Below are 53374 nucleotides of genomic sequence, written 5' to 3' on the forward strand. Positions count from 1 at the left end.
GGATCACACGGCCCAAAGCTCGGCCGTTGTCTTGGCTGCCGACAGGCTCCACATGATCCCAGTCAGAAAGTTGCGGTCTAAGGCTTCCTGTTTTTCAGCATCCGCGCTTCCCGCAAGAGCGATGCCCAATTGAGCCCGAGGAAGTCGATCAGCTCACGGGCCTGTGCTTCGGTGATGCCGGTCTCGCTAGCCAGACGACGAGCCATGCCGTCCGTCGCAGCCGGTGGCCTTCCTGGCTCGTCAACCATCTGTCGGATGTCCCTTCCTGTGACCCAACGGCCCGCGAGGTGGATGGTTCCTGCCGCCCGCCCAGCCCAACAGGCCCCGGCCATCTACACAGCGTTTTGAGAAAGTCCGAGCAGCGAGGACATCGTGGAACCTCCCTCTTCGGACGACGTTTGGCCTTGTGTGAAACGAAGGAGACCCTGTGTCATGGACTGGAACCGCGTCGAAGGAAACTGGAAGCAGGTTAAGGGTAAGATCAAGGAACAATGGGGCAAACTCACTGACGATGATCTTGATCGAATCGCCGGTAAACGCGATCAGCTCGAAGGCAAGATCCAGGAGCGTTACGGCATCGAGAAGGATCGAGCCCGTCGCGATATCGATGACTGGTATGGCCGGCAGGGGTGGTAGGTTCGAATTCTCCGACCCGCGCAAGCGCGACTGATCATAACGCCCGTCGCTCCATTCACGGCGGCGACGGGCCGTCCTTAGGGGATAGCTTGTCGGCTAATAGAGCGCGCAGAAAGAGACGTAGCTGCGCCGATCTGAAAGGCGGCGCTGGACGGCAAAGCAAAGCCGGATCAGGCGAGAGGTACTTTGCCGCGCTGGCGGCGCCCAACGACATCTGTTGAACGCGGGATTGATTAAGGCGCGCACAGTGGCTTGGAAGGCGGAAGGGAAACAGCGGCCGACCGGAACGAAGCCCTCACTCATCGATGGGGAAGCGGCCAGTCGTGCTGCATCAACCACAGAAGGCAGCAAAGCCACCCTGCGGTCGGAGCCTAGAGGCCGTGGACGCGATGCTGCCTGGCCATCACAAATCCCGGCGCTGGGCTGGAAGGATATCTTCTGGCGGCTGTGGGAAGAATTCAACAAGGACCGGGTCCTGCTGGTCGCGGCAGGCGCGACCTTCTATCTATTGCTCGCCCTGTTTCCGGCGCTGGCGGCCTTCATTTCGATCTATGGTTTCGTCGCGGATCCTGTCACGGTCGCGGATCATGTCGCCTATCTGGGCGGTTTGCTGCCGTCGGGCGGGCTCGATCTTATTCGCGACCAATTGCAGGCCCTGGCCAAGCAGAAACCGGGTGCTCTCGGAACCGGCTTCTTCATCGGCCTTGGCATCGCGCTATGGAGCGCCAACAGCGGCATGAAGGCGCTCTTCGACGCCATGAACATAGCTTATGAAGAGCGCGAGAAACGCAGCTTCATCACCCTCAACCTGATGTCGATCCTGTTTACGGTCGGAGCCTTGCTGATTGGCATCGTGCTGTTGCTAACCGTGGGCGTCGTTCCGGCATTGTTGCGCTATTTCTACCTTGATGCCTGGACCGAAACGCTTGTTGCGGCGTCCCGATGGCCGATCCTGGTTTGCACCACGCTGACCGGCATTTCCCTGCTCTATCGCTTCGGGCCGAGTCGGGAGTATGCCAAGTGGCGATGGCTGAGTTGGGGAGCCTTGATCGCGACCACTGTCTGGATCGGGGCATCGTGGCTCTTCTCGTTCTATCTGCAGCATTTCGCCAACTACAACGCCACGTACGGATCGCTTGGCGCGGTGGTCGGCTTGATGATGTGGACTTGGATTTCAGTCATCATCCTTATTGCCGGCGCCGCCATCAACGCGGAGATGGAACATCAGACGGCCGTTGACTCGACCACGGGCCCTGCCCTGCCCATGGGCAAGCGCGGTGCGGTCGTCGCCGACACATTGGGCAAGACTGCGGATTGATATTTCGGCTCGCCGGATCCCCTCTGCAGTGCTTGCCGGTCCGAACGCGCCGCCCACGCATTTGATTTTGGCCTGCAGCCGCAATGTTCGCAGCGTGACTGAATAGCGATGCTTGGCCAAAGGCGGAATGCTGTGTTCCCATTCGCTGCGCGCCGGGCCTGACATGAGACAGGCTGACCGCGGTTCAACCGTGATGGTCTGACGATCCCATCTGTCGCCGTTCTTGCGACGCAGCCTGAAATCACACGGTGCCAGAAGCGACACGCCGGCAATCAACTCAAGCGAATGACTTCAACGAGGGTCCGCCATGCGCCATTGCGCACCCAAAAATAGTTCGGACTAAACAGCGAGGTCTAAGTTTCGCTGCCTGGAAAATGTGCTTCAGCCTCATTCGGCTCAGACAGGTTCACCTGGAAAAGGCAGACCAGTCCCGACCTTTCGAAAGTCAGCACCACACGTCCCGCGGAATCGGAGTCGAATATGCGCTCCAGGAGCTGGGTTCCAAACCCCTTGCGCTCGACGGGGACCACGATCGGGCCACCAGTCTCTCGCCATTCGAGTTCAAGTTGGCGTTGCTGTTTTTGACCAACAAGCTTCCAGGATAGCGAAACCCTGCCGTTTGCATTCGACAGCGCCCCATATTTGATCGCATTTGTCGTAAGTTCATGAAGTGCTAGAGCACATGAAAGGGCGACGTTGGGCGGAAGCCAAACCTTCCCTCCGCTGATTTGAAATCGTTCGATCGGAGCGTGTGGCTTGATCGAGGCTGTGACCAGATCATGGAGATCGGCGCCGCTCCAGTTCTTCTGCGTCAGGATATCGTGCGCCTTCGCCAGCGAGATGAGCCGGTCGGACAGGACCCGACCTGCCTCGGGCAAAGTGGTTGCGTTGCGGATCGTCTGGCTTGCGATTGCCTGGACCACCGAAAGCGTGTTCTTGACGCGGTGGTTGAGTTCATTGACCAGCAATTTGCGATGCTCTTCGCCGCGTCTGCGGTCGGTTATGTCAAGGCTGATCTGCACGGCACCAATTATGCTGCCGCCCGGGTTGCGGATCGGACGCGCGCTCGAGAGCAGAAAGCGCTCCACGCCAGACGGAAGCGTATAGGCGAATTCTTCGTTGTCTGTCAGCTCTCCACGCATGGCCCGGCTCAGAGGCCGGTCCTCTCGGCTCACAGTATGCCCGTCCTTGACCGCCACGGTGTTGATCACGAGGTCGGGCGCGCCAAACGATTTGCGGGCGTCGGTCGGCAAACCCATGAGTTCCGCCGCAAAGCGATTGCGAATGACCTGGAGGGCTTGGGGGTCATAGGTGAACCAGACCGCTGCCGGCACCGTCTCCAGTACTGTCTCCAATTCATACCGGCGCTCGGCGATGGCGCGCTCGGCGTCTACCAGCGCCTGCGCAATGGCGCCGAACTCCGCAACCGTGGTGGACATGGGCTCAACTGCGCGACCCTGACCAAGCGCCTCAGCGCGGGCAGCTAGGTCGGTGGTCGCTCCAGTGAAGCGCTTTCCCACGACGTAGCCGAGAGCGATCGACACAAGAAGCGCCAGCAGGCCGATCCCGCAAATTGCCGCGAGCGAGCGCCATAGCGGCGCCTGCACCTCGGAAAGCGGTACGTTGGCGGTATAGAACCAATCGGAAAAGGAGGATCGGTAGTAGCCCGCCAGCAGCGTGGTGCCCTCGAAGTTGCGGGATGTGAAGCTGCCGGAGCGGCCAACGATTTTTTCCAGATATTCCGGCAATCCAGGCTTGCCGCTCATCTCCTGATGCGACCTGGAACGTGCCACGTAACTTCCGTGGCGATCTCCAACACCAACCGTCCACCCCTCAAGAACAGTAGGCATCATCACATCCCGGATGCGTCCGGTCGGGATGGAAATCGAAAGGACCAGATCTTCGCCCGTCGGCGCCGGCACCCGTATGGCAACGGCTATGCGGTAGTTTTTGGAATCCTTGCTGGCAAAGACGTCGCTGACGAAAATGCCGGACGCTCTGAGTTTCTCCAGATCCCCTGCCGGCATCGGTTCGACCGGCGGCAGAACTTCACCGTGCCCGATCCCTGTATTCAACAACTGATTGCGACCTAAATCGCGCAGGACGATGATCCGGTCCGTCCCTTCGACCAGGCTGAGCGCCTCGCCGCGAAAGGTTTCCAGATCGCCATTGGCCAGAGCAGGCGATTTCGACAGACCGTTGAGAGTCGTTTGAAGATTGGCTAGTTCGCCCTCGACAACGAGCGAAACCTGCCGGGCGGTTTGGCGAGCGTCCTGTTCGAAGCGGGACCGCTCATGCACAGCATATTGGACCAGCAGATAGGCCGCGAAGAGCCAGACCGGTATCACCGCGGCCGCGATCAGACCAAGCAGGTGCGATCGAGCTGATCGACGAGGCAAAATGCTGTTTCCCCTGCCGCCTCAGAAAACCTGGCCAACCATAATCGCAAGCCGGTGAACAGCAAGCAATAGTTCAAGCTAGGGCGGCCGCGGCAGTCGAGAGAAATTCGACCCGCCGACAGCGAGCTGATCCCGACAAATAGTGCGTCGGACCGRCTCCTCGGGTTGCGTGAGAATTATCCTTTGGGGCCGGTTCGCGTCGAAGCCGAATTTTTTATGGAGGATCGGCCTTTCGGAATTTCATTCCTGTCTAAGTCTATAACATTAGTGGACTTTAATCCTCAGCCCCTCGCTCAGGGCTGGCAATCGAAGCTGTGCCCTCTGTTCCAAAGGATTAAGATACCATGCGAAAACTGATTTCCGCTGCCCTTGTTGGGCTTGCCCTGGCGGCCAGCTCCGCCGCAGCGCTTGCCGCCGACAAGAAAGTCGTCATCGCCTACCAGACGGGTGCCAATCCGTACAATCTCGGCATTGCCAATGGCGATCTTGCCAAGAAGACCGGCTGGGACATCGAATTCCGCCGCTTCAATTCAGGCGCCGACATCTTTGCCGCCATCGCATCCGGCGACGTTCAGATCGGCGATGTCGGATCGAGCCCGTTCGCCGCCGCCGTCAGCAGGGGCATCGACGTGAAGGCGTTCTACATCTCCTCGGTCTCTCGTGACGGCGAAGCCCTGGTGGTGCGGCCCGAGATCAAGTCGCCGGCCGACTTGCGGGGCAAGAAGCTCGCCGCAGCACCCGTCTCGACTGACCATTACCAGCTTCTCGCCGTACTCAAGCAGGAAGGTATCACGGAGAAGGAAACCCAGGTCATCGCCATTCCTCAGCCCGAAATCGTCGCGGCCTGGAAGCGCGGTGACATCGATGGCGCCTTCGTCTGGGATCCGGCACTCTCCGAACTCAAGAAGAACGGCAAGGTCCTGCTCACAGCCGGCCAGGTCGCTGATCGTGGGGCTCCGACCTTCAGCGCACTTGTCGTGACCGGCGATTTTGCCAAGGCCAATCCCGACTTCCTCGGCCAGTATGTCCGGCTGATCGACGGCTACACAACGTCATACCTGACCAACCCAGCTTCCTGGGGACCGGACTCCGAGAGCGCCAAGGCGATCGCCAAATTGCAGGGTGGCACGGCGGCCGAGAATTCGGAGCAGTTGAAGACGACGGTGGTTCCGCTAGTCGATGAACAGGCTTCCGACAAATGGCTGGGCGGTGGCGACAAGAGTGCTGTCGCGAAAATCCTCAAGGACACTGCGGGCTTCCTGAAGGACCAGAAGAAGATCACCGCCATCAAGGACAGCTACGCCTCAGCCGCCGATCCGCAATATGCGCAGGCCGCCAAGGCTTCCAACTAAAAATCATTGAACGACATTCGGCTCTGGCTGGCGGCAATCTCGCCAGCCAAACTGCCTGGAGGCCACCATGCTTCGAATTCGCGACGCCAGCGTCACCTTTCCAGCTTCCGACGGCCAGGACGTTCACGCGCTCGATCACGTCTCGCTCGACATTGCACCTGATTCCATTGTCGTCGCCGTTGGTGCTTCCGGATGCGGCAAGTCGACATTGCTCAACGCGATCGCCGGCTTCCTGCCGCTCACCGAGGGCACGATCACACTGGATGGAAAGGAGATCGTCGCACCCGGCGGCGATCGTGGTGTCGTTTTCCAGAAGGATACCTTGTTGCCCTGGGCCAATGTGCTGGACAACGTTGCTCTCGGCCTGAAATACCGGGGCGTGCGGCGCAGTGAACGCCATGAGCGATCGAGGCGTCTGCTGGAACTGGTCGGGCTCGCCGATTTCGCCGAAAAGCCGCCCTATGAACTGTCCGGCGGCATGCGCCAGCGCGTCGGCATCGCGCGAGCCCTGGCCACCGATCCGAAGATCCTGCTGATGGATGAGCCGTTCGGCGCCCTCGACAGCCTGACGCGCGAGACAATGCAGCAGCTTCTGGCCTCGGTCTGGGCCAAGACTGGCAAGCAGATCCTGTTCATCACCCATTCCATCGAGGAAGCCCTCACGCTCGGCACGACCATCGTTGTGATGTCGCCTCGGCCTGGCCGTATCGTTGCCCGGTTCGAGGCCGATTTCGTCCGCGAGTTTGCCAGGAGCGGCGACATCGGGCCGATCCAGTCCCACCCGCGTTTCATTGAACTGCGTCAGGAAATCCGCTCGCTGATCCACCAGCCGGAAGGCGCCCGCACAGGAACCTTGCAATGACGCTTGCCGCCAATTCCCCGACTTCGTTCCCACCTTCGACGACCCAGCGCAGGCCGTCCCTCCAGCCACGCCGATCCGCGTCGACAGGCACGCTCGGCATAAGCCTGGTCACACTGGCTGCACTGATCGCGTTGTGGTTCATCGCCGCGCGCTTTGGCTGGGCGTCGCCGCTGTTCCTGCCGTCGCCGGCCGAGGTGCTGACCCAATTCAGCGCCGTCTGGGCCGACGGCTATGCCAACGGCACGCTTCTCGACCACACACTGGCAAGCCTGGGCCGCATCGCCGCGGCGCTCGGCGTCGGCATTTTCCTTGGCATTCCGCTCGGCCTGCTGATGGGCCTCAATCGCTGGGTCAAGGGCATCTTCAGCGTGCCGATCGATCTCTACTGGGGGTTGCCGCCGCTGGCCTACCTGCCGCTGCTGATCATCTGGCTGGGCATCGGCGAGACTTCCAAGATCGTGCTCCTGTCGCTGTCAACCTTTGCCCCAATCTGCTTTGCCGCACAGGCTGGTGTCCGGTCAGTGCCGGCTGAACGCATCAACGCCGCGCTGTCGCTCGGCGCCAGCCGGCTGCAACTGTTCACCAGCATCATCCTGCCGTCCGCATTGCCGGAAATCATGACCGGCTTGAAGATTGCCATCGGTGCCGGATTGTCGACGTTGGTCGCGGCCGAGCTTATCGCGGCCCAGTCAGGCCTTGGCTACATGATCATGTCGGCCGCCAATTTCCTCGCCACCGACGTCGTCTTCGTCGGCCTCATCGTCATCGCCATCCTTGCCTTTGCCTTCACCAGCGGCATGCGCTGGCTGGAGCACCGTCTCATCCCCTGGAAGGGCAAGCTCTGACGCTTGCCTGCCCACACATTCCCCGTCGCTGAAGGAACAATCCGATGCCCAGCAAGCCGCTCGACCTCTACTGGTACCTGCCGACGCATGGCGATGGACCGTATCTCGGCACCGACGAGCGGCACCGGCCGGCAACCTTCGGCTATCTCAAGGAGATCGCCCAGGCCGCCGACCGGCTTGGCTTCAAGGGCGTGCTGCTGCCCACCGGGACGCGGTGTGAGGACGCCTGGATCGTGGCGGCCGGGCTGATCCCGCTTACCGAGCGGCTGAAGTTCCTCGTCGCGCTTCGGCCGGGCAGCGGAACGCCGGCCCTGTTTGCCCGTCATGCCGCCACCCTGGACCGCATCTCCGGCGGCCGCATCCTGCTCAATGTCGTCACCGGTGCGGATCCAGCCGACCTCGCCGGCGACGGCAACAAGCTCAGCCATGACGAGCGCTATGCGCAAACCGACGAGTTCCTGACCATTTGGCGGCGGATACTTTCGGGTGAGCCAGCGGATTTCGAGGGCAAGTACCTTTCTGCCCACGGCACCGACATTTCCTTCCCGCCGGTTCAGCAACCCCATCCGCCACTCTGGTTCGGAGGCTCTTCCGACGCCGGCATTGCGATCGCCGCCAAGCATGTGGACGCCTATCTGAGCTGGGGCGAACCGGTGGACCAGCTTGCCGAGAAGATCGATCGCGTGAGGAAAGCAACGGCTGCACAAGGCCGCACGATCCGTTTCGGCCTTCGCATTCATCTGATCGTACGCGAAACGGAGGATGAGGCCTGGGCTGCCGCTGACCGGCTGATCAGCCACGTCACCGACGACCTGATCGCCGAAGCCCAGAACGGATTTATCCACATCTCGGAATCCGTTGGGCAGAAGCGCATGTCGGCACTTCATCAGGGCCGGCGCGACCGGCTGGTTGTCGGCCCGAATCTGTGGGCTGGACCTGGGCTGGTGCGTGGCGGCGCGGGAACGGCGCTGGTCGGCAATCCCGACAATGTTGCAGCGCGCATACGCGAGTATCAGGACATCGGCATCGAAACGATCATCGCGTCCGGCTACCCGCACCTGGAAGAGGCGTTCAACGTCGCCGAACTGCTTTTCCCCAAACTCGGGTTGAGTGGCGAAGCCGCACCTTTGGAGCGTAGCTGGGACGTCGAGTTCGGACGCGGTGTGCCTTCCAAGGTCGCGGCATCCGCATCGTAACGTCCTGTCTGCTCCGCGCTCAGAAAAGCCACACTACTGGTAACATCGAAGGACTGAGGTAGGACCGGCAGCAGACCGGCAGCTTGGGGGAATGTAGCATCCCAGTGGACAGTCCGCATCTTGCGGACTCCGTCCCGCGGTGGGACATCCGTCAACTCGCAGGCGAATGGCCCGCATTTGCCAAACCTGCCAAAGTCGAAATTTCGACCCCGCGACCCCTTCCAGACCTTGACGAAAATTGGTGCGCCTGTTTGAGACCGGGGCAATGGGGATATTTGCTCCATGGGGAGAAGAGCAAGCGGTGGGCAAGCTGGTGAAGCGCGTTTTTCGATTGCTTGCCGCGATGATCATGGCGTCCGGGGTGTCCGGCTGCACAAGCATTTCCTACTACGCGCAGTCGTTGGAAGGTCATGTGCAGATCATGGCGGCGCGCGAAAATGTTGGAAAACTGATCCATGATCCTTCGACGCCCGAGGCATTGCGCGCCAAGCTGACGTCGGCGAGCGCCATACGACGGTTTGCCACAGATGAACTGGCACTGCCCGACAACAGCAGCTACCGCAGCTATGTTGACATCGGTCGGGACGCTGTGACCTGGGCCGTTTTTGCGGCGCCACAATTCTCCCTGACGCCACGAACCTGGTGCTTTCCGGTTTTCGGCTGCGTTCCGTACCGGGGTTACTTTGCTCGGAAATCCGCGACTGACACCGCTGTCGAGCTTCATCGACAGGGGCTGGACGTCTATGTCACAGGCATCACCGCCTATTCCACACTGGGCTGGTCCAGTGACCCGCTGCTAAGCACCATGCTTCGTCAGGATGACACGTATCTCGCAAGCCTTGTCTTTCATGAGCTGGCGCATCAGCGCATCTATGTGAATGACGATTCCGCATTCAATGAGGCTTTCGCGGTTGCCGTCGAAACCACCGGCGCAAGGAAATGGCTGCGCGCTGCTGGCGATCGCGCCGGATTGCGCCGCTACGAAGCCGATCGCAAGCGCCGTGCCGATTTTCTTGGACTGCTGTCGAAAACGCGGGACGAGTTGGGGCAGGTCTATGCAAGTCCCCGTACCCCGGAGCAGATGGCGGCTGCCAAGGCAGCCACGATCGACAAGCTCCGGACGCGCTACAGGCAAATGCGCGACAGGCGCTGGGGCGGATACCGGGGGTACGACGCGTGGTTCGATGCCCCGATCAACAACGCAAAGCTCGCCGCGACCACTGTCTATGGCGAACAGGTTCCGGCGTTTCTTCGCTTGTTCGATCTGTGTTCCGGCGACTATCCAAGGTTCTACGCTTCTGTTCGGCGGATCGCGGATTTGCACAAACCTTCCCGTGCCGAAGCGCTTGAGGCTGCGGCCACGTGTGATTGACTTGATCGCCCATCAAGGACATCCACGATGCCCGCACAATCCGCGATGCAGAGCCGATCCAGGCATTGTTCGCCGCACGACTAGATAAGGCAGATACGGTGAAGCGTTCTGGGCGACACCCCAGGCACGGCGCCCCTGGAACAAGGGTCCAAACTTTTAGAGTAAGGGCGAGACACTAGGCAGCCGAAGGCGCCCCAACTGAGGCGGGGATTTTTGGGACGACACATACCATGAAGCGCTATTTTCCGATTGCACTCGCTGGGCCTGAACTTGCCAAATGACACTATATGCGCGAAACTTGTTATGTGCGGAACTTGGTTTTCGAAGAGCCGCTCATAGGGCGGATGCGGGAATGGCGTTGTTGTCCGCACCACCACCGTCACGACCGGGCGATCAAGGATAACGGCGAGCAAGCGGGGTTCCAATCAATGGCATATGTCGCGTCTTGGCGGAATCCTCGCGTAAGAGCAGCTTTTGCTGCCATTGCGTTATCGCAGTTTGCGGCCATCGCGCATTCCAGCGAGGGATCATTTGATGACTTTCCCTTCTTGGTGCATTGCGAGGTTAGCGGTCTGCATCGTGCTTTCTATTTGTCCACAATTAGCCAAGACGGGGTTGCCGTCTATATTTCGCCGGACAGGCTGGCCGGCACCATAACTGTAAGAGGCAAGGCCGATCCGGTGGGCGCAGACGGGTCGGGAAGTTGCGCAGGAAAAACACTTGAGCAACTACGATCGACGGGTCAAGCATATGACTTGCAACACTGATTTTTGAGGAATGCTGTCGGCGCAATTCCACCTTCAAATGCGAACTTTTCGCCGCCTGTTGGTTCGGTCACACATTTCCGCCAGATCCCGTTTGTCAAACGGCTTCCAAAACTGCCCCCCGATCGGCGTCCAATTTTGATCCCCTTTATGTAGTGCGGAGCGGTCAACGTTCGCCCGGGCGGACCTGGTCAGGGTTGCGCAGCCCCGGCGAGCGCGGATTGCGCTTGGCAGCTGATTGGGTGATCAGGCGCGGTTCTTGAAGCGCCAGGACTCGTTGCCGGTCTCGATGATCTCGCAATGATGGGTGAGACGGTCGAGGAGCGCTGTCGTCATCTTGGCGTCGCCGAAGACGGCGGGCCATTCTCCGAAGCTCAAGCAGTTCCGCCGTGTCGCAACCCGCTACGACAAGCTGCTGGCCAACTTCATGGGCTTCTTCGTTAAACGCGCCGCTATCGCTATCTGGCTCAGATAGTTAAATCGTTACTGCGACCTAGGGTTGAAACGAAATAGTGCCTTTTTTGTCACATCGTTTGGGCAATGTCGTCTCGACTGATTTCGTTGCGGCCGATTTCGATTGTGGTGACTAAGCGCGAGCGTAAATCTCGCACTTGGAAAGGGTGTGACTCATCTTTTCGGAGGCCGGTAGATCCACGGCACCCACTTTGAAGCCGGAGGTTGAAAATGAACATCAAGAGCCTTCTTCTCAGCTCCGCTGCGGCTCTAATCGCTGTTTCCGGTGCGCGCGCCGCCGACGCCGTCGTCGTCGCCGAGCCGGAACCCGCTGAATACGTCAAGATCTGCGACGTCTACGGCGTTGGCTACTTCTACATCCCCGGCACCGAAACCTGCCTGCGCATCGGCGGCTATGTCCGCTACGACATCGGCATCGGTGACACCGGCTCGTTCGACGGTGCGAAATCTGCGGATCATCAGGATGGAGATGACAACAGCACGTACTTCAAGAACACCCGCTTCACGCTGAAGACCTGGACCGGCCAGGAAACCGAACTCGGTACCTTGAAGACCTACACCGAGACCCGCTTCAAATTCGGTAATTCCAACGGCTTCGGTGACGAGTTCGGCAACGAGGCTCACAATAAGGACCTCGAGCTGAACTTCGCCTGGATCCAGCTCGGTGGTCTGCGCGTCGGCAAGGACGAATCGGCCTTCGATACGTTCATCGGCTACGCCGGCAACGTCCTCCAGGATACGCTGGTTCCCTACGGCGTTTTCGATACCAACGTCATCCAGTACTACTTCGACGCTGGCAACGGCTTCTCAGCCGTCGTCTCGCTCGAAGAAGGCTATGGCGCCTACACGATCGACAGCTACGTTCCGCATGTCGTCGGCGGTGTGAAGTGGACGCAGGGCTGGGGCGCCATCACCGGTGTCGTCGCTTATGACAGCAACTACGAAGAAGTCGCCTTCAAGGCCCGCTTGGACGTGAACGTGTCTGACGCTCTGCAACTGTGGGTCATGGCCGGCTACGGCACCGACGACAACCTCAGCGACACGACCTTGGCTTTCCCGGCCAACGGTCGCGGTTTCTACAAGCAGTGGGGCGGCAACTGGGCAGTGTGGGGCGGTGGCACCTACAAGTTCAACGAGAAGACCTCGTTCAACCTTCAGGTGTCTGCTGACGACTGGAAGAACCTCGGCGTTGCAGCGAACGTCGCTTATAACGTTGTTCCCGGCTTCACGGTCACGGCCGAAGTCGACTATCTCCATGCAGGCCGGTTTGGCGATGTTGACTTTGTCAACCCCGCGTTTACGCCTGCCGACAAGGAGAACAGCGTCGGTGGTATGCTCCGCTTCCAGCGCGACTTCTAACAGGTCTCGCTTCGGCGAAACCGAAACCCGGCGGGTTGCCGCCGGGTTTTCTTGTCCACAACAGAGTCTGCTCGGCGCGATTTGACGTCCAAGCTTAGCATTCTCTCTGCTTCTCTATTCCGCAGCTGCGTCAGAGAATGATTGTGGCATGAAGCAGCCGTGATTTGCCGCCTCAAAAATCAATAGTTATGGTGGGCCCGGAGGGTCAACGTTTTCTACACAAAATCAATATGTTAGCGGATGGTTCGCCAACCCGTTTCCTTCGTATTCCCTCGTATGGTCAGGCGAACCTAAGGACCAAGAGGAGGACTAGTTTTCCATGCACGCGGACAAAAGGATCGATGAACCCGTGACAAGCTTGGCTGGTTTTGGGCTGCAGGCGGAATGGCAGCTTTCCGGCTTCGCAACGAAGGATATCAGAAGTTCAACCTGCCTCGGTCGGCGCCGCCAGCTGCTCTTGCCTTCGCAAAGTCCGTTGACGAAGTGTTCAAGCGGGAACGCGATCTGACAGAAAGCGGCGCCAGCCGCCGAATGATGAGATGTCATAAGCGCCTAGCAAGCCCACGGATTCCACCAGAAAGCCTTTGGCGGTGCTGCCGTCATCAAGCTCTATACTGCCAATGCCCAGCGGCGGCGGGATGGCGGCCACAAAGTGGCCGAAAGCGTCGGCAGGGAGCCGCCAGACCTCCACCTCGATCGCAGTGCCGCCGTTCCCGACACGAACCAGTCCCGGCTTGGGCGTCGCTTGGCCCGCGAGCTCATAAAGCTTGTATGAAGAGGCTGTCCTCATCGCCCGACAGAACCGGGCACCAGCCTCCCTGAGCTGGCCATTGAGCGGCATTCCCGAGAGGTGAGCGCCGACCACCACCAATTCGATCGTGCCGTCTTCGGCCGATGCGCCGACAGGCTGCGCGCTCGGCTGCCGCCAGCCGATCGCGCCGAGGGTGAGGCCGCTCGCGGCATGGAGATCGCGCGCGACGGACGCTACAAGGCCGTCCAGTCCGGCGGCCGCAAGCAGCGTCACGCTCATCGGCAGGCCGTCATCGCGCGTGCCGGTCGGTACGGCAATGCCGCACATATCGAGCAGGTTGACGAAATTGGTGTAGGTGCCGAGCCGGCTGTTGGTCTCGACCGGATCGGCGAGCACGCCGGCAGTGGTGTAATGCGTCGGCGCGGTCGGCACGCAGAACAGGTCGACCGAGGCGATGACCGGGGCGAGCTTCGCCTTGTAAGCCTGCAAGGCATAGAGGCCGCGAAAGGCGTCCGCCGCCGACAGACTTCTGGCGCCGCCGATGATCTTGCGCGTCACCGGATGCATGGCGGCTTCGTTGGCTTCCATGAAATCGCGGATCGCCGCATAGCGTTCTGCCACCCAGGCGCCCTCATAGAGCAGGTTGGCGGTCGCGTAGAAATCGCCGAACGGGATTTCGACCAGCCGGCAGCCGACCCGCGACAGCATGGCAAGCGAGGTTTCGAATCCGGCCTGCATCGCCGCATCGCCGAAGAATTTGAGGTCGGCTTTTGCCGGCACGCCGACAGTCAGCACCGGCTGACGCGTGGCGAGCGGCTGGATGGCGATGTCGCGCGAATAGGGATCGGCCGCATCGCGCGCGGCTGCGACCGAGAACACCCGATAGGCGTCGTCGACGGTTAGCGCGAACACCGAGACGCAATCGAGCGTTCGGCAGGCCGGCACCACGCCGGCGGCCGACAGCGCGCCGACCGTCGGCTTCAGCCCGACGATGTTGTTGAGGCCGGCCGGGATGCGGCCGGAGCCGGCGRTGTCGGTGCCCAGCGCGAAGGAGACGATGCCGCGTGCCGTCGCCACCGCCGACCCTGAGGAGGAGCCGCCCGGCACGAGCTCCGCATCGATGGCGTTGCGCGGGATCGGCCAGGGCGTGCGCACGCCGACGAGGCCGGTGGCGAACTGGTCGAGATTGGTCTTGCCGACGACCAGCGCGCCGGCGGCCCTGAGCCGCGCGACTACGGTGGCGTCACCGTCGGGCCAGTAGGTGTATTCGGCGCAGGCCGCCGTCGTCGGCATGCCGGCGACGTCGATGTTGTCCTTGACGGCGAAGGGAATACCCCAGAGCGGTTTTCCCACCGGATCGAACGGGCCAAGCGCTTCGGCCGCCGCAAGCAGATCCGCCCGGGCGGCGAGGTGGATGAAGATGCCCGGATCATCAGCTGTCTCGATGCGGGCATGGATAGTCGCAATCACATCGCCAACGCTGAGGCCGCTCCGATAGGCCGCGTGCAGGCTCGCTATGTCGAAGTGGACATCACTCATTTCGTCTCCCCCAGAATGATCACCGGCAGATCCCATTGGATCAGCACGACGCAGCCCTCCTTCGTCCACACCGAATGCTCGGTCCCGACCGGATTGAGGATCACGCTGCCGGCAGGATAGTCGCCGTTCTCGTCGCTCTGGGTCCCTTCCAGGACGACGATGGTTTCCAGCCCGGCATGGCGGTGGCGCGGCACGCCGGCGCCAGGCTGGTAGCTGAGGATCGCGACCGACGGCTCGACCGGTCCGCCCTTCAGCAGCCAGTGCACGCTGATGCCGTCGCGGAAATGCTCGAACGCCAGATCGCGCCAGCCGCTGTCGAGCAGGCCGGCAAAGGCAAGATTAGGCATTAGCAATTCCCTCGAGCACCTGGTCGGTCGTTGCCGTCCAGCCAACGATGGCGCCCTGCGCCCTGATCATGGCCAGGGCCGCTGCCTTGAATTCGGGAAAGTAGCTTTCCGTCGCATCTTCGGCGAGCAGGCATTCATAGCCACGGTCGTTGGCCTCGCGCATCGTCGTCTGCACGCAGACTTCGGTCGTCACCCCGGCAAAGACGAGTTGGCGGGCGCCGATCCACTTGAGGTCGTTGCTGAGGCTGGTCGCATAGAAGGCCCCCTTGCCGGGCTTCTCGATGACGATCTCGCCGGGCAAGGGCGCAAGCTCGTCGAGGATCGCGGTGCCGGGTTCGCCCGCGATCAGTAGACGTCCCATCGGGCCCATATCGCCGATGCGGATCGACGGATTGCCGCGGTCGCGCTTGGCCGGCGGCAGGTCCGAAAGGTCGGGCCTATGGCACTCCATGGTGTGGATCACCGGCAGGCCGGCAGCGCGAAAGCCTTCGATCAGACGCTTCACCGTCGGCACGATCGCCACGACCCGACTGACGTCGTTGCCGAGGCTGGCGCCGAAGCCGCCCGGTTCGGCGAAGTCGCGCTGCATGTCGATGACGATAAGCGCCGTGGTCTCAGGCTTGAAGCCGAAGGCAAAGGGCTGTGCTGCGATTTCTGCCATCAGTGATGCCCTGCCATGTGCTCGCCGATCGTCTGCACACTCGCCTGCGCGATCGGCGTCTCGTAGACGAGCGCGCCATCGGACATGACGAGGATGCGATCCGAGAGCTCCAAAAGCTCGTCAAGGTCTTCCGACATCAGGAGCACCGCGGCCCCCGAATTGCGCGCCTTCATGATGCGGGCGCGAATTTCGGCCACGGCCGAGAAGTCGAGGCCGAAGCACGGGTTGGAGACGATCAGAAGGTCGACTTCGCCGGTCAGTTCCCTCGCGAGCACGGCACGCTGCACATTGCCGCCAGACAGCGAAGCGATTGGCGAGGCAAGCGAGGCGGTCTTGACCTTGAACTGCTCGACCAGCCTGGCGCTGAAGGATTTGATGGTGCTGGCGCTGATCCAGCTCACCGGCTTGCCGTTGCTGTCGATGTCGAAGGTGCGGAAGGAGATGTTCTCAGCCACCGTCATTTTCGGCGCGCAGGCGTTCTTCAGCGGCTCTTCCGGGATAAGGCGGACGTTGAGCGCACGCGCCTCGGCACGCGTCGCCGCATAGGCGGTGCCGCGCACCATGACTTCGCCGGCATCGCGCGGGCGCTGCCCGGCCAGCACTTCGAGGAATTCCTTCTGGCCGTTGCCGGAAATGCCGGCGATGCCGACGATCTCGCCGGAGCGCACGCCGAGATCCTCGATCCGGATCGACTTCAGCCCGGTGCGGTCAGGCGCCTTCAGCGCCTTGACCTTGAGCACGATCTCGGCGTCCGGCTTCGGCTCGGCGCGGCTGTCGAGCGCGGCGATCGGCTGATCGCCGATCATCATCGTCGCCATGGCTTTGCGGTCGAGGTCGACGACGCGGCCGGTGCCGGTCAGCCGACCCTTGCGCAGCACGCTGACGTCGTCGGCGAACGCCGTCACCTCGTGGAATTTGTGCGAGATCATCAGCACGGTCAGGTCGCCGGCTTTTGTCATGTCGCGCACAAGGCCCAGCACTTCCTGCGCCTCGCCGGGGGTGAGCACGGAGGTCGGCTCGTCCAGCACCAGGAAGGAGCGGCCAAGATAAAGCTGCTTGATGATCTCCAGCTTCTGCTTCTCGCCGGCCGCCAGTTCGGCCACCTTGACGTCGAGCGGCAGCTTGAACGGCATGCGATCCATGAACACGGCAAGGTCGCCGCGCTCCTTGCGCCAGTCGATCACGCCGGGAACCTTCTCACGCGAAATGACCAGGTTTTCGGCACCGGTCAGCGACGGGACAAGCGTAAAATGCTGGTAGACCATGCCGAGGCCGAGCGCCGATGCGTCCCTGGGGCTGGCGATCGCCACCTCGCGGCCGTCGACCAGAATGTCGCCGGCGGTCGGGTGATAGAAACCCATTATGCATTTGACCAGCGTCGACTTGCCGGCGCCGTTCTCGCCGAGCAGTGCGTGGAAGGAGCCGGCCGGCACCTTGATGGAGACATCGCCCAGCGCCGTGAAGGCGCCGAAACGCATGGTCATGCCGATGGTCTGTACGCCGACGGCTTTGCCGGTGATCGCGCTCATCCTGGCTTCCTCACGGCAGTTGGGCGACGAAGGACGCCGCGTTCGACACCGCACCGAAGACGCCGCCCTGCATCTTGATCATCTTGATCGCGGCGAGATGATTGCCGTAGTCGGTCGCCCCGCAGCAATCCTCCAGCATCACGCATTCGAAACCGCGGTCGTTGGCCTCGCGCATGGTGGTGTGGACGCAGACGTCGGTGGTGATGCCGGTGAGCACGATGTTTTCGATGCCGCGCTGGTTGAGGATCAACTCCAGGTCGGTGGCGCAGAACGAGCCCTTGCCCGGCTTGTCGATGATCGGCTCGCCCTCGATCGGGTAAAGGTCGGGAATGATGTCCCAGCCCGGCTCGCCGCGCACCAGGATGCGCCCGCAGGGGCCGGGGTCGCCAATGCCGGCATTGATGCGGCGCGAGCGCCAGCGCTTGTTGGCGGGCAGGTCGGCGAGGTCGGGCCGGTGGCCCTCGCGGGTGTGGATGATGGTGTAGCCTTTCGCGCGCATGGCCGACAGCACCGATTTAATCGGCTCGATCGGCGCGCGCACCAGCGAGAGGTCGTAGCCCATATGGTCGACATAGCCGCCCGGTCCGCAGAAATCGGTCTGCATGTCGATGATGATCAACGCCGTGTTGTCGGGGCGAAGTTCGCCATTGTAGGGCCATGGATACGGGTCGGCGTCGATATAGCGCTGGGTGATTTCGGCTCTGGCGTTCATGGCAAAAACTCCAGTTATTTGGTGATCGACAATTCACCCGGAGCGCCGGCAAGCGAACGGGTCGGCGACGAGGTGGCGATCATGATGATCAAGGTGAGGATGTAGGGGGCGGCGTAGAACAGGTAGTAGCCTTGCGTGACGCCGACCGACTGCAGCGCCGGTCCGAGCGCTCCGGCGCCGCCGAACAGAAGGGCGGCGGCAAAGCAGCCGAGCGGATTCCAGCGCGCGAAAATGACCAGTGCCACCGCCATCAGTCCCTGGCCAGACGAGATGCGCTCGGTCCAGCTGCCGGGATAGTAGAGCGACAGATAGGCGCCGCCGATACCGGCCAGCGCACCGCCGACACCGGTGGCGACGAGGCGCACCGTGTTCGGGTTGAGGCCCATGGCGCGCGCGGCGTCGGAACTGTCGCCGACGACGCGCACGATGAGGCCGGCGCGAGTGTTGCGGAAGGCCCACCACAGGACGAGCGAAAGTGCCGCCCCGATCAGGAACAGGACGTTGACGTCGAGCGCCGCCTGCACCTGCGGAATGTCGGACCAGGCGCCGAACGGAATGGCCGGAAGGTTGGGCGCCTTCGGCTTGATGAACGGCTTGCCGAAGAAGAAGGCGAGCCCCGAGCCGAACAGCATCAGCGCGATGCCGATGGCGATGTCGTTGACCTTCGCGAATTTGCAGATCCAGCCATGGAACAGGCCGAAGCAAAGGCCAGCGGCCGCGGCGGCCAGCAGGCCGAGCCACGGCGAGCCGGTCATCACCGCGACCGCATATGCGGTCATGGCGCCGAAGACGAGCGTGCCTTCTAGGCCAAGATTGATGCGGCCGGAACGCTCGGTGATGGCCTCGCCGAGCGAAACGAAGATAAAGGGCGTCGACACGCGGATGGCGCCGCCGAGGATGGCGAGCGGCACGCCCCAGAGGCCGATCTCGGTTGCGTCCATCAGGCAGCCCTCTGCCACAAATCGGGATTGAAGGCCTTGAAGCGGCCGTACAAGGTTTCGCTGAACAGGATGACGATGAACAGCATGCCTTGCAGCACCAGCACGGTGGCGTCGGGCAGGTCCATGCGGCGCTGGATCAGCCCGCCGGACGCGTCGATGCCGCCAAGCAGTATGGCGACCGGGATGATGGCCAGCGGGTTGTGGCGAGCAAGGAAGGCGACGAGGATGCCGGTGTAGCCATAGCCAGCGGCGAGCGAGCCGTTGGCGCTGCCTTGCACGGCCGCGACTTCCAGCATGCCGGCAAGACCGGCAAAGCCGCCGGCAAGCGCGGTAAAGCCGACGATGAGCGGTCCGACGGCCAGCCCCTGCACCTGCGCTGCCCTGACATTACCGCCGGCGATACGGGCGGCGAAGCCCCAGCGGGTCTTTTCGATCAGCACCCAGGAGAGCACGCAGGCGACGACGCCGACGGCAAGCCCCCAATGCACCTCCATGCCCGGAATGTTGCCGATGCGGTAGATGTCAGCGAGAGGCTGGGTCGAGGGCTTATTGAGCGAGGCCGGGTCGCGCAGCGGCCCTTCCACCAGCTGGTTCATCAGGGCGATGGCGATGTAGGCCATCAGCAGGCTGGAGATGGTTTCGTTGACGGCCCGGTAGTGGCGGAGCGCGCCGACGGCACCTATCCAGATGCCGCCGGCGGCCATGCCCGCCACGCCCATGGCAAGAATGACGATTGATGATGGCGCGCCGCCCAGCGCCACGCCGATGGCAGCCGCGGCGACGCCGCCGAGAACGATGGCGCCCTCGCCGCCGATGACGACGAGGCCGAGCCGCGCCGGCAGCGCCACGCAGAGCGCCGCGAGCAGCAGGGGCGCCCCCCGCGACAGCGAGTTCTGGATCGAGAACCACGAGCCGAAGCCGCCGCGCCACATGGTTTCATAGAGCTGGACCGGCGACTTGCCGACCAGCGCAATGAACAGGCTGAACAGGACCATGCCGACGACCAGCGCCGCGAGCGGAATGACAAAAGCTTCCGCCCGCCTGGCGATCCATTCGAGCGCCGCCGGATAACCCCTGGCACCGAACGTAGCCGGCGTGCCGGCACCTGCCACCGTGTCTGTCATGTTGCCGCCTCCGTCCGGTTCAGGCGGTCGAGCCGACGACGCCCTCGACGAGATAGTCCATGCTTTCGAGCTCGATGGCGGTCTCGGCGAAGGCCTGGCCTTCCGTCGCCACGACGGCGCCCTTGTTGCTCTTCAGCGGGCCCTTGATGACGGAGAACCCGCCCTTCATCATTTCGGCCAGGGTGGCGTCGAATTGCTTGCGGGCCGGCTCGCCGACGGCGGGACCGAGCGGGCTCATCTTGACGAAGCCGTCGGCCAGTCCGCCGCGGGTGAAATTGGGAAGCGGCGTGCCGGCGATGAGGTCGTCGACGAACATCTTGTAGACCTTGGCCCAGTTCCACTCGGCGCCGGTGAGGTATTTTTCCGGCGCCAGCGGGCTCTGGTTGGCGTGATAGCCGCAGACGAAGGCGCCGCGGCCGGCGGCCGTCTCGACCACCACTTTCGGGCTGTCGACATGGCAGGTGATAACGTCGGCGCCCTGGTCGACCAGGGCGTTGGTGGCTTCCGCCTCCTTGACCGCCAGCGACCACTCGCCGGTGAAGATGACCTGGCAGGTGATCGTCGGGTCGACCGAGCGTGCGCCGAGCAGGAAGGAGTTGATGTTGAGTAGCACCTGCGGGATCGGCTTGGCGGCGACGAAGCCGAGCTTTTTGCTCTTCGAGGTGTGACCGGCGACGACGCCGTTGAGATACTGGCCCATGCCGATATAGCCGAAATAGGAACCGGCATTCATCGGATGCTTGTCCTTGTTCCACATGCCGCCGCAATGGCGGAACTGCACGTCGGGGAATTTCGCGCACATGGCCAGCATGTGCGGATCGAAATAGCCGAAGGAGGTCGGGAAGATCAGCGAGGCGCCATCGAGATTGATCATCGATTCCATCGTCTTCTGGACGTCGACCGTCTCGGGAACGTTTTCCTCCTCGACGACGGAGATGCCTTCGATGCCCTTCAGCGACGCCGCCCCCTCGGCATGCGCCTGGTTGTAGCCGTAGTCATCCTTCGGGCCGACATAGATGAAGCCGACTGTGGCGGCGGCGGCGAAGGCACGGCTGATCGGTAAGGATGCCGAGGCCAGGCCGAGCGCGGCTCCCGCGGCGGAGGTCTTGAGCAGTTGGCGGCGGTTAAGCATGAATCTGTCGGTCATAGTGAATGCTCCCCTTTGGGACCCTTTTTCCGGGTCGGTTAACATGCCGTCCAGAAAGTGCATGCAATCACCGTGCCAGTTTTCGAATTGAAATTTATCCAATAAAATCAGTTATGGTATCGAAGGCTCGTGCTCACAGCAGAGGCAATTGCATGCACTTTTTGCCTTGAAAATAGCCAGTTTGACAGGCAGATTAAAATAGAGGCATAGAGGGCATATCGAGTCGAAGGACCAACGGGTCGGCCGACTCCACGAGAAGACGGGACGGAGGAAACTTGTCGGGGAAGCGCAGCTTGATCAGGTCGGGCACGACTGTTGATCAGATGGTGCGGGCGATCGGCGACCGGATCGTCACCGGCTACCTGCGCCCCGGCGAAAAGCTGGACGAGGCCTCGCTCGCCGCCCGCTTCGACGTATCACGCACTCCGGTCAGGGAGGCGCTTGGCCAGCTCAGCGCCATGGGCCTGGTCGAGAGGCGACCCAACAGGGGCGCTATTGTCGCCGTCGTGACGCAGGAGCATCTCGCCTCGATGTTCGAGAGCATGGCCGAACTCGAGGCGATCTGCGCGCGCTTCTCGGCCGAGCGCATGACCAGCAGCGAGCGCCGCGGGCTCGAGCTCGAGCACCAGGCTTCAGCGCGGATGGTTCAGCTGGGCGCCGAGGTGGACTACGAGTATTTCAACACCGAGTTCCACACCCGGCTTTATCGTGGCGCCCACAATACGCATATCCACGATCTCACTGTGATGACCCGCAGCCGGTTGGCACCCTTCCGCCGCGCGCAGTTCATGCTGCCCGGACGGCTGGCCAAATCCTGGCAGGAACACGACCTAATTGTCACCGCAATCATGCGCGGAGACAGCGTGGCTGCGGGCAAGGCCGCCAGGGACCATGTCTCTATCGTCAGCGAGGCGAGCGCGGTGTTCGCGACTGATGATCGCAAGCCAATTCGGCGGGACGTAGCCTGAAAATTTCCGGACAGCCCGAATGCCCGCAGACGATGTCTGCTTCCAGGCGGCGCAAAGTTTCGCGCCAACGGCCGAGATGAAGCGCAGAGCAGCCATTCGGTATAAGGTGACCCTATTGGCGGATGGCTGAACCAGCTTCTTGTCGACCTTGGCTAACCGCCCCGTAACCTATTGGCGGATAACTATTATTTTAGTCGCGGGGAGAAACCCTGAACTGAAAATCAGGGACTGCGCCCAGAAACGGACAGCTTTTGATCAGCCCCGGCCAGTGGCGCAAAATCGGATTTGGCCAGCACCCCAGCTATCCTGGCAAAGCCGACAAATGCCTGCCGCGCCTGATCGGTTGTCATCTGACCAGCAATCGCGGCGTTGCAGCTTCTCACTGCGCAGCTGTATACCGGTCCCCGACGGGCCCTTGGCCATTGATTCAAGAATACCAGCGCCTCCCGCACCGAGTTGATGTCGTGTATCACGTCACTGGTCTTAACCTGCACGGGGGCAAGGAAAGCCAGACTGGTCATTTGTTACCTCCCTGGGATTGCAAGGGTTGATTCAGCATCACATGACGCGGCTCTTTCGTTTGAGGCTGTCGGACGCCATTTGACCATCCTCGCTATCTGCAGAGGCCAGGGGCTCGACGAGCCCCGGCCTTTCCTTCGCGAACCTCATTTGCTGCCCTTGATTGCAATGCGTTTGGCGTTTGCCTGCGCCTTTTTGGTCTTCGGCAGCGTCACCGTGAGCACACCGTTCTTGAACGTGGCCGCCACCTTGTCGTCTTCAACCTCACGGCCGAGACTGAAGCGCCGCTCRAAACGCCCATAATAGCGTTCGCTGAACTGACGGTCCTTGTCCTCGCTCTCTGCTTTCTTCTCGCCGCGAAGCGTCAGAACACCATCATCCAGCATGACCTCGACGTCGTTTTCATCGAGGCCCGGGATTTCGGCCGTCACCCGGATTTCCTTATCGGTTTCCGAGAACTCCACGCTTGGCCAAGTGCCATTGAGAGGAGGCACGCGGCCAAGAATCGAAGGCGTGTCAAAACCGCGGAACACCTCGTCGAATAGCCGGTTGACATTACGGTGCAACGACAGGAACGGATCCATGTCGTCACTGCGATAAATGCTCGGTGCCTGGCTGCCGCCACGGCTCCAGGGAATCAAGTCACGTACGCTCATTTGTCCTTCTCCTTTCCGTTTTGTGGGTCGCACCCGGACCCCATCCACGAGGACGGGTGTCTGCTGCAGGCCGACCGCCAAAGATCAGGCCGCCGCGCTTTCAATGYSCTTGGAGGCCGCCTTCTTGTCGGTMTCGACATTAATCGCGATGCGGCGCGGCTTCATCTCCTCGGGAATCTGCTTCTTGAGGTCGATGATCAGCAGACCGTTTTCGAGCGTTGCCCCGACAATGGTCACATGGTCGGCAAGTTCGAAGCGACGCACGAACGACCTCAACGCCAAGCCATGATGGAGGTACTGAACCYCGTCGTTMTCTGTCTTGGCGCCCTCGATCAYGAGCATATTTGGCTCCTGCGTGATCGTAAGCTCGTCTTCACCGAAACCGGCGASCGCGAGGACAATGCGGTAGGTGTCTTCGCCGAGCTTGGCAATATCGTAAGGCGGCCAGCTATCCGCGTTCTGCGGGGGGCTGGCGTTTTCAAGCAGGTTGAAGATGCGGTCAAAGCCGATGCTCGACCGATAGAAGGGGGAAAAGTCCAGGTTCGTTCTCATAACTACATCCTCGTTGGAGCAACATAGATACGAGGGAACGCCAAGAAGCCTGGCGCTCCCTGACACATCGGCCCCTTACGTGGCGACCGACGAGAATGAATTGGGAATTGACTTCCGCCGCGTCAAGAGGGTCCGCCAAGGCAGTTTCGCGACCGCCTTCAAATGGCTGGGTGGCAAGCGTTCCATCGAATACCCATCTGCTCGCTGGTATTTCGAACGGAGGAAAAGGATGACCATGACACGCCAAGACGTTGTCTCGGTCCTCGGATCCATAGACGGCGTGACGATTGCGGAGATCATCGCGTCCGGTGCCTCGCTCGAGGAATTGAGAGAGGCGTGGGCCTGGGCCTTTGGTGATGAGGCGCTGATGAGCCAGGGGCGACCGCTGCCGGGAACCCGGGTAGCAGCGCTAATCGACCTTATCGAGCCCGATGACTAAGGCGACCTGGCAGATCCGGCCCAGGTGCATCCGGGCGAAGCGTGAAGATGCCGCCGGCGGCTTGCTATTCAGGCAGACGCGCTTAATCCCGCGATCCGCTTGGTAGTTTGTCTGTGCTGACCGCACCTATATGAACAGACAACGAAAAGGGACTCGGCTTTCCGCTCCCCATGCCCCGGTGACGAACCGCTTTGATGCTGCGGCGGTAGATTGCTGCCACAGTATTAACCCTGACTATCTAAAGATGGTCTACTTTGCTGATCTTCGGCCCTGTCAYCCAGTGCGGCGCTGCGGGCAGATCCTCGATGACGGCGACCCTGCGTGCCCAGATCGTAAAGGCCCTGTTCGCCGCCTCGACAGGCTTCCGGCCATCGTACGCGGAGTAGCATGCATCCGACGCCGCAGCGTGGAGGAGGCCGCGCCTTTCAAYCGGCCATTCTTCCAGAAACTCTATCGCATCCATGACACAGCCGATCTTTTGGACAACATGGCCCTCGTCTCTTACGAAAACCGGTTGTTTGAACGTCGCGCTTTCCATAGTGACCTCCCTTCAAATCATGGGGCAACCGGATCCTGCCTCACCCTGCGCGGCTCCTACAAACGAGGCCGGTGAGCTTGGCGAACGCCACGGCAAACCGCGGCGGAAACGGGATATCAAAGAGCATCGTTTCCATGCGATCCTTCCGCTCCTGCTCAACTCGACATCCGGCAAGCCGCGCTGGACACATAAAAAGATTGGAAACGCCTCTTTTCAGTTCAAGGGGAGCGGACCCGATGCCGGCAAATGAATTGTGAAGATGCCGTCTTACGCGGGCTCGCAGCACGCGGTAGTTTTCGCAGCGAGGGCATGGAGTCAACGGCGCAGTGTTCTTCGACAAAGTTCGTTCCACGATGGTCTCTGTTCCTAACAATATCCTTGGCGTCTTTGGTGTTGTCGTGACCCGGGACTCAACTGCAAAAAATTCGCGGAGTTCGGACCGAATCTCCAGACCTGAAAATCGCGCGCCCTGGCAAAATAGCTCCATAAATTCAGTCGCTAGCACTCTGAAATGCCGAGTGCCAAAATTTCTTCGGCCACCTCTTGAAACTCAAACATGCAAAACTAGGTCGATATGCGCGCGATGCCTGTAGAAGGGTCGCGGCGCCCCGCACCTCCCCGATCCGGTGTGGAGGAACTTTTAAAAATCTGTTTGTCCTGAAGGAGAACGACATGACGTTCCGTCCACTGCACGACCGTATCCTGGTTCGCCGCATCGAGGTCGAGGAGAAGACGGCCGGCGGCATCATTATTCCCGACGCTGCCAAGGCGAAGCCGCAGGAGGGCGAAGTCGATGCGAGACGTGGTCGACTAAGCGAGAGCGGTGTATAATTCGCCAGCCGGCGAGTGCCCCAACCCCGCGCCGGTCAGGCCCGGTGATCTTACCCCAACCCGCCCATGACCACCGGGCCGCCATCACGAGAAAAACCTCGCTGGTGACAAATCTATATTACATTAGAGATCACGCAATTGAGACTGAAGTCCTTGGCTTCCCGGCTCTAAAGACCCACGACCGCGCTATGGACGCCTGAAGTCGCCGTGTCTAATGCCCGGCTCGACGGACATGCTCACGGCGGCCTGCAGGCCGCTTCTTCTTCGAGTTTCCCAAGTTTTTCCCTGATCTCCTCCGGCTCGGCATGCTCTAATCCAACCACGTCGTTTCTGGTTTCCTCCAGTGAAACGATGATCTCATCGAGTTTGGCGTGGATGGCGGCGGTGTCGCGATAGCCTTGTATAAGGACGACACCAGTGATCACGATGGCGGCAACCGATAGGGCATAAGTAACCACATTTGTCAGTCCAAAGGGCACCAGGGCGGTGCACAATACCATGGCTATGAGCATCACGTAGAAACCCGGTGGCCGAGATAGAAAGTCGGCCGCCATGAAAAGGAACCGATTCATATCCTGGCCAAAGTCAACAAGGCGATCATTGGAAATCCAATTTAACGTTGAGAATGGGAAAAACGCAGGCGTAAATTCACGCTCAAACGTCCGGCGGGAGCGAGCCCGGTGGCCTGCCCATTTCCTGCGCACAAAGAACTGCCAGCCAGTCGGCCGACCTAATGCTGGCTGGTCGCCTCCGAGTGGTTGGGCTATTCGGCTGCCTGCAGATTGATTTTGTTTTCCGCCATTTCGGTGAGCTTGCGATCGGTCGCCTGCTCTTCCTTCAGGTTCTTGGCCAGCACATTGGCGCAGTCAGTACGGCCTAGCTGCTTCGCCCAGGCGATGAGCGTGCCATAACGTGTCATCTCGTAGTGCTCGACGGCCTGTGCTGATGCAATCAGCGCCGCATCGAGAACCTCCTTGTCGTCGACGTCGCCGCTCACATCGTCGGATTCCTCGAGAATGCCGTCGATTGCAGGGCAGTTGACCTCCTTGGCCTTGACGCCATGCAATTCGAACACCTGTTCGACGCGCTCGATATGGCCCCTAGTCTGGTCCAGGTGTTTTTTGAATCCGGCTTTCAATTGCGGGTCGGTTGCCTTGTCGATCATCTTCGGCAGCGCCTTTTCGATCCGCTTTTCAGCGTAATAGATGTCGCACAGCGTGTGCACGAAGAGATCGTCGAGTGTTTTGATGTCCTTCGAAAAGAAGCCCATGGCCTTGCCTTTCATTGCTCTTAATTTGATTTCGGTGGCGAGTTTACGCGCCACCCGCTAAGACCGGGATTGGCCCGGCTTGCGTGGTCAACGTGCCGATAGCGGAGGGGTTCCTCCCGGGACGAAAGGTCAGTACTTTTTTCGAAAACCTGCGATCCTCCGATAAGGAGCCTTTGTCTCGTCACACGTTAAGGGCAGCCTCCGTCTCGAAGAAAATATTCTTGGCTCATCGTCTTGCTGCTACTGTCTTCAAAGGCCGATGCGGGAGCCGAAATCATTGCCGACAGCGTCCCCAAATGGAGTTTGGTTTTTCTCAAGAACGGTTGGAACTCACGCTTACCCTTTTCGTTCAGATCGTTTCAAAAGGAGAAATGGCCATGCCACGAGGCGACAAATCGAAATACACAGAAAAGCAGGAACGCAAAGCCGACCACATTGCCGAAGGCTACGAGAAGCGTGGGGTTTCCGAGAAGGAAGCCGAGCGCCGGGCATGGGCAACTGTCAACAAGGACGATGGCGGCGGTAAGAAAGAGGGCGGCTCCGGCCGTGGCAAGCACACAGGTCATCCCGCGGCCCACAAGGGCGGTGAAGCTGGCGGCAAGGCATCCGCCGCGCGCTCTGCTGCGAGCCGCTCGCAGTCGGCGAAGAAAGCTGCGGCCACGCGCAAGCGGAATGGCGAACATCGAGCCCATTGACCGCGACTTGAACCCCTCGAAAACTCGGCGCCCCTTTGATTGACCACGCCCGATCGGTCGACGATCCAGTTCAGGCGTATTTCAAACCCAGTTCGAAAGAACCGTCTCCATCTCCACGGTCTCGACCTGCTGTGCGAACCTCTGGTGATAGACGGTGAGCAGTGCGTCATGCGTTGCATCTGAAGAACTGCACAGTGCGTCTGTGACTAGGACCACGCGATAGCCGAAATCGATGGCACCGAGCACCGTTGCCAGAACACACACATCGGTTTCGCCGCCGGTGATGACTAGCGTGTCGACGTCACGCTCCCTCAGAAAGGATTTGAGGCGACCTTCGAACCAAGGCGAGTAAATGCACTTATCGATGACGGCAGCTGGCGGGCAGTAGCTGGCCAATGTCGGCAAGAGTTCGATCATATCGGGACCGATATTCTCGACCGTCATCGATGCCCAGCGCTCGTAGTAGCGTTTCCATGTCCCCACACCCTGCCCCGGCTTCAGCGCAGGCAAAAAGCGCGTGAAGACTGTCTGCGGCGCGCGTCTCTCTACCAACCTCTCGATCTGCGGGAGTACGCGGGTGATCCAGGGAGTCGCCCAACCCGATGGCTCAGCAAACAACCGCTGCATATCAACACAGATATGCATGGATCGCTCGCCCAAGGGACCATATGCCAGACCTGGCATTGACATCAGCACCTCCCGACCAACGGTGCCTTCTTGATACTCCCCACCGCGGTCAAGGACACGAAACGTCACTTGTGCGGACTCGTTCCTAAGCCAGGTACAAGGAACCGACTCGGCGAGCCGGCGTCGCAGACGTTGTCCTGAAGGTCTGGGGCTCTGCCGGGAGGGCTAACGGGCCTGCCGCTCGCCGGGCGAAAGAGCAATACCCCTCCACGAAGCTCGCGCGACGAGGCGTCGAACCGCGGAAGCGATTTTCGGGTCGAAACGCAGTCACTTCTGGTCGATCGTCTCGACAGCGTCAAAGACCCAGTGGCCCTGCTCAATTTAGGATCGACCAGTCTGGACGCGTTGCGCTGCGTGAACTTGCTCTGCAATCTTGGCCGCCCAGTAGAAAATGCTCACTGCGACTGTCAGGAGCTGACTCGGACGACCAGCATTCTTTTATGTCATCCGCAGTAGTCGCTTCCACCTCCTGCTTGATGTCCCGCCACGACGTCAAGCCCGAACGCAGGCGCGACGCACCGAACCCGCAAAAAACCAGGCACTGACGGGACTTTGCGGGCAAGGCAGCCAACTCCTGCGCCCAGTTCGGCGACCTGCCGCTAAGGAGCTTGTTCTGCGGGTTCCGCTGCCTCTCGACATCGAGAGTGTCGCGTTTCGCTTCAGCGTGCGCGAGGACATACACGGACGGCGCGTCCCAGGCGCCGAGGGTATCTTGCCGCCTGTCATCTTGAGTGGCGACCTCGGTATGCCCTCGCCTAAATCGTACTACCGGGCGTCACCTTAGCTGGAAAAACTTCCTCAACGCCAAAGCGGGGGACCAACGAAGCCAATAGCCCCCGCCAAATCGTGTTCTACATCCCTCCGAAAAGGGTCAAATGGATTTAGCTGTCTCAGGTGACCTCAGTGCCACATCCTCTCTCTGAGCCATCTGAAAAACCTGTTTTCATTGATCGTCCGGCGCACTCTTGCAGCAGCCCATTGCCCTCGCATCGTGGTCCCGACATGACAACTGCAGACGATATCGTGCAATTGCCAATCTGTCAGGTCGAAGAAGCGCTTTGCTTCCCCATAGGTATCATTCTTCAGGCCCAGTGAACGCAGTATTGGATCCTCGAAGGCCACCGTGATCGGCGAGTTCTCACTGCGTACTGCGTCGCGGTCTTCCCCCCTCTGATGCTCAGTGCCGGTAAGCGCTCCTAGGCGCCGCTCGGGATGTTCTTCCAGCAGGTCTGCCCAGCGCTCCATGCGCTGCTGCCGGGTCATGATCGGGTATGTCGAAAAGGGTTCCACTTCTGCGATTGTCTGCAGTTGGTCCAGGGTTTGGTGTTTCATAATCGGCTCCTTTGATCGAAGTCCCCTTCCCAACAAAAATTATCGCGCCCGGACGCGCTGACAAGAGCAGGCAGACGGCATCTCAACAGACAATCGCGGTTGCCAATTTTGACTGACACTTCGCATTGTGGGGCAGTCGGAGAAAACTCCTTAGCCTCGCAGGCGGGACCGTCGATTCATCCTTCATCGTTTGGAAAAGATCGCCCTTGGCGCCCGCGCCGATGACGCGGGCTACGTGCGGCTTCAYGGCCCAGAGCGCTGGTACCGGCACGACTACGAAGACAGCTAACAGAATGGGCCGACAAAATCCGAGCCAGCGGCGCAAAGAGAGCCTGGGTTTATTTCAACAACGACTATGAGGGCTTTGCGCCGAAGAATGCCCTTGCAATGCGACGCTTGCTAAGGAAACAAACCTCAGACTGCGCTTCCCGTTGCCAATCCGGAAATCCGCCCCCGTGAGTAGCCAAAGTGCGACTGCCATGAGCCAAGGTTGCGCGCCAGGTCCGCATAATTTGCAGCGTCGCTGGACGGTTAAATGTGTGATCTAGGAAGGCGTCCTCATTCCGGACAGCACCTTCTTCTTCATCGATTATCCAGCAAACCTGCCAGGAAGGCGCGTTGAAGCGCTGCGAAATCTGAGTTCTGCACAGCGTGCTGGAAAAAGCCGCCATGATGTTGAGGATTTACTCGGGGCGGTCGCCACCATCGCTCGCACCCCTCATGTAATCGCTAACCGCAGCCATAACCGCTAGGAACGCAGCAGAGTATCTAGCGAATCCGAAGGCCTGAGCCGCCACAAGCTTTGCGCCATGCAAATGCTGACTGAAAAATTCGGAGGCTGCTTCCTGGACTTCGCCCGACGCTTTCCCGAACAGCTTACGTTCCGTTGCGGTTGGATCAAACGACCGGGCAATCACGTGGCCAATCAACAACCCTCCAACTGAACCGGCGAGCACCTTGGTCCGAGCGGCGTTGGTGACGGGCTGTCGTGAGGGTTTCGCCCTTGGAATAGTCGCCCCGCCCGGGCCATCCGGTGCCAGATGTGTTTCAGTCGCCCAAGGAAATCCATTGGGGTTCGTCGGCGGTTTGCGGCTGTCAACACTTCTTCTGCCCGCATCAAATACCGCCACCGCGCCGAGTGCTACTGCAGCCGCAGTGCCGCCGTTTTCTTTGATGGCGTCTGACACACCACTCACCGCCTCGGCTACCTTGTCCTTGGCATACCGCGTAGTCACGTCGACCAAATGCCGGGGTTGCAAGCGGCGGCTTATTTCACTGACCGGACCGAACAGGGCCTGACGTTCGGCCCTGCTTTGCGCCATGATCTCGTGGAGGTCATCGTTGTGTTGTGCCATAGCGTATCCCCTGCTTCAATGCGGCTATATCGCTTCGCACCTGATTTACGGTCTCGACGGGAGTGATGGTCCAGCCGATAAGCGCCCGCTTCGCCAGGTGAAGGGAGAGCAAACCTCCGCCAAACAAGACGATGCCAACTGCCAAGCAGGCGACTATGGGGCTGATGCCAAGATGGATCATCACCAGAATCAAGAATTGGACCATGGCAAACGATGCCAAGACAAACAGGGCAACAGCCGCTATCCCACAGGCGCCGGACGAGACGATTGTGGAAGTCTTGCTCTTCATTTCCGCCTCTAGCAGGCGCAAATCCAACCGGATCAACGATGCGAATTTTTCGAGCGCCTCGTTGACGATGCTGCCGAAGGGCCGGCGATCGATACCATCGTCCATCTAAGCAAGCCTCTCAGGAACGATCCGAGCTTCGCATGAGGCGGGTCAGCATCACGCCGGCGAGGATCCCGACTCCAAAGAACGCCGCCGGTTGGCGCTGCGCGAATTTCGTAACGGAGTCGAGCAGTTCGCCGACGTTGCGGTCTCTGACGTCGGTGGAGATTCGTTCCACACCTTCCGCTGCACTCCGCACCATGCTCGCGACCTGAGGCGATTGTTTTTCGATCCCGTCAGCGGCCTCCTTGACGGAGTGCGCGATGTTGGCAATCGCATCGGCTCCGGCAGTCTTGTTGGACTCGACCGCTTCCTTGAACGCACCAGCGGCGTCGGAAGCGACAGAGCCGGCATAGTCCTTAGCGTCGGTCGACACTGAGGCCGCAGCGCTTTTCAGGTGGGCGGCTGTCTCGGCCGCGCTCGTCTTCAATTTGCCGAGCGCCTCCTTGCTTTTGCCGGCACGGTTGGCATCAGCTTGCCATTGATTCTCGTTGGACAGACCCGATCCGAGAAAGTCGTTTGTGTCTGACGTGTTCACGATGTTTCACTCCTGTTGTGTAGAGTGGAACTTCGCCACAAGCCTGCGGTTCCTGCGTTTGCAGAATAATCCTGTTGCGCCTGCCCAGCGCCGCGAACGGCATTGGAGGCGGTCCTAACGTCTAACCAATCACCTCTGTCGGAAATGACATCGCGAGCAATCGACAAGGCTTACGCAGCGCTTTTTGCGAGCTCGCCAACTGGTGCAAATCAATCCGGGGCGGAAGGATCTAACATGAAGCGGGTATCGGCTCGCCACCGTCAATTTTTCAGAGGGAGTGCTCGACCATTCCCAGCACCAAGAAATCCTGGCCACGGAAGAGCCGTGCGTCATGCGACCGGGCTGAACGATCTGGCGCCTTTCTCGTTGGCGCACCGTCACATCTCATCAGTGGAATCATGGGGAACAAAGCTCAGCCGTCTTGGATACGTGATAGGGCCCGCGCCAAGGAGGGACCGATGGCGCGGGCCGGCCGATGTTTGCACATCAGCCTGCGACGGAGCCAAGCAGCGGCATCCGAAGCACTAATTCAACTATCCGGAATTGCTAATGTTCCGCCTTCGCGATTCTCGCCAACCAGCATTCCCTCTAACTGGCTCGCGTCACGATCGACGCGAGCCAGGCCGAAAAGCTCTACTTGCCAAGAATTATGCGCTGCTTGTCGCGATTCTGGGCATAGGTGCCCTTGTCGTAGGCGGCCTGCGCTTCGAGCTGCGCCTTCGTAAGGTTTGTATAGAGGTAGCGGTTGCCGTTCTTGTCGGTCATGAACTTCAGCTGCTCCATTCCAACCGCGACCGACTTTTCTCCGATGCCAAGGAAACCACCGACGTCGACAACGATGGCATCAACCTTCTTGTCTGTGCTCAAAACAACGTCGCCGATCTCTCCAACCTTGGCATCATCGGCGCCGTACACGGTGGTTCCGATCAAATTCTCCGCGCTGATCTTATCCGCTGGCATCTCGGTCAGCGCCGACTTGTCAATGGCGGCAGTGGCGGTGTTGTCAGTGGCAACCGCAGGCGCGGCAGTGGGGGTGGCGACTGTGTCATAGGCCTTGGTGTCGAAGTTCGCCTGGGCCTGGAGATCTTCCTTTGTTGTCTTGGCGACCAACCACCGGCTGCCGTTCTTCTCAACCCATTCAGCCTTGCTGAAATCATAAGCGACGTTCTTTTCGCCAATCCCCAGGAAGCCTCCTACACCAATGATGATGAACTTGGCTTTACCGTCCTTGGCGAGAACAATGTCATTAACGTCACCGATCTTCTCGGCATTGTCTGCAGCACTATTGTAGACCGCAGTGCCCATGATCTTGCTCACGAGGCTCCCGTCAGGGGCCATCACAGGCTCGGTTGCAGCAGCATTTTGCGTTGTGTTGGCAGGCTTTGTGGCATCTTCAGAATGGGCGCCCGATACCAGCAGGCCTGATGACAGCAGCGTGACCATGGCGGTGGTGGTCAAAAGTTTGCGGATCATGGTATGTTTCCTTGTGCGTTTCGTTGATGCACGCCGCGCTCGGCTGAACCCGTGCAAGGCGGCTGGGCGCGGCATCTATGCACAGTGACAACGAGCCTCTCGTGGACAAGTTCCGTTTCCGCAGACCTGTGGTCTGCGCGTTGATATGGATTTTCCCGAACATGCAAGTCCGGGCCGAGATCGAGTTGAGCGGCGAGCTTGCCCTACCGTGCCTTGATTGCCTTAGACTGGTGAAAGATGCTCTCGATGAGATCCTTTTCGCGGAATGGCTTGCTTAGTAGGGGACGTCCGACGGCCGATCGGCAATCGCGCTAGCATACCGCTAGCCAATCCGAGATCGGGCCGCCCTGGGCTGTGGGCCAGAACGTCTGTTTTTGCCGGCAGCAATCTTATGCAGGTCCCGCCCTCCCTTCGAACTAGGGTTTGGTCGTGGGCGCACCATCGGGGTTAGGAAACGACTGCCTGTCGGACCCGTGCGACATGCTTGATTGAACTTGCGCCGAAAGGGGCGAATGTTCGAAAAGTTCAATCTCGAGATGTTGGATCTGCCTGAGGCTTCGCTACGCGGCTCGGGGCCACTGCTTCTGTTGCATGGCCACCCCCGACCTGCATGGTGGAATCGTTCTCGATCTGTCGGCAATGAACCATACGTCATTGACCCCGTGTCCCGCGCCGCTGAAGTCGAGGGCGGTGCATTGCTTGGGCATCGAGCAAGTGGAGGCAGCAGCTAACCGGCGCATGGCAGACCTCCAGCCGATGGGCAGGCGCGGGAAACCGGAAGAGGTAGCTGCTCTTGTGTGCTTCCTCTTGTCCGATCAGGCTAGCTTTATTACTGGAAGCTACCATCTGGTGGACGGGGCTTACACCGCCCACTAGGTGGATGGTCGCGTCAAAGCGCAGAACGACGAGCAAGCGTGGCGACCCAATTGAGCTTGTCAGCCTTCTGGGTGGCCGCAATTGGTCGCTCATGCGAGAAGCCAGGTTGCTGAGCCGAGCCGCTGGACGGCGCTATACGATTACAGGCACGGCAAGCGCAACCCAACCCCTCCGCCGCTCGTTGACCCATGTTGGTTGATCCCCAGCACTCCAACCCTTAGCCCGTTGCCGAAAAGTGGCGGGCTTTTTTGTGCACAAGAAGGGAACCTGTTGCGGAAGGTGAAGTTCTGGTCATGCTTGGTCCCCTCAACCAGGCACAGAGAAAAAGGGCCCGTCACGGCTTCCTCCGTGGCGGGTCTTTTGCTTTCCTACGGCCGGGTTGCTATGCCGCGTCTAATCAACGAGCACGATGAACGGTCTGTGCTTCGGCCGTTCGTGCCAAATGACCTGTCGCAGATCGCGCATGTCGACCATCTGGCCGCAGATTGGACATTGATAGAAATTGTCCTGTTCGTCGGAACGGTCGCCCCCGTGACGCTTACCAGGAATAGGCGGTCCAAGGTCGGATAGCTTCGTCATCTCGCTCGAACATCCTGTCGCGATAAAGGTTCCGATCGGCCGCCCGGTCGATACCGCGACTTCAGGATCGGCCGTGAAGAGATTGGCGCCACGGCCGCGTAGCTTCAGCAAGATCGAGCTGTCCATGTGGCTATGAAGCCTCCCAAGCCGAGCTCGTTGTAGACATGGCCGGTCGAGCCGGGATTGATGCCCGATATGACGACAGTCGACGCGCCGCTGTTGAATGCATAGAGCACAGCGGTGATGCCGTTCGAAAACTTCCGTGCATTGTCCAACTCGCTGTGGCGCGYGCCCATGACCGCCTCGTGCAGGGCAATGCGCTGGTACGTGCTAGACAGAACCACCACGGCAGATGCAAACTTGGTAATGAGAGCCATCCGCTCAAACGTCGCTGACGTCGGGATGTTCCGTCAAATGGTCGGCGCCAGTTGGGACGGGCTAGGGTTGGCGCGGGCCAAGCGGACATCGCGATTCTGGGTATTCTGGATCAGGATACCATGAGGAAGGTAATGATTGTGGTTCAGAGTAATGGAAAACTGGCCCGGTCGCGGCCCAGACGACCACTGGCGCCAAGGATAGCGCAAAAGCCCAAGTGCGCCCAGTTGCGTGTGCGACCGCGTTGGCGACCAGATTGAACGTCTTTTCCATTTTTACGGCTCCAACGCTCCTGCCATCGGCGCCAACAACCCGTTGGACATGCAAGCGTTCCGGATGGAACCTCCGGGTTGAGCCGCACTGGACCACCACGCTCTGTAGCCGAAGCGGTTAGCGCATTCTTGCGAACGTATTGACGGGCTTAGTCCATGATTGCCCGGCGCCGCCGTTCGTTAATAGCCCCCTATGATCGGCAGGATCTCTCCGGTGATGTAGCTCGAACATTGCGGCGATGCCAGAAAGACATAGGCCGGTGCGATTTCTTCCGGCTGTGCTGGGCGCTTCATGGGTGTTTTCGCGCCGAACTGCGAGACATCGTCAGCCTGCTTTTCAGACGGGTTGAGCGGTGTCCACACCGGCCCCGGAGCGACTGCATTGACGCGAATGCCTTTGCCGATAAGGTTGCCTGACAGGGCCCTCGTGAAGGCGTGAATACCGCCCTTGGTCATCGAGTAGTCGATCAGTTCTTTCGACCCGTCTATTCCGGTTATGGACCCCGTGTTGACGATCGCCGAGCCGGCCTTCATATACGCCACCGCCTCTTGGGCCATGTGGAAATAGCCGTAGAGGTTGGTCTTCAAGGTGGTGTCGAAATGCTCCTCAGTCAGGTCGGCAAAATCCGTTGAATGCACCTGGAATGCTGCGTTGTTTACGAGCACGTCGAGCCCTCCCAGTTGCTTGACCGTGTTGGCCACAGCTTTGCGGCAGAAGTTTCGGTCCGCGACATCTCCTCGGATGGTGATGCAGCGGCCGCCTTCGCTTTCCACCGACTGCTTCGTTACCTCGGCGTCGCCATCCTCCGACAGATAGACGATCGCAATGTCTGCGCCTTCGCGTGCGAACAGGACGGCGACCGCACGCCCAATACCGGAATCACCTCCGGTGACCAGCGCCACCTTGCCCTCGAGCTTGCCAGAGCCGCGCCAGAACGGTGCATCGTATAGCGGAGCTGGCTTGATCTCTGCTTCATGGCCGGGTTTCGGATGATGCTGCTTTGGAAACGGCGGCGCCGGGTACTTTCGCGCGCCGGCCTGCATCGCGCCGACGGGTGTCGATTTTGGTTTCATTCGATCGTCGGCGTCGACCTTACGCTGTATGCGCCGCTGCTTTCGCACGGTCGTCGAAGTGTCGGTTTTCGTGTCGCTCGGCATCGATGTCTCCTCGGTTGCAAAGGAACAACGTGCGTTTAAGGAAAAAGTTGGCTGTGCTGACTGGAAAAAAGCTCGCTGAGTGCCCGTCACTTGCAGCCTGTCTAAGCGAGCCTAGAAGCCCGCCGCGTAGCCAAAAAGAGGGATGCAACCAAAACCGATTTCCGTCTGCCTTTCGCAGCCCGGGAGCGACAGCGCGCTCGGACCGGTGTCTTCATGGCCGGTAGAGCTCAAGTACCCAAACCATTCAGCCTCGAAGACCTTGCGGAAAGGTGCGGGCAATTCATGGCCGATCCCTCTTTCTACCGCCCGGCGACACCTGGCCAGGAGGGTTCTGACCGTCTGACTGGTGCGTCCGGTCATCCACTTCATCCGCAGGGCGCGTTAGTCCAACCCCTGTCTTGGGCTTCTTGTTGCCAGCCGCGTCCTGGGAGAATGCATCGGACGGGTCGGCACCGGTCTTGGCCGGATATTTTGTTGCACCGGTTTCGCGACGGTTTTGATTGCCAGACATTGTTGTCGATCTCCCGTGTGATGACCGATAACAGCCCCGCTCGCTATCAGTTCCGCCTGAAATGGAACATTCCTTGCGGCCGGTCGTTGGCCAGCAAAGGAGGCAACCGGAATGGCGAAGATCAAGAATCTCAACGATGCAATTGTCAAAGAGCCGGAGGCGGCCGGCGCCAAAATCGAGCGAAAAACCCCAAGCGGCGAAGGCGCGGGTCACGGGCAGTCCAGCCCCGAGACAGCTGGCGCACCGCCTAAAAACCCTCTCGCAGACCCCTTCCCGGCCAGACAGAGCGACGCTCGGCCCATGGTCGGCAAGACCTCTCGCCCGACCGGCAGACCCGGAGCGTAGCCATGCAGCCCAAACGTGAGCCGAGCGAAGAACCGCCGGTGGATGCGCCGACCTGGACACCTGACGTGCGAGAGCCCGACCCGGATCTTTTGCCCGATGAGCTGCCAATGCCTAACCCCGATGAGAACCGTGATCCTCCAATGCGAGCTGCGACATGAGGGAAGATGACATTCGCAACGGGGGTTGCCTCTGTGGTGCGATTCGCTTCTCGGTCAAAGGCGTTCCGCTCCGCGTTGGCCTTTGCCATTGTCAGGATTGCAGACGTGCAAGCGGCAGTGCTTTCAACTTCTTTGGAGTCTGGCCGCGATCTTCCTATGAGGGAGCCGGCGAACTCAAGACGTTTGAAGGAAGAAGCTTTTGCCCCGATTGCGGATTTCGTGTCGCTTCATTACGAGGTGACGAGGCGGAGATATCGCTCGGCGCTCTCGATCTTGCTCCCGGCGACATCATACCCGGCTACGAACTCTGGATCGGCCGGCGCGAACCTTGGTTGATGGATCTGCAGTGGGCCGAGCAGTTCGAACATGACCGAGAGCCCCACGCCATCGACGCGCCGCCACCGGAACCGGAAATTCCAGCCCCGCAGCAGCAACCGGACAAATGATTTTGCGCCGCTCGGCGGATGCCAGGACACCTTCATGCTGGCCGCAAAACGAGCGCTTCACTTTTGCAAGATCTGTTCAAACGTGCACTGCTCCGGACTCTTGTCGGGCCGCCATCGAAGGAATTTGGTGCCGTGCCGGAAGCGATCGCCGGTCACGTGATCGAAACGCACCTCTGCGACCAACTCTGGCCGCAATGGCTCCCACTGTCCGCTTCTTTCCGTGTTCCAGCGGCTGGGGCCGCCGGGCGCCTTGCCTGTAAACCCAGGAGGCGCTCGCAAAGCCTCAAGTCGTCGCGTTAGCGTTGTCCGGTCTTGCTGCGCGATTGTCGATGTAAATCCCACATGGTCTAGTTTGCCCTGATCATTGTAGAGGCCAAGCAATAAGGAGCCGACCTCGCGCGAGTTCGCAAGGTAGCGAAACCCTCCGACCACGCAATCAGCAGTGCGTAGGGGTTTGATCTTGAGCATGGTGCGCTCACCGGGCCGATATTCGTCATTGAGCAGCTTGGCCACGACGCCGTCCGTTGACCCCTGCCCCGAGTCGCCGAGCCACTTCGTTGCAGTCGCCAAATCCTGGGTGCAGCTCGACAACTCAAGGCCGATACTTTCAACCGACTTTACGAACGCTTCCAGCGCTATGCGCCGGACCTGCAAAGGCTGATGTATCAAGCTGGCACCGGAACCGGCCAGCATATCAAACAAGATCAGTCTGGCCGGGGTTTCCATCGACAGTTTTCGAATCCTGCTTTCTGCCGGATGCAGCCGCATCTGGAGCGCGTCAAAGGAAAGCGAGCCATCGACTTCGATAACGATCTCGCCATCGACGACGAATTCCCTGGCTTTTAGCTCACGCAACATCGAGACGACTTCCGGAAAATATCTGCCGAGCGGCTTGCCTGATTTTGCTCGCAAGTCCACCTCATCGCCAGCTTTGAAGGCCAGACAGCGAAACCCGTCCCATTTGGGTTCGTACTGCCATTGGCCGGTGTTAGCAGGCAACGCGTCGGCAGCCTTTGCCTCCATCGGCGCAGTATCCAACGGAAGGCGAAAAGGCGGCGGCTTCACATTTCTCGATGTCATGCGGCGAGCTTTGCTGAACCCATCCGTTTGATGGCACTGCTGATCGACCGTTCGCCATCATCATAGTCCGCCCAAGCGACGGTCTTATTCAGGAGGCCCGGCACGGTGCGGACGGTATATCTTTTCGGATCGAGATCCGCCCTCACCTGCCCCCATGTCAGCGGCATCGATACCGGCGCACCCTCTCTGGCACGGGGCGACAGCGGTGCAACGGCTGTCGCCATGCGATCATTTCGAAGGTAGTCGAGAAAGATCCGAGAGGTCCGCAACTTCTTGGCCATGTTTACGAGATAGAGGTCTGGACGGTCCGCCGCCATTTGCATGCACACCGCCTTCGCGAAGGCCTTGGCCTCTGGCCATGTCGTTTTGTTGCGCGGGGCGGCCAATGGGGTGACAACGTGCAGGCCCTTGCCGCCCGTCGTCTTGCAAAAGCTCACCAAGCCCAGATCTTCGAGACGATCGCGCATTTCCTTCGCTGCGGCTACCACCTCGGCAAAGGCAACCTCCGGACCGGGATCGAGGTCGAAGACAAGTCGCCCGGGAATTTCAGGATGATCGGGCTGGCAATTCCAGGGATGCAGCTCGAGGCCTCCGATCTGAGCGATCGCAGCCAGGCCCTCAACGCGGTCAATCTGCAGATATGGCTTGTGGTCGCCGAAGACTGTCACCAGTTCCAGCAGATTCGACGTGCCTGGCATTGCGTGGCGCTGGAAGAACTGCTCGCCGGCGTATCCATCAGGGGCTCGGACAAGCGAACAGGGGCGACCTTTGAGATGTTTGATCATCCAGGGGCCAATGGCCTCAAAGTACTCTGCAAGATCGAGCTTGGTGACCGGGTGGCCATCATCGCCGGCATTCGGCCACAGCGGCTTGTCAGGCTTGGAGATGATGACACCCAGGACGACCGGGCTTTTCCCACTCCGGGCAGTAGCCTTGGCGGGTTCGGCAATCTGCGTCGCTTGAGGATCGGCGGGTCTCTCGGCCTCAACCTCTTTCGCGGGCTTGTCTTCGCGCAAGCCTTTGAAGGCGGCCTGTCTGACATTGCCGCCGCCAGTCCAGCCGGCGAATTCGATTTCCGCAACCAGTTCGGGCTTTGTCCAAAAGACGGTTGAATCCTTTTTTGGCGCGCCATCGCCAGTGAATGGCGACTTGACCGCCTGCATCTCCTTCAGCTTCGGCAGCAGTTGCTTGATCTTTGCCTCGCTGTATCCGGTTCCGACACGACCGATGTAAGCGAAATGCTCGCCCCGATTGACGCCGACCAGCAACGACCGGAATTTGCCGTTGGTGGTGGCCCAGCCGCCGATGACGACCTCATGTCCGGCGCGGCATTTCGATTTTGCCCAGGTGTCGGTCCTACCCGAGACATAGGTTGCATGAGCCTTTTTGGAGATGATGCCTTCAAGCGACAGACGACAGGCGGAGCGCAGCACCGCATCGCCGCCGTTGGTGAAGTGTTCCACATAGCGGATAAGGTTGTCCTCGCCGCGATCGACCTTACCGAGCATCGCGCTCAGCTGCTCCTTACGTTCCAAGAGAGGCAGCTTTCGCAGATCAACGCCGTTGGCGAATAACAGATCAAAGGCAAAGAAGATGAGATCGTTTGTTCGGCGCTCGGACAAGGCAGCTTGCATGGCGGCAAAATCGGGAGCACCATTCTCGCCGAGCGCAACAATCTCGCCATCGATGATGCCATCGGGAAGGCTGGCCGCCTCCTTTGCGATGGCACCAAACTTCTCCGTCCAATCCAGGCCTTTTCTGGTCTTCAACGTGGTGGCGTTATCCTCGACACGCAGCTGGACGCGGTAGCCGTCGAACTTGATTTCATGGACCCAATTCGCTCCCGCTGGGGGCCGGGAAACAGTCTGGCACAGCTGCGGTGCGATGAAGTCGGGCATTTCCGCCGCTGAAGCACGAGAAGCTCGTTTGGGGCGCGGAGATGGCTTTGACGCTTTGACAGCGCGCTCGTCAGCAGCATGGCCGCGATTGCTGTCCCACACGGCATCCGCATCGGCCACCTCTGAGCCTTGCATCATGAATGGCTTCGGTCCGACACCCTTTCCTGCGGCAATCTTGTCCATGCTTCGTCCAGAGGCGACGGATCGGTCCTGCGCCAGCACCGCGTCGCCATTGCCATCGGTCGCGTATTTGTCGCGATGCTTGATCAGCAGCCAGTTGGTGCGTTTACCGCCATTGCGATCATGCTTCATGCGCACAAGGACAAAACTTCCGTGCAGGCGCTTACCGTCGAGCGTGAACTTAAGATCGCCTTTTTCCAAAGCCTGTTCAGCTGACATAGAGCCTTCCGGCTCCCAGTATCCCCGATCCCACAGCTGCACGGTGCCACCGCCATATTGGCCCTTGGGGATGGTGCCTTCGAAGTCGCCATAGCCTAGCGGATGGTCCTCCACCTCGACTGCGAGACGTTTGTCGTGAGGGTCCAGCGACGGTCCCTTGGTAACGGCCCACGACTTGAACACACCATCAAGTTCAAGGCGAAGATCGTAGTGCAGCCGCGTGGCCGCGTGTTTCTGAATGACAAATCGAAGCCGGTTAGATTTCGCGATCGTGCTTTCGCCGCTGGGTTCTTCCGTCTTGGTGAAATCCCGCTTGGCCCTATAGGTGGAAAGCTCGCCCTTTGTCATGGAAATTCCCCGGCTGATGTCGCAACGCGAGTCTCAACGCCGTGAGCGAGATTTTGTTCGGCTAACGCTGGAATCAGACGATCAAAACCTTCGACTTAACAATTGCGATCCCCGCATCCCAAACCGCGAGTTCTGCGTCGGTTGCAACACTGTCGGGAAGGAACAGGCCCAGTCGAGATCAAACCTTCGATGCCGGTTGGGGCCGTGGCCGGCTCGCGTGGAGACTTGCATCACCGGCGACAGTTTTGGGGGATTGGCAAGCCCTTCGGCCAGCGAGCCTGTAAGGGACCGACGATGTTTAGCTCCGGGGAATGGAACCAGATCTCCCTTGCAGCGTCATACAAGCAGATTCTCGTGCAACTGCAGGATTGATATCGATGATCAGGCCCGTTCTTCTCGCAGCCGCGGTGCTCGCCCTCGCATCCGGCAGGATGGAGGCGGCGAACCTAACCCTAGCCGCCGTCAACAATGCCCAATTCGACGACGGCGAAGCGAAGGGCGTCAATCCGATCGTGCTGAAGGCGCAAATCCTTTTGGATCGCGCGCGGTTCTCGCCAGGCCTAATCGACGGCCGAGGAGCAGAGAACTTCGCCAAGGCGGTCCGGGCATTTCAGGCGGCGAACGGCTTGCCCTCCGATGGCAAGCTCACCCGGGAGACTTGGGACAAGCTAGCCACAACATCCTCAAACCCGGCCCTTGTGACCTACGAGCTGACGCGCAAGGATGTGCGTGGACCGTTTACCAAGCGAATTCCGGCTCGCATGGAAAGAATGGCTCGCCTGCCTAGGCTTGGCTATCACAATGCGGTGGAAAAGATGGCTGAACGCTTCCACACAAGCGAACAGCTGCTCGAAAAGCTCAATCCCGGCATCGGCTTCAGGGTGGCCGGCGCAAAGTTGCTGGTGCCAGCTATCGACCGAGGCGATCCTCCTGCGGCTATTGCCAGAGTTGAGGTCAACAAGAGCGCTCGCCAGGTTCGCGTGCTCGACGCTTCCGGCAAAGTGCTTGCAGTGTACCCCGCTTCGATCGGGAGCCAGGAAAAGCCGGCGCCGAGCGGCCAGGCAGAGGTCAAACGTGTGGTGCACAACCCGACCTATCATTACGATCCTGACTTCGCCTTCAAGGGGGTTAAGACCAACCGCCCATTCACGATAGCTGCCGGGCCAAATAATCCGGTTGGATCGGTATGGATTGATTTGTCCATCGAAAGCTACGGCATTCACGGTACGCCCGAACCAGGCAAGATTGGAAAGACGTTCTCACATGGTTGCATCAGGCTGACCAATTGGGATGCTGAAGACCTCGCCTCTGAGGTGCAAAAGGGTACAGAGGTTATCTTCACAGATGAAACGGTGGAGTCAGTTGACGAGGGCCTCTAGTAGGCGCGTGCTACGTGAAGTTGGACAATGGTATGGCCTCTAAGACGAAAAGACTGCGTGGTTGGTGTTTCGTCATTGTCGCCGCCGCCGCAACAAATGGATTCACAACTGCGCTCCCGGCTGCACCGGTAGACGCGCAGGCGATTGCCGATCACTTCACCTCAATAAAATCCATGTCTGGGGACTTCGTCCAGTCCGGCCCAAAGGCGGAACGGACCAGTGGCAGGTTTTTTCTCCAACGCCCGGGCAAGATCCGATTCAACTATGCCGGCCAATCGGGGATCAGCGTCATTGCCGATGGCAAATCGGTAGTCGTTTATAATAAGAAGCTTAGGACCTCGCGGCTTTATTCGCTTTCGAAGACGCCACTCAAGCTGCTACTCGACAATAAGGTCGACCTCTCTGGCAGCCGGCTCAAAAGCATCAGGGAGGAAGGCGATCTGATAATTATTAAACTATCTGACAAATCATCCTTCGGTAATTCCAATATCTCTATGATGTTTGACAGGAAAAATCTCGACTTGCGCAAGTGGAGCCTTATCGACGAGAAGGGACTGACCACGACGGTAACAATCTTCAACGTGAAGCAGGGCGTTCGCGTTGCCGAGGGAACCTTTACTATCGACTACGCGGCAAACCGGGAGAACAACACCTCAACGAAGTCGCGTTGAAGTTGGTGGTTCGACTCCTCTCTCCCGATACCCCCGGGGACGCAGCCAGGGTCGCTTTTGGTATCCGCATCGTCCTTCAGGCAAGCTTCGATCTGCCTGTAGAGCTCATTGAGCTTCGTATCGGATTTCTTGAACGCGGCACCGGCGCACGCGTCAGGGCGGCCTGACGCTTTCGAAGGCTGGTCGCATCGTCGCATCGACACCAGACTTTTACTTGGATCCGTCCCGTGATCGGCAGCGGTCGCCCCTGGATCACTTTAACCAGTTGAACGGAGCCATCCGGCCATGCCCCGCGTTAAGGCGGAAAGGGTAATTTCATGGGTTCGGAAGCCATCAAACGGAAAGCACTTGGACCCAATGAGCGCGGTGAGCGGCGTAGGCTGCGCAAAGAAAAGCAGCGAATTGAAAACGTTGGACGTGCCGACAAGATGCATACCGCCCGATTGGCCGGGGCAATAGCAGAGCGTGATACCGTCTCGTGCCTGCAGGCATCTGCCTATGTCGGGTGTTCGGGATGGTTTTACTGGAAATGGCGGGGACAGTTTTATCCGACGGATCTGCCCACAAGCGAATGGTTCAACTACTACGCGAAACGATTCGATACTGTAGAAATCAACGCATCCTTTTATTCATGGCCAACGATCACAAACGTCAAAAGCTGGCTTCGGCAACCCGGTAAAAGCAGTTTCGTCTATACCGTAAAAGTCTGTGAGCTGATTACCCACATCAAGAGGTTCAAGGCGACCAAAACCCTCGTAAAGGATTTTGGAATGATTGCCGATATCCTTGGCGAGAGAATGGGCTGCTTTCTATTCCAGCTTCCGCCCAGTTACCATTTCACTGAGGCACGACTGAACGGCATTCTCGGCCAACTCGACCCGGCCCGGCGCAATGTGGTGGAGTTTCGTCACGCCAGTTGGTGGAACGAGACCGTATACTCGGCCTTTCGGAATACAGGCACAATCTTTTGCTCATGCAGCGGCCCTCGTCTTCCGGATGTCCTCGTGCGTACAGCCGAGGATGTCTACGTGCGGCTCCACGGTCCAGAGCGCTGGTACCGGCATGATTACACCAGAGACGAGCTAAGCGGATGGGCTGACAAGATCCGCGCCAGTGGGGCAAGAAGAGCCTGGGTTTATTTCAACAACGACTATGAGGGCTTTGCGCCAAGGAACGCCCTGGCAATGCGGCGCTTGCTAGAGGAACACAGATGATCAACCGCCTAGGGGCGGCGAAGACCTAGCATAGGCGCGGTCATCTTTGCGCTCGCGCACGCCACCGCCAACAGCGCCACCACGCCAGCAGAGTTGGACGTTTCTTTGCACGAAATGGGACGTCTCTTGCGGGCGAAGCACTGTGAACCAGCGCGTCCAGATCGGACCTGCTGCCGTGTCGAACGGAATAGGCGCGAGTGAATTCGGCGCCGAGAAGAAAAATCTCCGGCGTCGCTGCTGGCGGTATCGTCGGAGCCCTCACTGATTCCGGCGTCCCGGAGGATGATGCCCACGTCTATGCCGAGGGTGTGCGTCGAGGCGGCACGTTGGTCACTGCCAGGGTCGACGAGAAGTCCTTTCTTGGCGTCAAACCTGCGGTCTTACCCAGCCAAAGAGCTGCTCGCGAATTTCCCGGAGCCTCATGGCGGCGCCTCAGTGGCGGTCCCCGAAGGCGTTCATGCCCTTCTTGATCGCCTTGCGAGCTTCCGCGGCGTTCTGCCAACCTTTGAACTTGATGATCTTGCCGGTTCCCAGCACCGATGAGTGAAAGAACAGCTCGATCTCGCGCCGCAAGTCATCGGGGACATGATCCGCCGCCGGCTCGTCGGGAGCATCTTCTTTGTGGGGACACAAGACATAGCGGTCGTTGCGCAGGACCTTCCCGCCCTCGTCTTTTTGCTTGACSCGCAAGGCGCCCAGCAGATCGCATTTGATCACAACGCCAGGCGCGGTCGATGCCTGATGGATCACAAGCCCATCCAGAGGGTCACCGTCTTCGCCCAACGTAGASGGAATGAAACCCCARTCATAGGGATATGTCATTCCGACCGGTAGGGGCCGGACGTAGCCGAATACCCGCGTTCCTGGATCGAAGGCAAGCTTCGCCGTTGCGCCACGCGGGGTTTCGATCACCACCCGAATGAGGCCCTTGGTGGTTGTTGGCAGCTTCAGGTAGTTGTGCATCGAAATGCCTCTCTTTCGGATTTGGCCGCCGATCTCTGCGGGTCCGTCACCAATGGCTCGGGCACGCGATGGAACTTCAGAGCGCACGGAATGTTCCGAAGAGCCGACTAAGGAGAGAGGTCCGATATGACAAAAGCATTTTTGCACATGCTGAAGGGAGTGGGTTATCTCATCTCGACGACGAGCGTCATCATGCTCGCTATCGTAAGCTGGTCGAGCGCTTCGAAAAGCGATGTGCTCACAGCCTGCCTGGTTGGCGGCGCAGCCTTGTCCATCATCGGCATGTTTTGCCGCTGGTTGACATATGAGGTGCAATCCATTGATCCAGGAAGTTGACCCCGCGTGTGCTGTCATGGCGATCCGGTCATCGGAGAATGCGATAAGATTCCCAGCACAACCGTGACACCCAAGCCGATGGCTACGTCATCATCTTGAGGCCTGGCGATCACCATAGCGTCACTCGCCAAAACCGCTATTTCGTCCCCTATGATGCCGCAATTCCGTCAAGCGATGACAATTTCCATATCTGCCTGCACCCGACCGAGGAGCACGAAAACTGCTTCTTTGCACCGTCAGAGGCGATGTAGGCTGGCACCAAGCCTATCGGCGACCACCCCGTCTATATTCGCCGGGATCGACAAAGTGCCCTGCCCACAAGTTGCGTTTGAGAATGCGGGCTTCGCGCTCTTCGGCAAGGTATCGAGGCAATTGCTTATCGGCGACCGCCAATCCGTGTTTCACCAGATCGCGTGCGAGATCGATGCCTCCCACGAAGCAGACGCCGGCATCGTTGTCATAGCGGTCCTTGCCTTCGATGGTGCAGGATACATCCCCGGAGGCAATGAGATGGCGAATGTGGTCACGCGCATACCTGCCGCAGGGCCAGATTTTGTCAGCGGCATCAAAACACGGCTGCGAAAGTTCGGGGGCATCGATACCGAGCAACTGAACGCGTTTTTTGTCATGCCAAAGCGTGTCGCCGTCATGAGCAAACCAATGCTCTACGGCGGACACGGGGCCACAGGTGAGCACGAAGGCGAGAGCGAGGATCAACCTACACATGGCCGATGGGCCGTTTCGAAATTTCCCTTTCCGCGATCACATTATACCCTATGAAGCTGGCCGGCCAAGGCATCTGGTTGCGCACGGAGATCGATCAGGATCAACTGATAACGTGGAACGCAAGGGGGCGTTTGCCACCGGATTATATTAGGGGCACATTATATACGGGGCTTGAGGGATCCACCCAAGGGCCCGGCGTCTCGGAGTTCCCAAAACCAAAAGGTTGTCGGGCCCGCCTTTGATCAATCAGTCAGCGGAGGCTGCGAATATGCGAACAATCGATCTTTGTGCGGCCGTCGCTCTGTGCATTGTGCCATCCAGCCAACTACTGGCAGCCGACGAGGTTTCAGTCGAACGCGGTTTGTATATTTCGATCATCGGCGGCTGCCATTTCTGCCACACGGAAGGATACCGGGAAGCCGATGGGAAGATCGATCCCGCGAAGGCGCTCAAAGGCTCCTCCATTGGCTGGCGGGGTCCCTGGGGCACGACCTACGCTGCAAATCTCAGGGATTCGGCAATGGGATTTGATGAGGACGCTTGGGTCAACCACCTCAAGAGCAAGGTCCAATTGCCGCCGATGCCCTGGTACCAAGTCCAAGCCATGACCGAAAGCGACATGCGTTCGGTGTATCTTTACATTAAATCGCTCGGACCACCCGGCGAGTCGGCACCGTTTTACCGGGAGCCCGGCAAGGAGCCGAGGACACCCTATGTCACGCTAGTGCCACCTCAGACACCGAAGAAGAAGTAACAACCTACCGCCTCTGCAGCTTCAGCGTGATCTCCTCAATCCTCACCTTGTCGCCGATCTCCTTCGCGAGCGCGAACGCCTTTTCCTTGTCCTTGGTGGTCAGCACGGTGCGCCAGTGTGGTTTTTCGAAAACGCTCACAACGTAGGTCGTTACGGGCTTGTCGGTCATCCGATCGTCAGTCCGCCACGCCAGCTTCGTGATGCACGATTGCGCCCATGATCGCCTCGTAGACGCTCCCGGTGTCTTCCTCGATCTCTGTGCTTGAGATGCCTATCGACTTGGCGTCGGCGAACAGCTTTTGGGTGAGCTCGGCAACTGAAATGATATCTGCCCCCGCCGTTGCTGGAACGTTGGCACCTATCCATTTGTACAAAAAGTCGGTGCCGCGCGTGCTCATCCAAACCAGCCGAACGTCAGGCTAACCATCGCCACCGCGATCAGGATCGAGAGCGGCACGGCGCCAGCAGCCCTGCTTCTAAAAATCGTGTTTCTTTGTCACTGAACATTAGGCGTGCCTTATGCATGTATTCGTTGAATGCCAAGAAGCTGCAAACCCTGATTTGGTTCCAAAAGGGCAGCAGCGCCCTGCCGTGACAGTAAATGGCCATTGGCGCCAAAAAGGCAAAGCCCGCTGCCTCGGGGGGAAGCAGCGGGCAAATGCAGGCCGAAAGGTCCTGTGTGCAAGTTTCCGGCAGCGCCCGATACAAACGCCGCGGCTGGAGGTTGGTTCCGCGATCACACCATAGGCGCCAGCATGTCTACTATATTAGCTTGTGCTTGTGGAGCTTTCCGCCTGGGCCGGCGTTCTCCACCCCAACAATTTGCCCAACAGCGCGCCGGGCGGAAAGTGAGGGAGGCATGAGCAGCTTAGGCTTGTCGGTCGTATTCGCTACGGGACCATCGCGATCATTTACCTTTTGTCGTATGTCTCGATCAGGATGTAGGGCAGCAGCGGCCATCATCCAAAAGGTTGTATTCCGACAACTCTAGCGGGAGCACTATGCTCACATCTCGGCGTCGCTTCCCTCAAAGCGCCGCCGGAAAGGGCTCGGCGCCTTCTGGTCTGTTCAGTGTCAAAAGTAGGCGTCGGGCCGCCGCACCGGTCCCCCCCTGAAATTCGTTACGAAATGGTAAAAAACGCACTAACTTTTGAATTGAAAGCGCCCGTTCCACGGTCATATAAAAATGGACGTTCCCCGTTGCTTTCTAGGGAGGCTGCGATGGATAGCGCAACGTCGAACGGCAAGGTTTGCCCTTGCGTTGAAGTGGTTGAAGCCTGCGGAGAATGGTTCGTCCGCGTGGTCGATGGCGACGAAGAACTTACCCGATCATTTGAGCTGGAATCTTTCGCTCTCGCCTATGCAGAGGGCCAGCGGCTACGCTTAGGGCTTGCCGAATTCAGACGGCTGTAGCGCGCTCGGTCGATCAAAAGCCCGCGCCTCGGCAAAGCGCGGGCCGACCGGAGGCCCGATCTTCAGYAGATGATGGAGGGCATCACCTGCCGCACAAGATAAACATTTAGAGGAGCCTAATGTTCCCGGGCGGAGCGATGGGCAGGGGAATGTGCTATGATTCGCCTCATGGGAAAGAAGGCAAAGCAGAAAGCAAAACAGGCGATTGAAGCCCCGGTCGAAGGCAGGCTTGAAAAGGAAGCCGCCTACTACGCCCGCAAGGTCGGCATCACTAGAGACGAAGCTGTGGCGATCATCCGGGAAGCCCACCAGCCGAAGCTTTCCATAGTCCGTAAGGACAAGGCCAGATAGGCGCTTTTCGAACCTTACGTTAGGTATAGGACTTCAGTCCGCGCTAATGTGACTCGCTAATCCCGTCTGAATTCGTACAATTCACGTCATCGGCGACCGCATTGATGGCAACGCCGATTGGGAGGCATACCGCACTCTCGCCGTTCACGTGGGGCGCTGGGATGTTGCAGAGTGATTTTCTTGGACCTGAAGACTTGGCCCTATGCCAGCGCGTCTTTGAACAGGTCTGCTCCGATGACAAAATGGATCCAGGCTGCATAGACAGCGAAGACTTGGCGGCGGCGGTGCTGACCACGTTTCAGCGTGGCGTGACCAACGAAGCCGAGTTGCTGGCAGCGGTGCGCACACTTCGCAACGGCCTCATAAGGCGCGCGGGATAGCTACCCCGCCGTAGGGGGCCGCACCGGTCCAGTGGTGTTCCACGGGATAAACTCGACTTCCTTCCCGGTCACTTTCCGCACCGCCTTCAACAGCACCTCATGTAAGACGCGCGTCTGCCGGTAGTGCTCGCAATGCGGCGATATGAACGGCTTCACGATGCTCCAGTGCAGCGCTTCCGCTGCCACCAGAAAGCGCTCGATTTCAGCCTGCGATAATTGCTTGGATGGTTTCGATCTAGTCATAGGCGAACTCCGTTAAAGGGGTCGCCGCAACGGGAGGATTATATTCCTCATCTTGGATTGGCCGGCAAGGCCTATTCGGGCAAGCCCGGTTCGTAATGCACAATCGCGTCGAGGATCGTTCGATAGAGGCTGTCGACTTCCTCGTCGATCTCTTCGCGCTTGATCCCAACCGATTTGGCATCGGCAAACAGCTTGTGAGTTAGCTCGTCAACCGAGATGACATCGGCCTTCGTCGACTCAGGAACGTTGTTGGCAATCCATTGATCCAGGAAGTTGATTCCGCGTGTGCTCATCCTCAAAGAAGCTGCGTACCGATATTAGGTTCCCCTAACCTTTAAGAACCCGCCGCTCCATTCACGGCAGCGGCGGGCCGTCCCTAGGGATCACAGGGACTCGCCGGGGAAATGTTGGCTGCCCCTGCTGACCAAACAACAATTAGAATGGTCTGATGTTCCGTTGCGCCATCGCGGAACGCACCCGGCATAGCCGCGCTTGCTCATTCTTCCCGGAAGTCCTGTAGCGAGGCATGCCGCAGGTCGTCCTCGCCGCGTAGGTGCTTCACACGGCCGATGATGCCCGGCTTGACCCATTGCGTGGCTGGTCGCTTCATGCCCTTGGGCGGCGGTCCGGCGTGTTCCTGGACGCGCTTCCATAGGCGCTCGCCGATCTCGCGGCTGGAATTGATGAAAGCCGAGCCGACATACTTCCCGGTCGCCCGATCCGCCATCAGTGCGAAAGCAGGCTTACCCGCCTCGCGCTCGACGCCAAGCAGTTCATATTCGTCGATCGTGTAGCATTTCGCCTTCAGCCAGTTGGTCGACGGACCGCTTCGATATTTGCTGTCCTTGCGCTTTGAAACCATGCCTTCAAGGCCGGCCTGCTCGACCAACCGGAAAATGCTTGCGGCATCGCCCGGCAACGCCTGGCTGAATTGTATGCGACCGCCGGCAGGGATCATTGCCTGCAGGATCTCGCGTCGGTCCTCCAACGGCATGTCGCGAAGATCATGACCGTTGAGATGCAGCAGATCGAAGGCGACGAAATAGAGGTCTTGCTGCCGACTGGTGATGGCCTTGCGCAACGCCCTGAAGTCGGACAATCCGGCCTCATTGGTGACGATCACCTCGCCGTCGATGACGGCATCCTCGACATCAAGCTCGCCCGCGGCTTTGGCAAGGTCGCGATATTCGGATGTCCAGTCGAGGCCGCAGCGGGTGAAAATGCGCATGCCATCGTCATCCTTGATGATCTGCGACCGGTAGCCGTCGAACTTAACCTCGTGAATCCATCCCTCGCCTTCGGGTGGCTTCTCCACCAGAGTTGGCATCAAGGGGGGATGAACTTCAAACGCATGAACTGTCTCGCAAAGCCGCGATTAAATTAGCATGCGCTGAAATGGTTCCGGAACATTTTAGGCGAATTCAAAGTTTCACGCCGATGACGAAGTTATCTGACCTTGGGCCGCCGATCGTCGGCCGACGCCATGGCGATCAGCCAAATGATGATGGTGACCATTTTTATGCCTGCCCGACCTGCGACCAGTGCGTCGACCGACGCGATTTGAGGCAAGTCATCTGGCAAAATCAGTCTGAACACGAACCGCTAGAGATGGACGCCTGCACGAGCTGAAATGGTTCCGGAGCGGCAAATGGATTTCGGCTGCAACAAACTCGCCGGCTGCACGTTTCCGGCATCATCAACCGCCAATAGAGAGGAACCGAAATGGCCGACGATAAGACTAAGCGCGATTTCCGTGATCGTGACCGAGTGGCGGGCAGTGAGGACTACGAGGTCGAGTACTTCGCCAAGAAGGCAGGCATTACAGTCCAGCAGGCAAAGGAACTGAGAGCTAACCACGGCAACGATCGGGCGACACTGGAACCGGAAGCCAAAGCACTCGGCAAGCGGTGACGACTTCCGATGAGCTACTCCAAGATCAGACGAACGATCAAGGAAGCACTCGTCTACAGGTTTTCCCGCCCCAAGCCCCCGCGTCATCCGACCCGGTTCATCGGGCCAGTGCTCGTCGTCGGCTCCGCCCCTGGATCTAACCTGCCCAAGGGATTCGACGAGAATTTTTCGGTTCTCACCGTCAACGGTTCCCAGTCGGTGGCGAGGAAATGGGGCATCGCCAAACCTGACGCGACCTTTCTCCATTTCAACCAAGTCGACGGCACGAACGACAATGCCGTAGCCGTACGGCGCGTTCTCAACGGCGAAGAGACCGGCATCYTGTATGTGATGCGCTGGCMGTTCGGAGAGCAGCGCCTACGCGATGGCCTCGCGGCATTTAACTATCGCTACGACCAGCTCCGGATGGTTAGCACGTACCAGCGCATTGCCCTGCACGAGGCGGTCATGGGCRCGCGCSACAGCGAGTTGGACAATGCACGGAAGTTYTCGAACGGCATCACCGCTGTGCTCTATGCATTCAACAGCGGCGGCTCGACTGTCGTCATATCGGGCATCAATCCCGGCTCGACCGGCCATGTCTACAACGAGCTCGGCTTGAGGAGGCTTCATAGCGACATGGACAGCTCGATCTTGCTGAAGCTACGTGGCCGTGGTGCCAATCTCTTCACGGCCGATCCTGAAGTCGTGGTATCGATCGGGCTGCCGCTGTGGCAGGGCGCTGGCGGCCGATCGGAACCTTTACCGCAACCGGATGTTCGAGCGAGATGACGAAGCTATCCGACCTTGGACCGCCTATTCCTGGTAAGCGTCACGGGGGCGACCATTCCGACGAACAGGACAATTTCTATCAATGTCCAATCTGCGGCCAGATGGTCGACATGCGCGATCTGCGACAGGTCATTTGGCACGAACGGCCGAAGCACAGACCGTTCATCGTGCTCGTTGATTAGACGCGGCATAGCAACCCGGCCGTAGGAAAGCAAAAGACCCGCCACGGAGGAAGCCGTGACGGGCCC

The 53374-nt window shown here is 59.6% G+C and carries 63 protein-coding genes and 5 pseudogenes; 28 read left to right on the forward strand and 40 right to left on the reverse strand.

Features of this window, described 5'->3' with window-relative positions; genetic code table 11:
* Positions 1 to 77: 77 nt before the first annotated feature.
* Positions 78 to 248: a hypothetical protein gene (locus AC1DZP_RS32330; protein WP_477308020.1), complete on the reverse strand. Its 171-nt coding sequence runs from the start codon at positions 246 to 248 to the stop codon at positions 78 to 80.
* Between the two features lie 184 nt (positions 249 to 432).
* Here AC1DZP_RS32330 and AC1DZP_RS32335 point away from each other — a divergent pair, with 184 nt between their 5' ends.
* Positions 433 to 636 (forward strand): CsbD family protein, encoded by a 204-nt coding sequence (locus AC1DZP_RS32335; protein ID WP_095091057.1) that lies wholly within the window; start codon positions 433 to 435, stop codon positions 634 to 636.
* 301 nt (positions 637 to 937) lie between these two features.
* Positions 938 to 1954 carry a YihY/virulence factor BrkB family protein gene (locus AC1DZP_RS32340; protein WP_477308099.1) on the forward strand — a complete coding sequence of 339 codons (1017 nt, stop codon included), beginning with the start codon at positions 938 to 940 and terminating at the stop codon, positions 1952 to 1954.
* 78 nt (positions 1955 to 2032) lie between these two features.
* Here AC1DZP_RS32340 and AC1DZP_RS32345 read toward each other — a convergent pair.
* Together AC1DZP_RS32345 and AC1DZP_RS32350 are read right to left on the reverse strand one after the other, a co-directional pair.
* Positions 2033 to 2233 (reverse strand): annotated as a pseudogene (locus AC1DZP_RS32345) (alpha-ketoglutarate-dependent dioxygenase AlkB); the annotation flags it as partial.
* Between the two features lie 74 nt (positions 2234 to 2307).
* A complete protein-coding gene (locus AC1DZP_RS32350; protein ID WP_477308022.1) occupies positions 2308 to 4353 on the reverse strand; it encodes a sensor histidine kinase in 2046 nt (681 codons plus the stop codon).
* Positions 4354 to 4697: 344 nt separating this feature from the next.
* Here AC1DZP_RS32350 and tauA point away from each other — a divergent pair, with 344 nt between their 5' ends.
* From tauA to AC1DZP_RS32375, 5 genes are all read left to right on the forward strand, one after another.
* Entirely contained in the window at positions 4698 to 5705 is a 1008-nt protein-coding gene (tauA, locus tag AC1DZP_RS32355) for a taurine ABC transporter substrate-binding protein (RefSeq protein WP_477308024.1), read from the forward strand.
* Between the two features lie 67 nt (positions 5706 to 5772).
* Complete coding sequence (locus AC1DZP_RS32360) at positions 5773 to 6567, forward strand: taurine ABC transporter ATP-binding protein (protein WP_477308026.1); 795 nt, start codon at positions 5773 to 5775, stop codon at positions 6565 to 6567.
* Positions 6564 to 7412, forward strand: coding sequence for an ABC transporter permease subunit (locus AC1DZP_RS32365; protein WP_477308028.1), 849 nt, complete (start codon positions 6564 to 6566; stop codon positions 7410 to 7412). Before AC1DZP_RS32360 ends, AC1DZP_RS32365 begins: the two co-directional genes overlap by 4 nt.
* Positions 7413 to 7456: 44 nt before the next feature.
* Entirely contained in the window at positions 7457 to 8608 is a 1152-nt protein-coding gene (gene ssuD, locus AC1DZP_RS32370; protein ID WP_477308030.1) for an FMNH2-dependent alkanesulfonate monooxygenase, read from the forward strand.
* Positions 8609 to 8957: 349 nt separating this feature from the next.
* Entirely contained in the window at positions 8958 to 9980 is a 1023-nt protein-coding gene (locus AC1DZP_RS32375; protein WP_477308101.1) for an aminopeptidase, read from the forward strand.
* A gap of 1010 nt (positions 9981 to 10990) precedes the next feature.
* On the opposite strand, the pseudogene AC1DZP_RS32380 reads toward AC1DZP_RS32375, so the two are convergent.
* Positions 10991 to 11122 (reverse strand): annotated as a pseudogene (locus tag AC1DZP_RS32380) (ATP-binding protein); the annotation flags it as partial.
* Here AC1DZP_RS32380 and AC1DZP_RS32385 point away from each other — a divergent pair.
* Positions 11115 to 11219, forward strand: a pseudogene (locus AC1DZP_RS32385) (IS5/IS1182 family transposase); the annotation flags it as partial. The pseudogenes AC1DZP_RS32380 and AC1DZP_RS32385 sit on opposite strands and share 8 nt — an antisense overlap.
* A 209-nt stretch (positions 11220 to 11428) precedes the next feature.
* Complete coding sequence (locus AC1DZP_RS32390; protein WP_477308032.1) at positions 11429 to 12577, forward strand: porin; 1149 nt, start codon at positions 11429 to 11431, stop codon at positions 12575 to 12577.
* Between the two features lie 487 nt (positions 12578 to 13064).
* On the opposite strand, the gene atzF is transcribed toward AC1DZP_RS32390, so the two are convergent.
* Genes atzF through AC1DZP_RS32430 form a run of 8 tightly spaced genes read right to left on the reverse strand, consistent with a single transcriptional unit; the run spans position 13065 to position 21328 of the window.
* A complete protein-coding gene (gene atzF / locus AC1DZP_RS32395) occupies positions 13065 to 14867 on the reverse strand; it encodes an allophanate hydrolase (protein WP_477308034.1) in 1803 nt (600 codons plus the stop codon).
* Positions 14864 to 15214 (reverse strand): cupin domain-containing protein, encoded by a 351-nt coding sequence (locus tag AC1DZP_RS32400; RefSeq protein ID WP_477226533.1) that lies wholly within the window; start codon positions 15212 to 15214, stop codon positions 14864 to 14866. The genes atzF and AC1DZP_RS32400 overlap by 4 nt, the downstream gene beginning before the upstream one ends.
* Positions 15207 to 15875, reverse strand: coding sequence for a cysteine hydrolase family protein (locus tag AC1DZP_RS32405; protein ID WP_477226532.1), 669 nt, complete (start codon positions 15873 to 15875; stop codon positions 15207 to 15209). Before AC1DZP_RS32405 ends, AC1DZP_RS32400 begins: the two co-directional genes overlap by 8 nt.
* Positions 15875 to 17404 (reverse strand): ABC transporter ATP-binding protein, encoded by a 1530-nt coding sequence (locus AC1DZP_RS32410; protein WP_477226531.1) that lies wholly within the window; start codon positions 17402 to 17404, stop codon positions 15875 to 15877. Before AC1DZP_RS32410 ends, AC1DZP_RS32405 begins: the two co-directional genes overlap by 1 nt.
* A 10-nt stretch (positions 17405 to 17414) precedes the next feature.
* On the reverse strand, positions 17415 to 18116 hold the full coding sequence (biuH, locus tag AC1DZP_RS32415) for a biuret amidohydrolase (RefSeq protein WP_203277336.1): 702 nt from the start codon (positions 18114 to 18116) through the stop codon (positions 17415 to 17417).
* A gap of 14 nt (positions 18117 to 18130) precedes the next feature.
* Positions 18131 to 19057, reverse strand: coding sequence for an ABC transporter permease (locus tag AC1DZP_RS32420; RefSeq protein ID WP_477226529.1), 927 nt, complete (start codon positions 19055 to 19057; stop codon positions 18131 to 18133).
* Positions 19057 to 20181, reverse strand: a complete 1125-nt coding sequence (locus AC1DZP_RS32425) for an ABC transporter permease (protein ID WP_477226528.1) — start codon at positions 20179 to 20181, stop codon at positions 19057 to 19059. Before AC1DZP_RS32425 ends, AC1DZP_RS32420 begins: the two co-directional genes overlap by 1 nt.
* A gap of 19 nt (positions 20182 to 20200) precedes the next feature.
* A complete protein-coding gene (locus AC1DZP_RS32430; protein ID WP_477308036.1) occupies positions 20201 to 21328 on the reverse strand; it encodes a BMP family ABC transporter substrate-binding protein in 1128 nt (375 codons plus the stop codon).
* A 293-nt stretch (positions 21329 to 21621) separates the two neighbouring features.
* On the opposite strand from AC1DZP_RS32430, the gene AC1DZP_RS32435 reads away from it, so the two are divergent.
* Positions 21622 to 22296: a GntR family transcriptional regulator gene (locus AC1DZP_RS32435; RefSeq protein ID WP_477308038.1), complete on the forward strand. Its 675-nt coding sequence runs from the start codon at positions 21622 to 21624 to the stop codon at positions 22294 to 22296.
* A 221-nt stretch (positions 22297 to 22517) separates the two neighbouring features.
* Here AC1DZP_RS32435 and AC1DZP_RS32440 read toward each other — a convergent pair whose 3' ends face one another.
* The 3 genes from AC1DZP_RS32440 to AC1DZP_RS32450 form a co-directional block, all read right to left on the reverse strand.
* Positions 22518 to 22817, reverse strand: coding sequence for a DUF982 domain-containing protein (locus AC1DZP_RS32440; protein WP_192259614.1), 300 nt, complete (start codon positions 22815 to 22817; stop codon positions 22518 to 22520).
* Between the two features lie 144 nt (positions 22818 to 22961).
* Entirely contained in the window at positions 22962 to 23471 is a 510-nt protein-coding gene (locus tag AC1DZP_RS32445; RefSeq protein WP_477226525.1) for an Hsp20/alpha crystallin family protein, read from the reverse strand.
* 84 nt (positions 23472 to 23555) lie between these two features.
* A complete protein-coding gene (locus tag AC1DZP_RS32450; RefSeq protein ID WP_477308040.1) occupies positions 23556 to 24023 on the reverse strand; it encodes an Hsp20 family protein in 468 nt (155 codons plus the stop codon).
* Between the two features lie 229 nt (positions 24024 to 24252).
* Here AC1DZP_RS32450 and AC1DZP_RS32455 point away from each other — a divergent pair, with 229 nt between their 5' ends.
* Positions 24253 to 24462, forward strand: coding sequence for a hypothetical protein (locus tag AC1DZP_RS32455; protein ID WP_477227062.1), 210 nt, complete (start codon positions 24253 to 24255; stop codon positions 24460 to 24462).
* A 238-nt stretch (positions 24463 to 24700) separates the two neighbouring features.
* On the opposite strand, the gene AC1DZP_RS32460 is transcribed toward AC1DZP_RS32455, so the two are convergent.
* Positions 24701 to 25000, reverse strand: coding sequence for a DUF982 domain-containing protein (locus AC1DZP_RS32460; protein ID WP_477308042.1), 300 nt, complete (start codon positions 24998 to 25000; stop codon positions 24701 to 24703).
* Between AC1DZP_RS32460 and AC1DZP_RS32465 the strand changes: the two genes are divergently transcribed.
* Both AC1DZP_RS32465 and AC1DZP_RS32470 read left to right on the forward strand, forming a co-directional pair.
* Complete coding sequence (locus AC1DZP_RS32465) at positions 24981 to 25250, forward strand: hypothetical protein (protein WP_477308109.1); 270 nt, start codon at positions 24981 to 24983, stop codon at positions 25248 to 25250. The genes AC1DZP_RS32460 and AC1DZP_RS32465 overlap by 20 nt on opposite strands.
* A 422-nt stretch (positions 25251 to 25672) precedes the next feature.
* Positions 25673 to 25798 (forward strand): annotated as a pseudogene (locus tag AC1DZP_RS32470) (co-chaperone GroES); the annotation flags it as partial.
* A gap of 269 nt (positions 25799 to 26067) precedes the next feature.
* On the opposite strand, the gene AC1DZP_RS32475 reads toward AC1DZP_RS32470, so the two are convergent.
* Both AC1DZP_RS32475 and AC1DZP_RS32480 read right to left on the reverse strand, forming a co-directional pair.
* A complete protein-coding gene (locus AC1DZP_RS32475; protein WP_477226457.1) occupies positions 26068 to 26403 on the reverse strand; it encodes a low affinity iron permease family protein in 336 nt (111 codons plus the stop codon).
* 191 nt (positions 26404 to 26594) lie between these two features.
* On the reverse strand, positions 26595 to 27101 hold the full coding sequence (locus tag AC1DZP_RS32480; RefSeq protein WP_477308044.1) for a YciE/YciF ferroxidase family protein: 507 nt from the start codon (positions 27099 to 27101) through the stop codon (positions 26595 to 26597).
* A 377-nt stretch (positions 27102 to 27478) separates the two neighbouring features.
* Between AC1DZP_RS32480 and AC1DZP_RS32485 the strand changes: the two genes are divergently transcribed.
* Positions 27479 to 27796 (forward strand): plasmid stabilization protein, encoded by a 318-nt coding sequence (locus AC1DZP_RS32485; protein ID WP_477227061.1) that lies wholly within the window; start codon positions 27479 to 27481, stop codon positions 27794 to 27796.
* Between the two features lie 81 nt (positions 27797 to 27877).
* Here AC1DZP_RS32485 and AC1DZP_RS32490 read toward each other — a convergent pair whose 3' ends face one another.
* Positions 27878 to 28486: a cysteine hydrolase family protein gene (locus AC1DZP_RS32490; RefSeq protein WP_477308046.1), complete on the reverse strand. Its 609-nt coding sequence runs from the start codon at positions 28484 to 28486 to the stop codon at positions 27878 to 27880.
* Positions 28487 to 29383: 897 nt separating this feature from the next.
* The gene (locus AC1DZP_RS32495; RefSeq protein ID WP_477308048.1) at positions 29384 to 29815 is read right to left on the reverse strand and encodes a hypothetical protein; all 432 of its coding nucleotides are present in this window, start codon (positions 29813 to 29815) and stop codon (positions 29384 to 29386) included.
* 306 nt (positions 29816 to 30121) lie between these two features.
* Between AC1DZP_RS32495 and AC1DZP_RS32500 the strand changes: the two genes are divergently transcribed.
* Entirely contained in the window at positions 30122 to 30274 is a 153-nt protein-coding gene (locus AC1DZP_RS32500; RefSeq protein WP_477308103.1) for a hypothetical protein, read from the forward strand.
* 224 nt (positions 30275 to 30498) lie between these two features.
* Here AC1DZP_RS32500 and AC1DZP_RS32505 read toward each other — a convergent pair whose 3' ends face one another.
* The 4 genes from AC1DZP_RS32505 to AC1DZP_RS32520 all read right to left on the reverse strand — a co-directional run bounded on the left by AC1DZP_RS32505 (position 30499) and on the right by AC1DZP_RS32520 (position 33569).
* Positions 30499 to 31170: a hypothetical protein gene (locus AC1DZP_RS32505; protein WP_477308050.1), complete on the reverse strand. Its 672-nt coding sequence runs from the start codon at positions 31168 to 31170 to the stop codon at positions 30499 to 30501.
* A complete protein-coding gene (locus tag AC1DZP_RS32510; RefSeq protein ID WP_477226452.1) occupies positions 31151 to 31564 on the reverse strand; it encodes a phage holin family protein in 414 nt (137 codons plus the stop codon). Before AC1DZP_RS32510 ends, AC1DZP_RS32505 begins: the two co-directional genes overlap by 20 nt.
* A gap of 13 nt (positions 31565 to 31577) precedes the next feature.
* Positions 31578 to 32096 carry a hypothetical protein gene (locus AC1DZP_RS32515; protein ID WP_477226451.1) on the reverse strand — a complete coding sequence of 173 codons (519 nt, stop codon included), beginning with the start codon at positions 32094 to 32096 and terminating at the stop codon, positions 31578 to 31580.
* 633 nt (positions 32097 to 32729) lie between these two features.
* Positions 32730 to 33569, reverse strand: a complete 840-nt coding sequence (locus AC1DZP_RS32520) for a PRC-barrel domain-containing protein (protein ID WP_477308052.1) — start codon at positions 33567 to 33569, stop codon at positions 32730 to 32732.
* A gap of 639 nt (positions 33570 to 34208) precedes the next feature.
* On the opposite strand from AC1DZP_RS32520, the gene AC1DZP_RS32525 reads away from it, so the two are divergent.
* On the forward strand, positions 34209 to 34445 hold the full coding sequence (locus AC1DZP_RS32525; protein WP_477308105.1) for an SDR family oxidoreductase: 237 nt from the start codon (positions 34209 to 34211) through the stop codon (positions 34443 to 34445).
* 393 nt (positions 34446 to 34838) lie between these two features.
* On the opposite strand, the gene AC1DZP_RS32530 is transcribed toward AC1DZP_RS32525, so the two are convergent.
* From AC1DZP_RS32530 to AC1DZP_RS32550, 5 genes are all read right to left on the reverse strand, one after another.
* Positions 34839 to 35150 (reverse strand): hypothetical protein, encoded by a 312-nt coding sequence (locus AC1DZP_RS32530; RefSeq protein WP_477308053.1) that lies wholly within the window; start codon positions 35148 to 35150, stop codon positions 34839 to 34841.
* Positions 35129 to 35320 (reverse strand): hypothetical protein, encoded by a 192-nt coding sequence (locus AC1DZP_RS32535; protein WP_477308055.1) that lies wholly within the window; start codon positions 35318 to 35320, stop codon positions 35129 to 35131. Before AC1DZP_RS32535 ends, AC1DZP_RS32530 begins: the two co-directional genes overlap by 22 nt.
* A gap of 142 nt (positions 35321 to 35462) precedes the next feature.
* Positions 35463 to 35672 carry a low affinity iron permease family protein gene (locus tag AC1DZP_RS32540; protein WP_477228097.1) on the reverse strand — a complete coding sequence of 70 codons (210 nt, stop codon included), beginning with the start codon at positions 35670 to 35672 and terminating at the stop codon, positions 35463 to 35465.
* Between the two features lie 179 nt (positions 35673 to 35851).
* Positions 35852 to 36829, reverse strand: coding sequence for an SDR family oxidoreductase (locus tag AC1DZP_RS32545; protein WP_477308057.1), 978 nt, complete (start codon positions 36827 to 36829; stop codon positions 35852 to 35854).
* A gap of 111 nt (positions 36830 to 36940) precedes the next feature.
* Positions 36941 to 37189 (reverse strand): hypothetical protein, encoded by a 249-nt coding sequence (locus tag AC1DZP_RS32550; protein ID WP_477308059.1) that lies wholly within the window; start codon positions 37187 to 37189, stop codon positions 36941 to 36943.
* Positions 37190 to 37451: 262 nt separating this feature from the next.
* Between AC1DZP_RS32550 and AC1DZP_RS32555 the strand changes: the two genes are divergently transcribed.
* Both AC1DZP_RS32555 and AC1DZP_RS32560 read left to right on the forward strand, forming a co-directional pair.
* On the forward strand, positions 37452 to 37685 hold the full coding sequence (locus AC1DZP_RS32555) for a hypothetical protein (RefSeq protein WP_477308061.1): 234 nt from the start codon (positions 37452 to 37454) through the stop codon (positions 37683 to 37685).
* 154 nt (positions 37686 to 37839) lie between these two features.
* Entirely contained in the window at positions 37840 to 38289 is a 450-nt protein-coding gene (locus tag AC1DZP_RS32560) for a GFA family protein (RefSeq protein ID WP_477308063.1), read from the forward strand.
* A gap of 57 nt (positions 38290 to 38346) precedes the next feature.
* Here the strand turns inward: AC1DZP_RS32560 and AC1DZP_RS32565 are convergent, their stop codons facing one another.
* Positions 38347 to 39369: an ATP-dependent DNA ligase gene (locus tag AC1DZP_RS32565; protein ID WP_477308065.1), complete on the reverse strand. Its 1023-nt coding sequence runs from the start codon at positions 39367 to 39369 to the stop codon at positions 38347 to 38349.
* Positions 39366 to 42014 carry a DNA ligase D gene (ligD, locus tag AC1DZP_RS32570; RefSeq protein WP_477308067.1) on the reverse strand — a complete coding sequence of 883 codons (2649 nt, stop codon included), beginning with the start codon at positions 42012 to 42014 and terminating at the stop codon, positions 39366 to 39368. The genes AC1DZP_RS32565 and ligD overlap by 4 nt, the downstream gene beginning before the upstream one ends.
* 377 nt (positions 42015 to 42391) lie before the next feature.
* On the opposite strand from ligD, the gene AC1DZP_RS32575 reads away from it, so the two are divergent.
* Together AC1DZP_RS32575 and AC1DZP_RS32580 are read left to right on the forward strand one after the other, a co-directional pair.
* On the forward strand, positions 42392 to 43393 hold the full coding sequence (locus tag AC1DZP_RS32575; protein WP_477308069.1) for a L,D-transpeptidase family protein: 1002 nt from the start codon (positions 42392 to 42394) through the stop codon (positions 43391 to 43393).
* 32 nt (positions 43394 to 43425) lie between these two features.
* The gene (locus tag AC1DZP_RS32580) at positions 43426 to 44064 is read left to right on the forward strand and encodes an outer-membrane lipoprotein carrier protein LolA (protein WP_477308071.1); all 639 of its coding nucleotides are present in this window, start codon (positions 43426 to 43428) and stop codon (positions 44062 to 44064) included.
* On the opposite strand, the gene AC1DZP_RS32585 is transcribed toward AC1DZP_RS32580, so the two are convergent.
* The gene (locus AC1DZP_RS32585) at positions 44019 to 44261 is read right to left on the reverse strand and encodes a lysozyme inhibitor LprI family protein (RefSeq protein ID WP_477308107.1); all 243 of its coding nucleotides are present in this window, start codon (positions 44259 to 44261) and stop codon (positions 44019 to 44021) included. The genes AC1DZP_RS32580 and AC1DZP_RS32585 overlap by 46 nt on opposite strands.
* Before the next feature lie 120 nt (positions 44262 to 44381).
* Here AC1DZP_RS32585 and AC1DZP_RS32590 point away from each other — a divergent pair, with 120 nt between their 5' ends.
* Positions 44382 to 45278, forward strand: a complete 897-nt coding sequence (locus AC1DZP_RS32590; RefSeq protein ID WP_477308073.1) for a DUF72 domain-containing protein — start codon at positions 44382 to 44384, stop codon at positions 45276 to 45278.
* A gap of 432 nt (positions 45279 to 45710) precedes the next feature.
* Here the strand turns inward: AC1DZP_RS32590 and AC1DZP_RS32595 are convergent, their stop codons facing one another.
* A complete protein-coding gene (locus tag AC1DZP_RS32595) occupies positions 45711 to 46241 on the reverse strand; it encodes an inorganic diphosphatase (protein WP_477308075.1) in 531 nt (176 codons plus the stop codon).
* Between the two features lie 126 nt (positions 46242 to 46367).
* On the opposite strand from AC1DZP_RS32595, the gene AC1DZP_RS32600 reads away from it, so the two are divergent.
* The gene (locus tag AC1DZP_RS32600) at positions 46368 to 46577 is read left to right on the forward strand and encodes a hypothetical protein (RefSeq protein WP_477308077.1); all 210 of its coding nucleotides are present in this window, start codon (positions 46368 to 46370) and stop codon (positions 46575 to 46577) included.
* Between the two features lie 264 nt (positions 46578 to 46841).
* Here the strand turns inward: AC1DZP_RS32600 and AC1DZP_RS32605 are convergent, their stop codons facing one another.
* Positions 46842 to 47294, reverse strand: coding sequence for a thermonuclease family protein (locus AC1DZP_RS32605; protein ID WP_477308079.1), 453 nt, complete (start codon positions 47292 to 47294; stop codon positions 46842 to 46844).
* A gap of 277 nt (positions 47295 to 47571) precedes the next feature.
* On the opposite strand from AC1DZP_RS32605, the gene AC1DZP_RS32610 reads away from it, so the two are divergent.
* Complete coding sequence (locus tag AC1DZP_RS32610) at positions 47572 to 48057, forward strand: hypothetical protein (RefSeq protein WP_477308080.1); 486 nt, start codon at positions 47572 to 47574, stop codon at positions 48055 to 48057.
* A gap of 4 nt (positions 48058 to 48061) precedes the next feature.
* On the opposite strand, the gene AC1DZP_RS32615 is transcribed toward AC1DZP_RS32610, so the two are convergent.
* Together AC1DZP_RS32615 and AC1DZP_RS32620 are read right to left on the reverse strand one after the other, a co-directional pair.
* Entirely contained in the window at positions 48062 to 48226 is a 165-nt protein-coding gene (locus AC1DZP_RS32615; RefSeq protein ID WP_477308082.1) for a hypothetical protein, read from the reverse strand.
* A gap of 7 nt (positions 48227 to 48233) precedes the next feature.
* A complete protein-coding gene (locus AC1DZP_RS32620) occupies positions 48234 to 48455 on the reverse strand; it encodes a DUF768 domain-containing protein (protein WP_477308084.1) in 222 nt (73 codons plus the stop codon).
* An 823-nt stretch (positions 48456 to 49278) separates the two neighbouring features.
* Here AC1DZP_RS32620 and AC1DZP_RS32625 point away from each other — a divergent pair.
* From AC1DZP_RS32625 to AC1DZP_RS32635, 3 genes are all read left to right on the forward strand, one after another.
* Positions 49279 to 49470, forward strand: coding sequence for a hypothetical protein (locus AC1DZP_RS32625; RefSeq protein ID WP_477308086.1), 192 nt, complete (start codon positions 49279 to 49281; stop codon positions 49468 to 49470).
* A gap of 156 nt (positions 49471 to 49626) precedes the next feature.
* A complete protein-coding gene (locus AC1DZP_RS32630; protein WP_477308088.1) occupies positions 49627 to 49821 on the forward strand; it encodes a hypothetical protein in 195 nt (64 codons plus the stop codon).
* 161 nt (positions 49822 to 49982) lie between these two features.
* Entirely contained in the window at positions 49983 to 50201 is a 219-nt protein-coding gene (locus tag AC1DZP_RS32635) for a hypothetical protein (RefSeq protein ID WP_477308090.1), read from the forward strand.
* On the opposite strand, the gene AC1DZP_RS32640 is transcribed toward AC1DZP_RS32635, so the two are convergent.
* The 3 genes and pseudogenes from AC1DZP_RS32640 to AC1DZP_RS32650 form a co-directional block, all read right to left on the reverse strand.
* Positions 50202 to 50444, reverse strand: a complete 243-nt coding sequence (locus AC1DZP_RS32640) for a hypothetical protein (protein ID WP_477308092.1) — start codon at positions 50442 to 50444, stop codon at positions 50202 to 50204. It abuts the gene before it with no gap.
* Positions 50445 to 50515: 71 nt separating this feature from the next.
* Complete coding sequence (locus AC1DZP_RS32645) at positions 50516 to 50737, reverse strand: DUF768 domain-containing protein (protein ID WP_477308094.1); 222 nt, start codon at positions 50735 to 50737, stop codon at positions 50516 to 50518.
* Positions 50738 to 50940: 203 nt separating this feature from the next.
* Positions 50941 to 51797 (reverse strand): annotated as a pseudogene (locus AC1DZP_RS32650) (ATP-dependent DNA ligase).
* Positions 51798 to 52166: 369 nt separating this feature from the next.
* On the opposite strand from AC1DZP_RS32650, the gene AC1DZP_RS32655 reads away from it, so the two are divergent.
* Positions 52167 to 52355 carry a DUF3606 domain-containing protein gene (locus tag AC1DZP_RS32655; RefSeq protein ID WP_477226498.1) on the forward strand — a complete coding sequence of 63 codons (189 nt, stop codon included), beginning with the start codon at positions 52167 to 52169 and terminating at the stop codon, positions 52353 to 52355.
* A 9-nt stretch (positions 52356 to 52364) separates the two neighbouring features.
* On the forward strand, positions 52365 to 53126 hold the full coding sequence (locus tag AC1DZP_RS32660; RefSeq protein WP_477308095.1) for a membrane-anchored protein: 762 nt from the start codon (positions 52365 to 52367) through the stop codon (positions 53124 to 53126).
* 5 nt (positions 53127 to 53131) lie between these two features.
* On the opposite strand, the gene AC1DZP_RS32665 is transcribed toward AC1DZP_RS32660, so the two are convergent.
* On the reverse strand, positions 53132 to 53374 hold a 243-nt coding region (locus AC1DZP_RS32665), incomplete at its 5' end, for a hypothetical protein (RefSeq protein ID WP_477308097.1).

The sequence above is a fragment of the Mesorhizobium sp. P2_F8 genome (assembly GCF_056403655.1).

Bases quoted from the DNA above. Each gene is read 5' to 3' on its own strand.
- AC1DZP_RS32330 (WP_477308020.1), bottom strand. From the start codon at position 248: ATGGTTGACGAGCCAGGAAGGCCACCGGCTGCGACGGACGGCATGGCT.
- AC1DZP_RS32335 (WP_095091057.1), top strand. From the start codon at position 433: ATGGACTGGAACCGCGTCGAAGGAAACTGGAAGCAGGTTAAGGGTAAG.
- tauA (WP_477308024.1), top strand. From the start codon at position 4,698: ATGCGAAAACTGATTTCCGCTGCCCTTGTTGGGCTTGCCCTGGCGGCC.
- AC1DZP_RS32360 (WP_477308026.1), top strand. From the start codon at position 5,773: ATGCTTCGAATTCGCGACGCCAGCGTCACCTTTCCAGCTTCCGACGGC.
- AC1DZP_RS32365 (WP_477308028.1), top strand. From the start codon at position 6,564: ATGACGCTTGCCGCCAATTCCCCGACTTCGTTCCCACCTTCGACGACC.
- ssuD (WP_477308030.1), top strand. From the start codon at position 7,457: ATGCCCAGCAAGCCGCTCGACCTCTACTGGTACCTGCCGACGCATGGC.
- AC1DZP_RS32375 (WP_477308101.1), top strand. From the start codon at position 8,958: ATGGCGTCCGGGGTGTCCGGCTGCACAAGCATTTCCTACTACGCGCAG.
- AC1DZP_RS32390 (WP_477308032.1), top strand. From the start codon at position 11,429: ATGAACATCAAGAGCCTTCTTCTCAGCTCCGCTGCGGCTCTAATCGCT.
- AC1DZP_RS32400 (WP_477226533.1), bottom strand. From the start codon at position 15,214: ATGCCTAATCTTGCCTTTGCCGGCCTGCTCGACAGCGGCTGGCGCGAT.
- AC1DZP_RS32405 (WP_477226532.1), bottom strand. From the start codon at position 15,875: ATGGCAGAAATCGCAGCACAGCCCTTTGCCTTCGGCTTCAAGCCTGAG.
- AC1DZP_RS32410 (WP_477226531.1), bottom strand. From the start codon at position 17,404: ATGAGCGCGATCACCGGCAAAGCCGTCGGCGTACAGACCATCGGCATG.
- biuH (WP_203277336.1), bottom strand. From the start codon at position 18,116: ATGAACGCCAGAGCCGAAATCACCCAGCGCTATATCGACGCCGACCCG.
- AC1DZP_RS32420 (WP_477226529.1), bottom strand. From the start codon at position 19,057: ATGGACGCAACCGAGATCGGCCTCTGGGGCGTGCCGCTCGCCATCCTC.
- AC1DZP_RS32425 (WP_477226528.1), bottom strand. From the start codon at position 20,181: ATGACAGACACGGTGGCAGGTGCCGGCACGCCGGCTACGTTCGGTGCC.
- AC1DZP_RS32430 (WP_477308036.1), bottom strand. From the start codon at position 21,328: ATGACCGACAGATTCATGCTTAACCGCCGCCAACTGCTCAAGACCTCC.
- AC1DZP_RS32440 (WP_192259614.1), bottom strand. From the start codon at position 22,817: ATGACCAGTCTGGCTTTCCTTGCCCCCGTGCAGGTTAAGACCAGTGAC.
- AC1DZP_RS32455 (WP_477227062.1), top strand. From the start codon at position 24,253: ATGACCATGACACGCCAAGACGTTGTCTCGGTCCTCGGATCCATAGAC.
- AC1DZP_RS32475 (WP_477226457.1), bottom strand. From the start codon at position 26,403: ATGAATCGGTTCCTTTTCATGGCGGCCGACTTTCTATCTCGGCCACCG.
- AC1DZP_RS32480 (WP_477308044.1), bottom strand. From the start codon at position 27,101: ATGGGCTTCTTTTCGAAGGACATCAAAACACTCGACGATCTCTTCGTG.
- AC1DZP_RS32485 (WP_477227061.1), top strand. From the start codon at position 27,479: ATGCCACGAGGCGACAAATCGAAATACACAGAAAAGCAGGAACGCAAA.
- AC1DZP_RS32490 (WP_477308046.1), bottom strand. From the start codon at position 28,486: ATGTCAATGCCAGGTCTGGCATATGGTCCCTTGGGCGAGCGATCCATG.
- AC1DZP_RS32495 (WP_477308048.1), bottom strand. From the start codon at position 29,815: ATGAAACACCAAACCCTGGACCAACTGCAGACAATCGCAGAAGTGGAA.
- AC1DZP_RS32505 (WP_477308050.1), bottom strand. From the start codon at position 31,170: ATGGCACAACACAACGATGACCTCCACGAGATCATGGCGCAAAGCAGG.
- AC1DZP_RS32510 (WP_477226452.1), bottom strand. From the start codon at position 31,564: ATGGACGATGGTATCGATCGCCGGCCCTTCGGCAGCATCGTCAACGAG.
- AC1DZP_RS32520 (WP_477308052.1), bottom strand. From the start codon at position 33,569: ATGATCCGCAAACTTTTGACCACCACCGCCATGGTCACGCTGCTGTCA.
- AC1DZP_RS32525 (WP_477308105.1), top strand. From the start codon at position 34,209: ATGAACCATACGTCATTGACCCCGTGTCCCGCGCCGCTGAAGTCGAGG.
- AC1DZP_RS32530 (WP_477308053.1), bottom strand. From the start codon at position 35,150: ATGGACAGCTCGATCTTGCTGAAGCTACGCGGCCGTGGCGCCAATCTC.
- AC1DZP_RS32540 (WP_477228097.1), bottom strand. From the start codon at position 35,672: ATGGAAAAGACGTTCAATCTGGTCGCCAACGCGGTCGCACACGCAACT.
- AC1DZP_RS32545 (WP_477308057.1), bottom strand. From the start codon at position 36,829: ATGCCGAGCGACACGAAAACCGACACTTCGACGACCGTGCGAAAGCAG.
- AC1DZP_RS32550 (WP_477308059.1), bottom strand. From the start codon at position 37,189: ATGACCGGACGCACCAGTCAGACGGTCAGAACCCTCCTGGCCAGGTGT.
- AC1DZP_RS32555 (WP_477308061.1), top strand. From the start codon at position 37,452: ATGGCGAAGATCAAGAATCTCAACGATGCAATTGTCAAAGAGCCGGAG.
- AC1DZP_RS32560 (WP_477308063.1), top strand. From the start codon at position 37,840: ATGAGGGAAGATGACATTCGCAACGGGGGTTGCCTCTGTGGTGCGATT.
- AC1DZP_RS32565 (WP_477308065.1), bottom strand. From the start codon at position 39,369: ATGACATCGAGAAATGTGAAGCCGCCGCCTTTTCGCCTTCCGTTGGAT.
- ligD (WP_477308067.1), bottom strand. From the start codon at position 42,014: ATGACAAAGGGCGAGCTTTCCACCTATAGGGCCAAGCGGGATTTCACC.
- AC1DZP_RS32575 (WP_477308069.1), top strand. From the start codon at position 42,392: ATGATCAGGCCCGTTCTTCTCGCAGCCGCGGTGCTCGCCCTCGCATCC.
- AC1DZP_RS32580 (WP_477308071.1), top strand. From the start codon at position 43,426: ATGGCCTCTAAGACGAAAAGACTGCGTGGTTGGTGTTTCGTCATTGTC.
- AC1DZP_RS32585 (WP_477308107.1), bottom strand. From the start codon at position 44,261: ATGCGACGATGCGACCAGCCTTCGAAAGCGTCAGGCCGCCCTGACGCG.
- AC1DZP_RS32590 (WP_477308073.1), top strand. From the start codon at position 44,382: ATGGGTTCGGAAGCCATCAAACGGAAAGCACTTGGACCCAATGAGCGC.
- AC1DZP_RS32600 (WP_477308077.1), top strand. From the start codon at position 46,368: ATGACAAAAGCATTTTTGCACATGCTGAAGGGAGTGGGTTATCTCATC.
- AC1DZP_RS32610 (WP_477308080.1), top strand. From the start codon at position 47,572: ATGCGAACAATCGATCTTTGTGCGGCCGTCGCTCTGTGCATTGTGCCA.
- AC1DZP_RS32615 (WP_477308082.1), bottom strand. From the start codon at position 48,226: ATGACCGACAAGCCCGTAACGACCTACGTTGTGAGCGTTTTCGAAAAA.
- AC1DZP_RS32620 (WP_477308084.1), bottom strand. From the start codon at position 48,455: ATGAGCACGCGCGGCACCGACTTTTTGTACAAATGGATAGGTGCCAAC.
- AC1DZP_RS32625 (WP_477308086.1), top strand. From the start codon at position 49,279: ATGGATAGCGCAACGTCGAACGGCAAGGTTTGCCCTTGCGTTGAAGTG.
- AC1DZP_RS32630 (WP_477308088.1), top strand. From the start codon at position 49,627: ATGATTCGCCTCATGGGAAAGAAGGCAAAGCAGAAAGCAAAACAGGCG.
- AC1DZP_RS32635 (WP_477308090.1), top strand. From the start codon at position 49,983: ATGTTGCAGAGTGATTTTCTTGGACCTGAAGACTTGGCCCTATGCCAG.
- AC1DZP_RS32640 (WP_477308092.1), bottom strand. From the start codon at position 50,444: ATGACTAGATCGAAACCATCCAAGCAATTATCGCAGGCTGAAATCGAG.
- AC1DZP_RS32645 (WP_477308094.1), bottom strand. From the start codon at position 50,737: ATGAGCACACGCGGAATCAACTTCCTGGATCAATGGATTGCCAACAAC.
- AC1DZP_RS32655 (WP_477226498.1), top strand. From the start codon at position 52,167: ATGGCCGACGATAAGACTAAGCGCGATTTCCGTGATCGTGACCGAGTG.